The sequence below is a fragment of the Paenibacillus sp. V4I5 genome (genome assembly GCF_030817255.1).
GTDB lineage: Bacteria > Bacillota > Bacilli > Paenibacillales > NBRC-103111 > Paenibacillus_E.
This window is the reverse complement of the sequence record NZ_JAUSZB010000002.1, coordinates 7,925,497-7,983,167: the sequence shown is the minus strand read 5'-3', so window position 1 is coordinate 7,983,167 and position 57,671 is coordinate 7,925,497. Positions and strand designations below refer to the sequence as shown.

Genomic DNA, 57,671 nt, shown 5'->3' with positions numbered 1-57,671 from the left:
TGTATCGATACTTTCCAAATCAGAACCGAGAATGCGTACACCAGCTTTGTGTAAAGGTGCAGCCAAGTTAATCGCTGTTTGACCACCAAATTGAACGATAACCCCAATTGGGTTTTCACGCTCGATGACGTTCATTACATCTTCAAAGAACAGAGGCTCGAAGTACAAGCGATCGGACGTATTGAAATCCGTTGACACCGTTTCTGGGTTATTGTTGATAATAACCGCTTCGTAACCTGCCGCTTGGATCGCCCAAACCGCATGAACTGTGGAGTAATCGAACTCAATCCCTTGACCGATACGAATCGGACCGGAACCAAGCACCACAACCTTTTCTTTCGTTGTTTCCGTAACTTCATCTTCTTGCTCATAAGTCGAATAGTAGTATGGCGTTGAAGCTTCGAATTCCGCTGCGCAAGTATCTACCATTTTGTAAACCGGCTTAATATTTTGTTGTAAACGGTGAGTTCTGACTTCAGCTTCTTTGGTGAATGTCGAGCAACCAGCCAAAGTACGAATCTCAGCAATCGCACGGTCTGTAAAGCCTTTACGTTTCGTTTCGAATAGCAGCTCGTTCGTGAGTTCGCTTGCCGCAATTTCTTTCTCGTATTTAATCAGGCCATCCAGTTTGTTCAAGAACCACCAGTCAATATTCGTCAATTTTTGCAATTGTTCCACTGTATAGCCTCTACGGTAAGCTTCTGCTAATAAGAACAAGCGCTCATCGTCGGGTTTTTGCAGGCGTAATTCCAATGTTTCTTGATCTATTAAATCTGTTTCTTTCAGGAACAAACGATGTACGCCGATCTCCAAGGAACGAACCGCTTTATGAATGGACTCTTCGAATGTACGGCCAATCGCCATAACTTCGCCAGTCGCTTTCATTTGCGTACCCAGCTTACGGTTTGCCGCTGTAAATTTATCGAACGGCCAACGTGGAATTTTGGAAACGATGTAATCCAGTGCTGGCTCGAAGCATGCATAGGTTTGGCCTGTTACTGGATTGACTAGCTCATCGAGCGTGTAGCCAATCGCAATTTTTGCAGCCATCTTCGCAATCGGATAGCCTGTTGCTTTGGATGCAAGCGCTGAGGAACGGCTTACACGCGGGTTTACTTCGATTACGTAATATTGGAAGCTATGCGGATCAAGCGCATACTGAACGTTACAGCCTCCTTCAATGTTCAAGGCGCGAATGATTTTAAGCGAGGCCGAACGCAGCATTTGATACTCACGGTCCGACAAGGTTTGGCTTGGTGCTACAACGATACTATCTCCGGTATGTACACCCACTGGATCAAAATTCTCCATGTTACATACCACGATGCAGTTATCGTTCGCGTCACGCATAACTTCGTACTCGACTTCTTTCATGCCCGCAATACTGCGTTCTACTAGACATTGACCGATTGGGCTGTAACGAATTCCGGAAGCAACGATTTCCGTCAACTCTTCCATCGTGTTACAGATACCGCCGCCCGTTCCGCCTAATGTGTAGGCAGGACGAATGATGATTGGAAAGCCGATTTCGTTAGCGAAATCTACCGCTTGAGCGACCGTCGTTACGATTACGCTATCCGGTACAGGCTGCTCTAATTCTCTCATCAAGTCTCTGAAAAGGTCACGGTCCTCTGCTTTCTCAATCGCCGTAAGTTGTGTTCCCAGAAGCTTCACGTTCTCGCTTTCCAGAACACCCGCACGAGCTAGCTCAACAGCCATGTTCAGACCTGTTTGACCACCAAGTGTTGGTAGCAAGCCATCCGGACGTTCTTGACGAATGATTTGCGTAACAAATTCAAGCGTGATCGGTTCGATATATACTTTATCCGCCATGTTCGTATCCGTCATGATCGTTGCAGGGTTACTGTTGATCAGGATAACTTCCATGCCTTCTTCTTTAAGTGCTTGGCAAGCTTGCGTACCTGCATAGTCAAATTCCGCTGCCTGACCGATGACGATAGGACCGGAACCGATAACGAGAATCTTTTTGAGTGTATTATTTTTTGGCATATTGCAGTTCCTCCTTCACAGATGTCGATGCCGTGGAAGCTTTCCACTGTGCAAGCATTTGCGCTTGGCGCGGCTGCTGTGGGTTATCGATTTTGTGCTGACGAATCAGCGAGATGAAATCATCGAACAAGTAGCTGGAGTCAAATGGCCCCGGTGCTGCCTCTGGGTGATATTGAACCGAGAAAGCAGGGTATTTCTTATGTTTCAAGCCTTCGATGGTGCGGTCATTATTGTTAATGTGCGTCACTTCAAGGTCAGTTCCTTGGACGGATTCTTCCTTAACCGTGTAGCCATGGTTTTGCGATGTAATGTAGCAGCGTCCAGATACGAGGTCTTTAACCGGATGGTTACCGCCGCGGTGACCGAACTTCAGTTTATCCGTGTCTGCACCGCAAGCCAGTGCGAACAGCTGATGACCCAAGCAAATTCCGAAGAGCGGGATATCGCCGAGCAACCCTTTAATCATTTCGACAGCGTGAGGTACGTCTTTCGGATCCCCAGGGCCGTTAGACAGCAGCACGCCATCTGGCGCAAGGCGACGAATTTGTTCAGCCGTAGCATCTTGAGGAACAACGACAACGTCGCAGTCACGCTTGCTAAGATCACGGATGATTCCGCTTTTAGCACCATAATCAACGAGTACGATTCGTTCCTTGTGTCCAGGTGCGCCGAATACACTCTTCGTGGATACACGAGCGACTTGATCCGTCATTAGAGGTGTTCCTCTTAAGATTTCAGTCAGCTCAGCAATCGATTTATTAGATGTCGTCAAGAGGCTTTTCATAACCCCGTGATGACGGATTTTACGAGTTAACATGCGCGTATCGATGCCGCTGATCCCAACGATGCCGTATTCTTTCAGCAGGCTGCCTAGCGTATATTGCGCTCTCCAGTTGCTAGGAATCTCTTCATGCTCACGAACGACAAAGCCATGAATGAAAGGACGTACGGATTCAAAATCATCCCGAATCACACCGTAGTTCCCCACCAATGGATACGTCATTGTCACGATTTGACCGCAGTAGGAAGGATCGGAAAGCACCTCCTGATAACCTGTAATTCCTGTATTGAATACAACCTCGCCGACGGATTCACCTTCACTACCGAACGATTTCCCTGTAAAAAGAGTGCCGTCTTCCAGCAACAATCTTGCCTGCATGTTCTTTCAACTCCTCGCTATTGTGGGCGGTTCTCACGAACCGCAGATGTCATGCCTACAACTTCTATGTTCATTGCATAAGACTTGCATAAAAATTAATCATTCTGTATAAATATACACGATTTTTCGATCTGCGTATAGATCTTAATGCGGATTTCAGCTCGATTTCAACGCGATTTAAGAACGATTTATGACCAAACCACTTTACCGGAAGCGATTGTAACAACTGGCCAACCTTGCAGCTTCCAGCCGATGAACGGCGTGTTTTTGCTGCGTGAAACGATCTCTTCTTTGACAACTTCGCGCTCTGTTTCCAAATCCACGATCGTGATATCCGCGGCACTGCCTACTTCTAGTGTTCCGTATGGAAGACCGAATACGTCGGCAGGCTTTTTCGTCATACGATCTACGAGGAAACCTAATGACCATTTACCAGTAAGCACAAATTTCGTGTAAAGCAGAGAGAACGCGGTTTTTCGAAGCCAAGTATGCCGAAAGGAGCCAGCATCATTCCCTTCTCCTTCTCTTCTTCCGTGTGCGGCGCGTGATCCGTTACGATAATATCTATCGTGCCGTCTTCCAGACCTTCAATGACAGCCTGCACATCCCGTGGTGTGCGCAGCGGCGGGTTCATCTTCCAGTTGGCGTCAAGCCCTGGAATGTCTTCATCTGAGAGCACGAGGTGATGCGGACATACCTCGGCAGTCACTTTAATGCCGAACTGCTTCGCATGGCGGATTAGACGAACCGACTGCTCGGTGCTTACGTGGCACACGTGATAGTGAACACCCGTCGCTTCGGCTAGCAGCACATCGCGACCCACATGAATTGCCTCGGACTCGTTCGGGATACCCTTCAGTCCGTGCTTCTTCGCGAACGCGCCTTCGCTTACCGGCGCGCCGACCACAAGCGTGTCATCCTCGCAATGCGCGATGATTGGCATACCGATCGATGCTGCCAAAGCCATTGCATCTTTCATCATTTGCGCGCTTTGCACGCCGACACCGTCATCTGTGTAGCCGATGACGCCTGCTTCTTTCAGTGCAGCGAAATCGGTCAACTCGCGGCCGAGCTCGTTTTTCGTAATCGTGCCGTATGGAAGAACACGGACGACACCTTCCGTTGCAGCTTTATCCAATATGTAGTTCACCGTATCAACGGTATCGATCACAGGTCTTGTGTTCGGCATGCAAGCGATGGTTGTGAAGCCACCTCTTGCTGCGGAACGTGTGCCGGTCGCGATATTTTCTTTATGTTCAAAACCAGGCTCTCTCAGGTGGACATGCATATCGATGAACCCTGGAGTTACTAGCTTTCCTGCCGCATCAATGACTTCATGGCCTTCGGTTTGTGGAGCCGAACCTTCTACTACATTTATAATCTTTGCAATTTTATCATTCTCTACCAAAATGTGTTTCTTCGCTTGTACACTATTTACATCGACGGTTAGCCCGTTTAATATCCAAATGCCCATTTTGATGAAGTCCCCCTGTTTTATGATAAAGCTCGTTCGATGACCGCCATACGAATCGGAACACCGTGAGCAATTTGTGTGAAAATTTTGGATTTCTCGTGTTCAACCAGCTCATCATCAAGTTCTACATTTCGATTGACTGGAGCCGGATGCATGATGATTGCGTGAGGAGCCATGCGGCTTGCACGCTCTGCCGTTAGCCCGTATTGCTCGCGATATTCCTCTGCCGAGCGGATAATTCCTTTGTCGTGCCGTTCAAGCTGCACTCGCAGCATCATAACCACATCAGCTTTCAGTGCTTCCTCGAAGGATACATACGGTGCGAACTCAGCCAGCTCCGGAGCTTGCATGCTTTCCGGCGCGCAGAACTGCACCTTTGCTCCCAAGGCAATGAGTCCCCACAAGTTCGAGCGAGCTACACGACTGTGCAGGATATCTCCGATGATGGAAACCGTCAAACCTTTAATGGCGCCGAACTGTTTGCGCATCGTGTAGAAGTCGAGCAGCGCCTGCGTTGGATGCTCGTTATTGCCGTCTCCCGCGTTAATAAGAGGGATTTTGATTTTCTCAGCCAGCTCTTGCAGGACACCATTCGGCTTCAAACGGATGACACCGGCATCGATACCCATGGACTCGAGAGTACGGACTGTATCGTAGATGGACTCCCCTTTTTGTACACTGGATTCCGCAGCGGAGAAATTGAGCACATCGGCTCCGAGCCGCTTTTGCGCCAGTTCAAAGGAGAACCGAGTTCTTGTACTATTTTCAAAAAACAAGTTGGAGACGAATTTGCCTTGAAATTGATTCGACACCTTCGACGGATATTGTTCCCAGTAGGCAGCACGATCAAGTATGCTCGTTATCTCCCCTGCGCTTACGCCTTTCAATCCTAGAAAATGCTTGGTTTGTGTACTCACTATGCTCACTCCTGTTTCCCCCTCTGTTGAAGTATCATGACGCCATCTTTATCATCGATTTCCGTAAGCAGCACTTCAATACTTTCACTTTTGGAGGTAGGTACGTTCTTTCCTACATAATCAGGGCGAATGGGCAATTCACGATGCCCCCTGTCAACTAGTACGGCTAGTTGGATCATTTGCGGTCTGCCCAGATCGATCAAAGCATCCATGGCTGCCCTCACCGTTCTTCCGGTGAAAAGCACATCATCGAACAGGATGATCTTCCGGTCTTGAATTTGGATCTTGCCGCCTTCCTGAACATTTTCCACTGACTTCACCTTAACGCGATCATCACGATAAGAAGTGATATCAATCTCACCGACAGGAATCGGCACACCTTCAATCTCAAGAATTCGCTCTGCTACTCGCTTGGCCAAGTAAATACCGCGGGTCCGAATCCCAATCAAGGTACAATTCTCTACACCTTTATTCTTTTCCAGTATCTCATGCGCAATCCGTGTTAACGCCCTGCGAATTCCCATTTCATCAATAATCGTGTGTTCGGCCGTTTCATTCATCTTTCTCGCCTCCTAAGAGTTTTGCTTTAGCAAAACTGACATCGTAAGCATTGGCTGAGTTTTGCTTTAGCAAAACCAAAAAACTCCTTGCCATTTGTTGGCAAGGAGTTACGAGTGCATAAAGATACAGAGCGGGGCATAAGGATGCGCACATCCCCAAGCTTAGTCATACACTGAATCCGCGACCCAGTATATCCCGTCTTTTCTCATCGACTACCTTGCCAGCCTCTCTGGACTGTTTTTAAAGGTACATATTTGATTAAAGGAATTATCCCACTTTCGACACGATAAGTCAATATCTATTTCATGAACTTGCTTTGAGCTAGCGCTCAGCCATGTGTTATAATTTACATATGAGAAAACCTCTATCGAGGCCATTCAAAGATGAGCGACCGCGTTTAACGAGGAGAGACTTTGCTCTACGACCAAAGATCCCTATAGCGGTGAGACTTTGCTCTACGACCAGAGATCCCTATAGCGGAGAGACTTTGCTCTACGACCAAAGATCCTATAGCGGAGAGACTTTGCTCTACGACCAAAGATCCCTATAGCGGAGAGACTTTGCTCTACGACCAAAGATCCCTATAGCGGAGAGACTTTGCTCTACGACCAAAGATCCCTATAGCGGAGAGACTTTGCTCTACGACCAAAGATCCCTATAGCGGAGAGACTTTGCTCTACGACCAAAGATCCCTATATTAGGTTTTATCCTAAGAAAGCGGTTTTCGGGAACCGAAAACTTATACTTTCTTATGTGGTAAAAACACGAGATTTGCCCGTTTTCTTGAAAACTCAGTAACGCTTATGATGCTAGTTTTGCTAAAGCAAAACGCTAAGGAGGAACCCATGTTCAAATTGTTTCGGCTTCTGAAACCGTACAAAGCTTCCGTAGTTGCGATTATTACCTTGATGCTTTTGCAATCACTGGCGCAGTTGTACCTGCCCACATTGCTCGCTGACATTGTCGATGTCGGAGTTGTGAAAGGAGATATTCCTTATATACTCCGGTTTGGCGCTTACATGCTTTTAGTAGCCATGGGCGCGATGGTTTGTGTGATCATCGCGAGCTACTTGTTGGCACGAACGGCGACAGGATTCGGCAGGGATTTACGACGAACACTTTTTACCCATGTGGAAAGCTTCTCCTTGCACGAATTTGATAAACTCGGTACTTCCTCCCTCATTACCAGAACCACGAATGACATCGCTCAAGTTCAGCAAGTGATTGTCATGATGCGGATGTTCATCGGCGCACCTACGATGCTAGTCGGTGGGGTCATCATGGCCACTTATAAGGACGCTCATCTCGCCATTGTACTAATCTCCATCATCCCGATTCTTGCACTAGCTATTGTGGGGATCATGCGTAAAGGACTTCCCTTATTCAAAGCATTACAGCTCAAAATCGATGGCATCAATCTCGTGCTGCGAGAAAATTTAACCGGCATCCGTGTCATTCGCGCCTTTAACCGTTCCGAACATGAAAAGCGTAAATTCGAAAAAGCGAACCTAGATTACACACGAACAGCCGTAAAAGTAAATGTGATCATGTCTACGATGATGCCCATCATGATGCTTGTATTTAATCTTGGGGTTGTCGTCATTCTTTGGTACGGCGGAGTTCGTATTGATGCCAATCAAATGCAGATTGGTGACTTGATGGCCTTCATCCAATATGCCATGCAGATTATGTTTTCTATGTTCATGATGACGATGATTTTCATGATGATTCCACGTGCATCAGCTTCTGCTGTCCGTATTAATGAAGTTTTAGCCCTTCAATCTAACATACTTAGCGCCGAAATGGCTAAATCTCTAGATTCCAATCAAGCTGCTGTTGAATTTAAACATGTATCCTTTAGTTATCCTGGGGCTGAGCAGCCAGCAATCCGTGATGTATCCTTCCGCGCTGAGCCTGGTGAGGTAACAGCGATCATAGGAGGAACCGGATCAGGCAAGACGACTCTCCTTCATTTACTTTTGCGCTTCTATGACGTAGAGTCCGGCAGTATTATCATAGATGGTCATCCCCTGCCAACTTTGAAACTAGAGAGTTTAAGAGAGCAAATCGGTTATGTCCCACAAAAGGCGGCACTGTTCTCAGGAACCGTTGCTGATAACATTCGTTTTGGGCATGAGATGGCAACTGAAGAGGAAATTCAGCATGCTGCGACCACTGCGCAAGCTGCAGATTTCATCGCCGAGATGAAAGTAGGCTATCAAGCAGTTCTCGCCCAAGGTGGAACGAACTTATCCGGTGGCCAGAAGCAGCGGCTAGCTATTGCTCGTGCACTGGTTCGTAAACCGAATATCTATGTATTTGATGATAGTTTCTCTGCCCTTGATTTCAAAACAGATGCTAAGCTTCGAGCAGCTCTCAAAGCCGAAACCGAGCAATCAGCGATGATCGTTGTCGCTCAACGTGTCAGTACCATTATGGACGCTAACCGCATTATCGTAATGGAAGATGGACAAATTGCAGGGATAGGCACCCATTCAGATCTGATGAAAACATGTGCTGTGTATCAAGAAATTGTTGCTTCTCAGCTGTCAGAGGAGGAAATTGCATGAGTGACAAACCAAAGGAGAAAGCTCCTTCTCAAGCAGGGGTAAGTCCCGGTCACTTCGGCCGAGGCGGCATGGGTGGCATGGGAATGCCGGTCCAAAAGGCGAAGGATTTCAAAGGAACTATACGAAGGTTGTCCAGGTATATGAGTCCTTTCCGTGTATCTATCCTACTTGTTTTTATCTCAGCTGTGCTCAGCACACTTTTCAGTATAATTAGTCCCAAACTTATGGGAAACGCAACTACCATATTGTATGAAGGCTCTATCGCGAAGCTTAAGGGTGTTTCCGGCGCCAAAATTGATTTCGATGCCATTTTCCAAATCGTAATTATTCTTGCAGCTCTTTACATATTTAGCGCCATACTCACGTTCATTCAGCAGTGGATTATGGTCGGTGTCACACAGAAAATAGTATTTAATCTCCGTAGAGATATTAGTGACAAGCTCACCCGAGTACCTCTCTCCTTCTTCGACTCCTGTAGTCATGGGGACACGATGAGCCGGGCTACTAACGACGTAGACACTATCAGTTCTACCATGCAGCAAAGCTTGACTCAGTTGATTACTTCAATAGTGACTTTAGTCGGGATCATTATTATGATGCTAACGATTAGTCCTTTGTTGACCTTGGCCACCATCGTAACCTTGCCGCTTAGCATTTTGGGAACGAAAATGATTGCATCACGGTCTCAGAAGTATTTTAAAGGACAACAAAAAACACTTGGTGAACTTAATGGTCACGTGGAAGAAATGTACACAGGGCATACCATTGTCAAAGCTTTCGGCCGTGAGCAGAAATCCGTTGAGCAATTCAATGAAATTAATGAACGCTTGTATCATTCAGGCTGGCGTGCACAGTTTATCTCTGGGATGATATTCCCCCTTATGTCCTTTATCGGGAATATCGGCTACGTATTGGTCAGTGTGATTGGTGGCATCATGGTAACAAATGGGGCTATTAAAATCGGTGATATTCTAGCGTTTATTCAATATTCAGGACAATTTGGGATGCCTATTGCACAGGTGGCTAATATCGCCAACGTGATTCAATCCACAATCGCCGCCGCGGAACGTATCTTCGAGCTGTTAGATGAGCCTGAGGAAGTACTGGAACTCGCCCATGTAAAAACGACCCAGAATGTTCAGGGTCATGTTCAATTTAAACAGGTTACCTTTACTTACAAAGAGGATACCCCGTTAATTCAAGATATGAATATCCATGTAGAGCCAGGACAAACGGTTGCCATTGTTGGCCCCACAGGTGCGGGTAAAACTACGATTGTCAATCTACTCATGCGTTTCTACGAATTAAAGGGTGGTACAATTTCCATTGATGCGATAGATACTCGTGAAATGTCACGCAGCCATCTGCGCGGACTGTTCGGTATGGTACTGCAAGACACATGGCTGTTCAACGGAACGATCCGCGAGAATATCGCTTACGGGCGTGATGGTGCCACTGAAGACGAAATCGTTAGTGCTGCTCGCGCAGCCTATGCCGATCATTTCATTCGAACCTTACCGGAAGGTTACGATACCAAGCTGAATGAAGAAGCATCCAACCTTTCACATGGGCAAAAGCAGCTTCTCACCATTGCCCGCGCCATACTTGCGGATCCAACCATTTTGATTCTTGATGAAGCGACGAGCAGCGTAGATACACGCACGGAAGTTTCCATCCAAAAAGCGATGAATAACCTGATGGAGGGTCGCACAAGCTTCGTCATTGCACATCGACTTTCCACCATACGAGATGCCGATCTCATTCTTGTTATGAATCATGGTTCTGTTATTGAACAAGGAACACATGAACAACTACTGGAACAACGCGGCTTTTATGCAGATCTGTACAATAGTCAGTTCGCTCAAAAAGCTACATGAATACACATTGGCTGAAATGCCCCCTTTCTGATAATATAGGAGAGTCAATTTAAATTTTAAGGAGATGTCACCATGACCGAGATGAATACGTTAGAAATTATTCAATTTATTAAAGAAAGCAAGAAAAAAACGCCTGTTAAAGTATACGTAAAAGGAAACCTTGAAGGTATTAACTTTGGCGAAGGCAGCCAAACCTTCTTATCCGGCGGAAGCGGCGTTGTTTTTGGCGAATGGAGCGAAATTCAGCCCGTTCTTGAAGCAAACAAAGCGCAAATCGCGGATTTCGTTGTTGAAGCGGATCGCCGCAATTCTGCGATTCCAATGCTTGATCTGAAGCCAATCAATGCGCGCATTGAACCAGGTGCGATCATTCGTGATAAAGTACATATCGGTGATAACGCCGTCATCATGATGGGCGCTCTCATCAATATTGGCGCTTCTGTTGGCGATGGTACAATGATCGACATGAATGCTGTTCTTGGCGGTAGAGCACAAGTAGGCAAAATGTGTCACATCGGTGCTGGTGCAGTCGTTGCTGGCGTTATTGAGCCCCCTTCCGCTCAACCTTGTGTGATTGAGGATGATGTGCTTGTTGGAGCTAATGCCGTTATCTTGGAAGGTGTTCGTATCGGTAAAGGATCTGTTGTTGCTGCAGGCGCTATCGTTACACAAGATGTAGAAGAATATACGGTTGTAGCAGGAGCACCTGCACGAGTGATTAAGAAAGTGGACGATAAAACGAAGTCCAAAACAGAAATTTTACAAGATCTGCGCACCCTGTAAGGTGTTCTGGAGGAATTCACCATGCTTAGCCCCTTTATAGAGCTGCGCCGTCAGCTTCACCAAATTCCGGAGCCGGGCTTTCAAGAGTTCAAGACGCAACAGCTTCTCCTGGACCATCTTGCTAAGCTTCCTCAGGATAGAATGACGATCCGCACTTGGCGCACTGGCATTTTGGTCTACATCAAAGGTACTAATCCTACCAAACGCTTCGGATATCGAGCGGATATGGACGGGCTGCCCATTACGGAAGAGACCTCTCTTCCGTTTCCTTCCCAGCATCCAGGTTACATGCATGCTTGCGGACATGATTTTCACATGTCAATTGGGATGGGCGTTGTTACCCATTTCGCTCAGCAGCCGATGAAGGATGACCTGATTGTGCTGTTTCAGCCGGCAGAAGAAGGTCCAGGCGGCGCTTTACCCATGCTTGCTGCTGAAGAATTGCAGGATTGGAAGCCCGACCAGATGGTTGCTCTCCATATAGCTCCTGAATATCCAGTAGGCACGATTGCCACGAGGCCTGAGATCTTGTTTGCCAATACATCTGAGCTGTTCATTGACCTGCTGGGCAAAGGCGGACATGCCGCTTACCCGCACCAAGCAAACGATATGATCATAGCGGCGACACAAATGGTTGGTCAACTGCAAACTATTGTCTCTCGTAATGTGAATCCGCTTGATTCGGCTGTCATTACCATTGGTAAAATGGAAGCTGGCACCAAGCAGAACATCATCGCGGAAAAAGCCCGCTTGGAAGGTACGATTCGTACCCTTTCCGCTGACTCTATGAATAAGATCAAAAAACGTATCGAAGCTGTAGCTGCAGGAATCGAAAGTTCCTTTGAGTGTCAAGTCTCTATTGATTATGGCTCGAATTACCGCCAAGTGTTTAATGATCCTAGTTTGACCGTGGAATTCATGGACTGGCTGCGCGGTAAAGATAACGTACAGCTTGTGGAGTGTACAGAAGCGATGACAGGCGAAGACTTCGGCTACTTTTTGGAGCAAATACCTGGCTTCATGTTCTGGTTAGGGGTAGACACCCCTCATGGGCTGCATAACGCCAAGCTTGATCCTAATGAGAATGCTATTGATGTAGCCATTGATACCATTACAGCCTATTTACGGTTTAAATCTAATTAAAAGTAAAAACCTCCAACCCACTTTCATTGTGGATTTGGAGGTTTTTTGTATTGTTATATAAACGTAACGTCGACATATAAAATGCCTTACAATAAGCTAGCTCACGCTAGCTTATTTATAAAGCGCTCAAGACGATCAAGAGACTGTTCCAATACTTCTTGTGAATAAGCATAAGAAATTCGGATATAGCCTTCTCCGTAAGAAGTGAAAGCATCTCCAGGAACAACTGCAACATGTTCCTCATGAAGTAGTCTCATGGTAAATTCTTGAGAGGATAATCCGAACTTGGCAATGGAAGGGAACAAATAAAATGCCCCATTCGGCTTCTCTAACTCGAAACCCATAGCGAGCAAACGATCATAGACATAGTCCCTACGAACTTCATAGGCATTGCGCATAGGCAGAGCATCATCCACCCCAACTGTCAAAGCCTCTAATGCCGCATACTGGCTTACTGAGCTTGCGCAAGTCACATTATACTGATGCACCTTGACCATATGCTCCGTTATGTAAGCTGGCGCTAGTGTAAATCCAATTCGCCAACCTGTCATAGCGTGGGATTTAGAAAGGCCATTAATGACAATCGTCTTCTCACGAAGCTTACCCATCGTTGCAATAGACTGATGACGAACACCGTACACAAGCTCACTGTAAATTTCATCGGATAAAATAAACAATTCCCGATCTTCTAATAATTGTGCCAAATCGGCCAATTCCTGCTTCGTGAGTACTTGGCCTGTAGGATTAGATGGGTAGCACAAGATAACGCAGCGCGTGTTAGCTGTTAAATAAGGCTCGAGCAACTCAGCCGTTAATTTCAAGCCATTTGGTCTGGTATCGACATAGACAGGAATTCCCCCTGCCAATCTGATTAATGGCTCGTACCCAGGGTAAATAGGTGCGGGAATAATAACTTCCGCACCAGGTGTAAGAATGGTACGTAACGTAATGTCAACCGCTTGACTCGCTCCAGCGGTCACAATTATTTCATCAGCCGCGTGGTATTGTTGGCCGTACTTCGTGTGGACAAAGCTGGATACCGCTTCTCGCAGCTCCAATAGTCCGGGATTTTGCGTATAGACCGTTTTATTTTGATCCAATGCCCTCTGTCCAGCCTCAATAATATGCCGCGGCGTCGGGAAATCAGGCTGCCCAATCGTTAACGTCAATGCGCCTGGAATGGTGCTGACGAGATTAGATATTTTGCGTATGCCTGAAATTTGAATATCTTTCACTTGTGGATTAATCAGATGCTCCATGTGATTCACTCCTCTCCCACTCTGAAGAACCCTAGGATGTTCGAATTGTTTGCAGAAGGTTTTCCATATCAACTGGAATCGGTGCTTCGAATTGCAACCATTCCCCTGTTCGCGGATGCTTAAAGCCCAGAATGGCAGCGTGCAGCGCCTGGCCATCCATCAGCATCCCTTTGCTCTTGCCATACATCGGGTCCCCAACAAGAGGGTGTCCAATGAATTTCATATGCACACGAATTTGATGGGTTCTTCCTGTTTCCAGCTTCAGCTCCACCAAGGTAAAATCACCAAAGCGTTCGATAACTACGAAATGAGTTACCGCATGCTTGCTGTTTTTCTCCGTTACTGTATACATCTTGCGGTCATTTGAATCGCGACCTATCGGAGCGTCTATGGTACCTTGATCATGTTGTAGATTCCCATGTACTAAGGCGATATATTTGCGATTGACCGTATGAGCCTTTAACTGTTCTGCTAAGCTAGCGTGTGCTTTGTCGTTCTTTGCTGACATGATGAGACCGGATGTGTCCTTATCAATGCGATGTACGATTCCAGGACGCAGTTCTCCGTTGATGCCAGATAGATCCTTGCAATGGTACATCAATGCGTTAACCAACGTACCTGAGTAATGGCCAGGCGCTGGATGAACGACAAGTCCCCGCTGTTTATTGATTACGATGACATCGGCGTCTTCATATACCACATTCAGGGGAATGTTTTCCGCAGCAAGCTCAACACCTTGAGGTTCAGGAATTCGCAAAGAAATAACATCTTGTTCAGACAACTTATAGTTTGGTTTAGTGGTTTTCCCATTCACTTTAACATGCCCGTCTTTGACCCATTGCTGGACGAGTGTTCTTGACACATCTTCTTCCAATGCTTCCGTTATGAATTTATCAATACGTTCACTGGCATACTGCTCTTCAACCGTCCATTCGACGACATCATTTGTCACGGCCTCAGATGAGGTCTGATTTGTGTTCATTCGTTGCTCCTTTTTTTTCATTTCTCCAAGTAAGTAACGATTCTAAGAAAATCAGGATTACCCCGATTACGATGGCCGAATCAGCTAAATTGAAAATCGGATAAATATAATAAATGGCTTTGCCGAACAAGCTAAAATCAAAGGTAAACTGCAGGAAATCCACAACTTCACCGAATAAAGCTCGATCAATGAAATTACCGATTGCTCCTCCTAGCAGTAGACTAAGCGCAAAAGATAACAAAACTTTTCTTTCACGTATCGTCCGGCGCAAGTACCAGAGAATACCAATCACAACAATGAGCGTTATCACAATGAAAAACCATCTTTGGTTTTGCAAAATGCCAAATGCCGCGCCTCTATTGCGATGCGATGTCAGGATGAAAAAATCACCCAGCACCGGACGCTCCTCGCCAAGCGGAATTCGTTTCACAATAAACCATTTGGATACTTGATCCAAAATAAAAACGATGAGCGCATAAAAATAATATTTCATTATCTTTTCCTCCTAAGAGTTTTCGTAAGAAAACTTGCATCATAAACTTACTTCGTAAGCATTAACTTTTCGTAAGCTTTAAACAAGTTCCTCAATTTCAAGGAATTACCTCACTAAAAAAAGCTGTCACTCGGCATTATAACGGTAGGCATCAGCTGTTAGAAAGGAGCTGTACGATAACCTATGAGCCATTTATCCGAGGAGCAATTAAGAGAATTATATCTGCAATTATTGGAGGAAAAGCTTTATCTTGAGAAACATTTTGCCACGAATGATAATTATGGCCTGTCCAATTCTTTCAAAGATAGTACTGGAGAGCTCTCCATGTATGATAATCATCCAGGAGACATTGCCACAGAAATTTACGAACGGGAAAAAGATATTTCACTCAACGAACATGCTGAATTTCATTTAAATCAAGTCAATGAAGCCTTAGCTCGCATGGAGAGTGGAGAATATGGTATATGTGCGTTCAGCAAACAACCGATTCCCTTTGAGCGTCTTCAAGCTATCCCTACTACCATTTACAGCTTAGAACACGTTCCTGATCCTGAGCAATCATTCAGAAGACCTGTTGAAGAACAACTGCTCTACCCACCTTTTGGCCGAACCAGCTTTGACGAACGTGACGATGAGACCGAATTTGATGGTGAAGATGCCTGGCAAATCGTTGAAAGTTGGGGCACCTCCAATTCGCCAGCTTTTGCCGAAGACCCGAACGTGGGAAGCTACAACGAAATGTATATTGAAGCTGATGAACACGAAGGTTATGTTGAGTCTTTCGAGAGCTTTGTTGCGACAGACCTGTATGGTGAACATGTCACCATTGTTCGAGGTAAGGCCTACCGTGATTACATGCATAACGGCGAGGGCGATCCTCTACTCGAACCAGAAAACCTTTCCAATTCGGAGGATGAGCAGCTCTAGAAAAAACAGGACAAACGAGCTTCGCATGAAGCGAAAGCTCGTTTGCTTCCTTTACTCGTGGTAATGAGCCGAAACAACGTCATTACATCTCGCACATAGTGTCGGATGTTCTTTACTTTGCCCCACCTCAGGAGTCACTATCCAGCAGCGCTCGCACTTCTCGCCTTCAGCTACCGTGATAGCAATGGCCGCATCCTTCGATTGATATACCCCAGCAGGAGTCTCCGTTCCAGGTTTATGCACGCTCACAGCAGACACGATGAACAACTGATCCAACTGCTCCAATTGCATAAGTAAATCGTAAGCAGCTTCATTCGGATATAGATGAACAGCAGCTCCTAATGAGTTACCGATGACCTTCTCTTTACGTGCCTCTTCGAGAGCTTTCAGAACTTCATCTCTAACATCCAAGAAGCTATTCCATTTATTTTCCAATTCTTCCTTGTATAAACTTGAATCGACTTCCGGCAGTTCTGCTAACTGCACACTGCTGAGTTCAACACCAGGAATGTACTTCCATACTTCATCCGCTGTATGTGGAAGAATAGGTGAGATCAGCTTCGTAATCGCAGTTAAGGAAGCATATAATACGGTCTGCGAAGCTTTCCGAGCAGGATCATGAGGCGCGTTTGCATACAAACGATCCTTGATAATATCTAAGTAGAAAGAGCTCATTTCAACCGCGCAGAAATGATGAATTGTTTGGTAAACGACATGGAATTCATACGCTTCATAAGCCTTCACTACTTTCTCAATCATACGATTCAAACGGATCAACGCATAACGATCGAGTTCCGACAAACTCTCCGTCGCTACACGATCTGTTTCTGGATTGAAATGACTCATGTTACCCAGCAAGAACCGCATCGTGTTGCGAATTTTACGGTATACTTCCGTCGTTTGGTTCAAGATATTATCCGAGATCCGGTGATCCGATTGATAATCGACTGAAGATACCCACAGACGCAGGATATCAGCACCTAGCTTACCACATACAACATTCGGATCAATCGTGTTTCCGATCGACTTGGACATTTTCCGTCCTTCTCCATCCAACGTAAAGCCATGGCTGAGTACGCCTTTATAAGGCGATTTCTCTCTTGTGGCAACACCTGTAATGAGGGAGGAGTTAAACCAACCACGGTACTGGTCAGAACCTTCCAAGTACAGATCCGCAGGCCACTGCAGCTCAGGACGGGATTCTAAAACAGCCACATGACTAGAACCAGAATCAAACCATACGTCCATGATATCCGTTTCCTTACGGAACTCACCATGACCACATTTGGAGCAGCTAGTTCCCTGAGGAAGGAGATCCTTCTCATCCTTGATAAACCAAGCATTTGAGCCTTCTTGCTCAAATAACTGAGCCACATGTTCAATGGTTTGCTCATTAACAAGCGGTTCGTTACAGCTCCGGCAGTAGAAGATCGGAATAGGCACACCCCATGCACGCTGCCTCGAGATACACCAGTCTCCACGATCTGCAATCATGTTATGCAGGCGGATTTCGCCCCACTCCGGTGTCCACTTCACTTGCTTAATTTCATCCAGCATCTCTTGTCTGAATTTATCGATAGACGCGAACCACTGCTCTGTTGCTCGATAAATAACAGGCTTCTTCGTGCGCCAATCATGGGCATATTGATGCTGAATTTCTCCAGCTTTAAGCAATAGACCTGATTCCTGCAGCTTTTCGATAATCAACTTGCCGCCTTTTTCGTAGAACATGCCTTCGAAGCCCGGTGCTTCAGCGGTGAAATGCCCTTGATCATCCACAGGACATAGCACTCCGATGTTATAACGTTGTCCAATCGCGAAATCGTCTTCCCCGTGTCCAGGAGCTGTGTGTACACATCCAGTACCTGCTTCTAGTGTCACATGTTCCCCAACCATAACAAGCGATTCACGGTCATAGAAAGGATGCTGACACGTAACGAACTCGAGCTCGCTGCCTTTTACTGTCGACAATACTTCGTAATCGGCCCAGCCAATTTCCTTAGCTGCTGCTGCAAGCAAGCCCTGTGCAAGTACATATTTTTTCCCATTGGCTTGAACAACAGCATAGTCAAACTCAGGGTGAAGTGAAATGCCCAGATTGGCAGGCAGTGTCCATGCCGTTGTCGTCCAGATCACAATAGCGGCATCCTCTGGCAGCTTGCCTTTGCCGTCTTTAACAGGGAACGCCACATAAATGGAAGTGGACGTTTTTTCTTTGTACTCAATCTCAGCTTCTGCAAGTGCACTTTCGGAAGATGGGGACCAATAGACAGGCTTCAAACCTTTGTAGACAAAGCCTTTTTGCACCATTTTACCGAATACTCGAATTTGCTGAGCTTCATAATTCGGCTGCAGTGTGATATACGGATTCTTCCAGTCACCGCGGATACCCAGACGCTGGAATTGGCTCTTCTGTTTCTCAACAGACTGAAGAGCGTACTCTTTGCAATATTCACGGAACTCAGGGACGGTCATTTTTTTACGATCAACTTTACCGCTATTCGTAATGACTTGCTCAATCGGCAAGCCATGTGTATCCCAACCTGGAACATAAGGTGCATCGAAGCCTTGCAGCGTTTTGAATCGTACGATGATATCTTTTAATACCTTGTTGAGCGCATGCCCGATATGAATATCTCCGTTCGCGTACGGAGGCCCGTCATGAAGAATAAATTTGGTTCTGCCACTACGACTCTCCTGCACTTTGGCATAGATGTCCTCAGCTTCCCAATGCTCTTGCATTTTCGGTTCCGCTTGCGGCAAATTGCCTCTCATCGGAAATTCCGTTTGTAGTAAATTTAATGTTTTGCCATAATCCATGCTAACCTCTCCATTCCTGCCTCAAACTTTATGTTGTCAAAAAAAACAAAAAAAGCCTCTCATCCCCAAAAGGGACGAGAAACTTTAGCTCGCGGTACCACCCTCGTTAACAAGCAAAATGAACATACACCTTCCGGCGTATCGAACACAAGCTTAATCACTCGATCATGTGTAACGGCATGACCCGTTTCTCTCTACTCGCTTCAAGAGACGCTCCTGGGGGATATTCGGTACGCTGCAGAGATTAGGCTCACACCAATACCCTAATTCGCTGACACTGCTCATTCGACCTACTCGTTCCAGTCATAGCTTTACTGAGATACATATAACAGGAGTATAACCAATTCGTTAGGCATAGTCAATATGACAGCCACCTAATCATTGATTCCTACTCTTCTTTATTTTCAAACTGCATACTTTGCCAGCCTTCCGTGTTGAGCAGCTCTAATTGTGCTTCAAGCAGCGTCCGGAAGCGTGTGCGATAAATGGAGGCTTGTTTTTTCAACTCTTCAATCTCCAAAGCAACCTTGCGTGAACGTGTCAAGGATTCATTAATAATTCGATCTGCATTCTTCTCAGCTTCCTTCAAGATCAGCTGTGCTTCTTTCTTGGCGTTGCTTCTCACTTCATCCGCAGCTTCTTGAGCAACAATAATTGTTTTACTAAGTGATTCCTCAATATTCGTGAAATGGTCCAAACGTTCCTGCAGTGTCACCGTTTGATTGTGCAAGTCTTTATTCTCACGAATCAATGCCTCGTAATCCTTAATAACTTGATCCAGGAATTCATTCACTTGATCTTCATCATAACCGCGGAACGAGCGAGAAAACTCCTTATTATGTATGTCTAGCGGTGTTAATGGCATTAGTGCCCCTCCTTAGCGTTTTGCGCAGCAAAACTGACTTCGTAAGCATAAGCTGAGCTTTCTTCCAAGAAAGCTAGTTTGAACCCACATCTATACTGATCAGTTCGACAGAAAATAAGCAATTCCTGCAAAGTTCGTGGATAAATTATCCACGTTCATGCAAATTTGCCGATCTTCACACGAATTCGCCCTTTTTTCGTTACGCCTTCCACTTCAAGCACCTTGAATCTACCAAATCCTTGCAAAGACACCATATCCCCTTCTTTAAGAGGCTTACTAGGATCTTCCTCCAGCTTCCAATTGACGCGGCAGCGGCCAGCTTGAATGGGAACCAATATTTTAGCTCGGCTAAGCCTGAATACATCGCTCACAATCCCGTCCATACGCATAGATGCAACAGACAGGTTCAGCTCGTCCAATTGTACTTGAGCGAGTTCCAGCTTATCTAACGACAGCAGTTCTGTTTGTACATGAACCCTATGTACCTGGGACAAATTCAAATGCAGGTAATCTGCAGCATCCTGGGTAACCAGACAATGGCAGCCGCCCTCTATAACATGAATATCGCCAACCTTGTCTCGCTTCATGCCGAGTCCAAGAATGGCGCCCATGTAATCTCCATGTTCTAATGTTAAAAATTTGCCGTCTCCGGAAGAAACCGACAAGACCGCCATCGCCATATCTTCCCCATCCAAAGATCGGTAATCAGGGGCAATCAGAGCCCTTCTTCGTTCGGCTGCCGAGTAGCCACCATCTAACCGACAATGGACATCAGGGTGACGGTTAACGAGTGATGTCAGTATAAAAGCTTGTCTGGGGTCCAGAAAATCTGTTAGCTTCACAGCATGCTGCTCAGCAGCCCGCTCCACCCAATCCCAGGCTTTGTCAACAAAATGATGTTCATCCGAATGAAAATGACCATAGAGTTCTTTTGGCAATGTTAGAACAACCCCACAATGAAATCGAGCACAGCCATAATCCCCATAACCACAAATCGCAGTGCGATTAAGGCCACAATTGGCGAAAGATCAATAAACCCTATGCTAGGAATAATTTTCCGGAAAGGGCTTAAATACGGTTCAACCAATTTCCCAAGAAGTCCTCCGACGAAGCTCTCACGTGCGCTAGGAAACCAAGAAAGAATTAAATAGCCAATAATCATGAAATAATAAATTTCCATCAAAATACTAAGATAATAGTGAACGTAATTCACGTAAGCATCCACCTCTGTGTTAGGATATGAACCTATTCCTCACCCATCATTTCGGAGATGTGACCATGAATATCAACTGAATCTGGTGTACACAGAAAGATATTCGGTCCCAGTTTGGAAATAGACCCATTCAAAGCATATACCGTCCCGCTTAAGAAATCTACGATACGTATGGCTTGATCGCCACGAACTCGCTGTAAGTTGACGATCACGGCTCTTCGGGAACGAAGATGATCTGCGATGTCTTGTGTTTCTTCATAGGTTCGAGGTTCACTTAGCACGACACGTGCATTTTTCTGTGAATGAATGCTGACGACATTAGCCTTATTTTTATTACGTAATTCATAAGGATTGGTTTCAGGTTCTTCTGTTGCTTCCACAATACGCTCCCGCTCAACAACCTCTTCCTCTTCTTGCAGCCCAAGAAAATTCATAAATCGGTTATAAACACCCACTATAGTTCCCTCCTTATCATGTTCTTAAATCAGGTTAACTAAAGTTCTTTCCCTACCAAAACAGTACCCAAACGAACCCAAGTTGCACCTTCTTCAATCGCTACTTCAAAGTCTCCAGACATACCCATGGATAACTCCGTAATCTCGTACGGGAAAATTTTCCGTTCATTCAGACGGTCTCGCAATTCTCTCAATCCACGGAAGACAGGTCTTGTTGCATTGGCCTCCATCTCGTAAGGAGCCATGGTCATCAAACCTGTGATATGTATATGTTTTAGCCTACTAACTTCTGTAGCAAAATCGAAGAAATGCTCAGGTGCAATGCCATACTTTGACTCTTCCCCGGAAACGTTCACTTGCAATAAACAATTTACTTCAATTCCCAAAGCTGCAGCCTGCTTGTCCAGTTCTTTGGCCAGAGATATCCGATCCAACGAGTGAATGTAGGCGAATTTGCCAATGACATCTTTTACTTTATTCGTTTGCAAATGTCCAATGAAATGCCATGTTCCCCGTTCGTGGAGCGCTTCCCACTTCGGCTTTACATCCTGCCATCGATTCTCACCAATATGCAGAAGTCCTGCATCCAATACGCTTTTGGTCGTCTCTAAGGAAACATATTTCGTTACAGCAATAATCTTAACATCGTTCTCTTTCCGTCCAGACCGCTTACATGCTGCGTCGACACGGGCTTCAACCTCATCTTTACGGGCCAGTAAACTCACTTTTGCAGACACCTCAATTCAACACTTCGCTTGCACCAATCTCCTCAAAGAAGACCCATCCAAGCAATCATTCTACCTGTAGAACCGCCTTCTTTTCGATGTGAAAAAAAGAGATCAGTGCTACAACTCGTACATAACTGTGATACTTCGATATGGGACGACAAAATTCCTGCTTGAAGTAACAATTTTCGGTTCAATTCTTGCAAATTCAGCATATACTTGCCATTTCCTTTGTCGACCATAACAGCTTGATGCTCTTCTGATGATGCTTCGATATCGGTAAGTACATGGTTCACACGATTAGCTACAGTCTCATCAACCTCATAGCAGCAGGCTCTTATGGATGGACCTATTGCCGCGCGAATGTCTGTGGCCTGACTACCAAAAGTATGTGTCATTAAGGATATAGTAGCCATGGAAATGTTTAACACTGTGCCTTTCCAACCTGCATGAGCAAGCCCGGCAACACGCTTAACAGGATCGTAGAAAAATAACGGTACACAATCTGCAAATTGCGCACATAGAACGATCCCTTTCTCATTAGTAATGAATCCGTCTTTCGCTTGAATAGCCGTTTCCCTTGATGCTCTGCCCATTCCCTTTTCCTGTAGACTTACTACAGTGACTTCGTTACTATGTACCTGTTCTGCATATGTGAATGCTTCAAACGGCTGTCCTACGGCCTCAGCGATCAACTCACGATTCCTCACCACATGCTCTGGTACATCATTCACATGCAGTCCGCAATTAAGCGTTGAATAGGATCCCTGACTCACTCCTCCATGGCGGGACGTAAAACCAACAGTCAATTCACTATATTGCTCCATCCAGTTTGCTATCGTAAATAGGACTGGCCCATCTTCTTTCCCTTGTTTCACAAATGGTTCCACGGTTGTCTCTCTCCCCACACTTGGATCTTTACTCCTTTTACTTTAGCACAAAATAAAAAGACACACGATGTTTGCTTCGCCTGCCCATGAAGCAGCAGCCTTGGCTCGTGTGCCTTCCGTCAATTACGGAATTGCTGATTGAACTCATAAACACCTTCGTTATCATCCGCTTGACGATAAGGCCGGACATCTTCTAATTTCACAAGAACGACATCGGCACCAATTTTCACAATATGCTTCCAAGGTATAATGACATCTGTCCCTGTACCGAACAACCCGAAAAATCGGCTTTGATTAGGTACAACAATCGATTCGATACGGCCCTGACGCAGATCAAGCTCCAAATCACTGATTTGCCCGAGCTTTTTACCATCGACAATATTGATTACATCTTTCGTCTGGAAATCAGATATTTTCATGAGGCTATTCACCACGAATCTCATTAGGATTTTTAACTGATTTTGTACTAGTATATGTGCGGTGTGGGCAAAATGTCCTGAAAACCAAAAAAAGACCTTCACGGCTTGTCTCAGCCGATCCAGTCTTTATGTTAATTACGATTTCACATGTTTCTGCATCTGACAGATGGCCGATTTCTCAAGCCTAGAAACCTGCGCTTGGGAAATGCCAATCTCATCGGCAACCTCCATCTGCGTTTTCCCTTCAAAAAAGCGCATGGAGAGAATCATCTTCTCCCTAGCATTTAGTTTACGCATAGCTTCGCGAAGAGCAATTCCTTCAATCCAAGACATGTCCTTATTGCGCTCATCACTGATCTGGTCCATGACATAGATGGGATCTCCGCCATCATGATAAATCGGTTCGAATAACGATACCGGGTCTTGAATGGCATCAAGCGCGAATACGACATCCTCCTTAGGCACATTAAGGGCCTCGGAGATTTCGTAGATCGTAGGCTCGCGTGAATTCTGATTCGTCAAGCTGTCTCTGACTTGCAAAGCTTTGTAAGCAATATCTCTTAAGGAACGAGAAACGCGAATCGGGTTATTATCTCGTAAGTAGCGGCGAATCTCACCTATAATCATCGGTACAGCATAGGTTGAGAACTTGACGTTTTGACTTAAATCAAAGTTATCAATGGCTTTCATCAAACCAATACAGCCAACTTGGAAGAGATCGTCCACATACTCTCCGCGATTGTTGAACCGCTGGATCACACTTAGAACCAACCTTAGGTTCCCATTGACCAATTTCTCTCTTGCAGATCGTTCTTGTTTCGTCTGCAAATCAGAGAACAGTTCACGCATTTCAGCATTGGTTAGAACAGGCAGTTTGGCGGTATCAACACCACATATCTCAACTTTATTTCGGGTCACCGTGATTACCTCCCAAGGAGAAACATTACTGTTAATTATCCCCGTGAGCGGTTGATTTATTCCTGTCCTATCCCCTATGGAGCTACTTGACAAAAGGGTTTCGACTCGCTCCCTCCCGTGACTGCTGAACAATTTCGACATGACCTGTCAAAAAATATTTTTCAGACCATCTTATTAAATTCCTTACGAAGCCTTTTAATAATGCGCTTTTCTAATCTGGAGATATACGATTGTGAAATGCCCAGTAAATCAGCGACGTCCTTTTGCGTTTTTTCCTCCCCGTCTTGTAGGCCAAAACGAAGCTCCATGATGATGCGTTCCCGTTCTGTTAACTTATCAAGTGCTTTATGCAGCAGCTTTCGATCTACCTGTTCTTCAATATTTCTGTAAATGGTATCATTTTCGGTCCCTAAAACATCAGATAGCAGAAGTTCATTTCCGTCCCAATCAATGTTAAGCGGTTCATCAAATGAAACTTCCGTACGTATTTTACTGTTTCGTCTTAAGTACATGAGAATTTCATTTTCAATACAGCGTGAAGCATAAGTAGCTAGCTTGATCTTTTTCTCCGGGTCAAATGTGTTCACCGCTTTAATTAGGCCGATGGCACCGATAGAAACCAAATCCTCGATATTGATGCCAGTATTTTCGAACTTTCTAGCTATATAAACAACCAATCTCAGGTTGCGCTCAATCAGCATAGCTCGCACTGCGGCATCCCCGGACGGTAACTTTTCCAATAAGTACTCTTCTTCTTCTCTCGTCAGTGGAGGCGGCAACGCTTCACTGCCACCAATGTAATAGATTTCTTCGCCTTTGAGACCTAATAGCATTAAAATACGAAAATACGCTAGTTGAAAAAGCATTTTCCACTTCAAGAACATGTTAGTTTCCTCCTAAGAGTTTTGCGTATGCAAAACTGACTTCGTAAGCAATCGCTGAGTTTTGCGTTAGCAAAACTTTCATCGTAAGCATATGTAGAGTTTTGCTGCTAGCAAAACAAATTTCCTAAACCGAAGAAGTGGTTTACGTTATTTATTACTCACCCTCCATTTTGAAAGCGCTATCCTGCTGAAATTAAAGCTGGATGGATAATCGCTTGATAAGTGCCGTCACTGCAAAGCTTTCCTCCGTCGAGTCCGATAAGCACCTTAGACGCTTCAATATGCAAATGATTATGGGTGATCACCACCTTATCCGGTTTAATGGCCAGCATGAATTGGGTATTCCGATTAACGCCACGGTATGGCACGAGACGTAAGCGGTCCTGCCAAACAAATTCCTCCACACCCAAACCACTTATGATCTGATCAACATCTGCCGATCGAATCCTTTGGAGCCATTCTACAGGTAATACATCCCCCCACTCAGACACTTCCATGACCATTACAGGGGTTCGTGTTAACGGGTCATACAATTGATTTCCCGTATCAATTAAACCTTTGCAAGAGGCTGTATAATCACCCACGTGAATCGTTACTTCCGCCAAATAAGATGTCAACACCTCACGCTGTTTCGAGCTCTGAAATACGGTTCTGAACCACCACAATAAAGGTAGCAGCAACACAAGCACAAACAGAATACCTCCAACCTGCAGCTGAAACATGGCCACACCGGTTTGCGTAAACACAATCCCCTTCATCACATCGGATGAGGATGCCAGTACATAATGAATGCCGAACATACCACCGGCTACAGCAAAATTCACTAAAAGGAACGTTCCGATGTTTCTTAATAAATTTTGTAAGGAGCCAAACCCAAAAGCAGTCATAATCATACCGATACAGAACATACATTTCACAGAAAATGTAAAAAGAAACAACGGCACTGGCAAGAACATAATGACCACATAGGAAGCTCCCAAAACCGACGAACCTACGATTCTCCACCACTTGAACGATATTTTCCGCGTTTTAGCCGTTACGAGAAGCATGGCCGCATCTATCAGAAAGTTCAGCAGGAAAATGAGATCCGCATAGACGACCACAATTTCCTCACCTCCAAGACGGATGCTATTATAGTAATTTTTCTGACGAAACTTTAAGGTTCTAAATCAGTATATGGGAATCTAAATTCAAAGTCTGTCTAAACTTGCTAGTAGGATGATACTTTTTTTGTCAGTTGGCGCGGCCTATCCTGAGCTAGAAAAGCCCTAGGAACAAGAAAAAACCGAAGCCTCTACATCATGTAGGGCTTCGGTCTCTTTACAATTATTGTGTAATTATTTGTCGGTATTCCGTCCGCGATTACGCAGAAACGTCGGAATATCTAATTGATCGTTTGAAGGTTGTGAACCAAAGGGTTTCAAATTGTTCAACCGATTGTCTGGAGCAGGAGTTTCTGGTTGACCTGTGCCAGGACGTTTGATGGGTTGATGAACAGGTGCTGCCTTATGCTCGAAACCAGTTGCAATAACAGTAACGAGAATTTCATCCTTGAGTTTATCATCAATAACAGCTCCGAAAATCATGTTCACTTCGATATCAGATGCAGATGCAACGATATCAGCTGCTTCATTGACTTCGTACAAGCTAAGATTCACGCCACCCGTAATGTTCATCAGAACCCCGCGAGCTCCTTCAATGGAAGTTTCCAACAAAGGGCTGGAGATCGCTTTTTTAGCTGCTTCAGCTGCACGATTCTCACCCGTTGCCACACCGATACCCATGAGGGCCGAGCCGCGTTCTGTCATAATCGTTTTGACATCCGCAAAATCTAGATTGATTAGTCCAGGTACTGCGATTAAGTCTGAAATCCCTTGTACACCTTGACGAAGTACGTTATCTGCTTCGCGGAAGGCTTCAAGCATAGGAGTCTTCTTATCTACAATCTCTAAAAGACGATCATTCGGGATAATAATAAGCGTATCTACCTTCTCTTTCAATGCTGCAATACCTTGCTCAGCTTGCAAAGAGCGTTTGCGTCCTTCGAACGTGAACGGACGAGTAACTACACCTACCGTTAAAGCGCCTACTTCTTTGGCGATCTCAGCAATAACCGGTGCAGCACCAGTACCCGTACCGCCACCCATGCCTGCTGTAACGAATACCATGTCTGCGCCGCGAAGCGTATTCAGAATTGTCTCCCTTGACTCTTCTGCCGCTTTCTTACCTACTTCAGGGTTTGCACCTGCACCAAGACCGCGTGTCAGTTTATCCCCGATTTGCAACTTATGTACAGACTTAGCTAAGTGTAAAGCTTGAGCATCTGTATTAACGGTGATAAACTCAACGCCTTTAACACCATTCTCGATCATTCGGTTTACTGCATTACTTCCGCCGCCACCAACACCGATGACTTTTATTTGAGCCAATTGGTCTAAATCCATATCAAATTCAAACATGTGAGTCATATCCCCCTAACTTTGCGTTCACTATATAAATTCACTGAAAAAATTTTTTACCCGTTCAAGAAAACCTGGTTTATTACTATCGGAGGATTTTTTTGCTGTTGACTTCGTTACTACTTTCTTCGAGAGCCCCGAATTCCGATTTTTCATGTACTTGGATACGAATTGAATGATACCAACGCCACTAGTGTAGGAAGGATCACGCACTCCAATGAAATCCGGAACAGCGATGCGTACAGATGTTGCAAGTTCATCTTGTGCGACCGCAAGTATGCCTGGCATACAAACGGTTCCGCCTGTAAGCACATAACCACCAGCTAAATCACCATATCCCAAACGATGAACTTCCGCACGAATCATTTGGAAAATTTCTTCAACGCGGGGTTCAATGATATTCGCGAGGTCTACTTGCGAAAACTCTTTTTCCACATTGCTTCCCATTCTCGTTACCTTAAATACTTGATCGGGCGCTGAATCATCTACAGAAGCACAACCGTATTTCAGCTTTATTTTCTCTGCGATTTCGAGCTGAGTCCGGAGTCCAATTGCGATATCATTACTGATGTACTCGCCACCGATTTGAATCGTCGACGTAGCCACAAGATTACCTTGTTCAAATACTGCAATCGTTGCTGCCCCTGCTCCTACATCAACCAGAACCGTTCCAACAGCTTTCTCATCCTTAGATAAGGCTAATTGTCCAGATGCTAGCGACATCAAGATGAGGCCTGCAACCTTCAGTTCGGATTTTTCCACAACACGGATTAAATTATGTATCCCTGTCTTCGCTCCAGTGATAATTGTCGCTTCCACTTCTAAGCGAACACCAATCATGCCACGAGGATCATTAATGCCTTCTTGTCCATCTACTAAATATTGCTTAGGTACAACTCCAATAATTTCACGTTCGGGAGGTAATGCGATGACTCTGGCCGCCTGAATAACACGATCGATATCCTCTTCTCCGATTTCTCGGTCTTCATTAGAAACAGCGACAACACCATGACTAGATTGAAGAGCAATATGATTACCTGAAATTCCTACGTAAACCTCGGAAATTTGTACGCCGACCATTCGTTCAGCATGATCAACGGCGCTGCGAATTGAATTCACAGTTTGATCAATATCAACGATTGCGCCTTTACGAATACCCTCTGACTCGGCAGATCCCACTCCTATTATATTAATGGTTCCGTTTACGACTTCCCCAATAATAGCTCGAACCTTGGATGTACCGATGTCTAAACTAACAATGATGTCATTGTTGCTCAAGCCCCTGGCACCTCCTGTAACTTGGGTAATAAAGTGAATTCCTCACAAATACTTCTATACGTATTCCACACAACCGCCATATTCCCTCTTTTTTCTACATTTTTTTTGCTAGTAAAAAAAGTCATTTGCATATCTAATCTTATTGAAGAAAAAATGATATAGATCCTGTCTAGTAACTACTTAAAACAATCTAAGGAACTGATAGAAACCTATTTAACCATAAATCTAATTTTAACATTATTTTAAGTGATTGAGTAGCCCATTAAACGTTTTTTTGTCAGGAAGGACGCACTGTTTCCTTTGGTGGCGATTTGGGCGTTGCTTTTGGAGTCGCCTTTGGGCTTGTCTTACCCCCATCTTTGTTCAAATCAGGTGTAGGACTTGGGGAATTACTCCCAGCCTTCTGACCGGTTTCATTGTTCGATTCATTCTGGGACTCTTCATTCGGTTCGAATGGAGCGTGATACTCTACTTCTAGCATTTTGATAACACCACTCGTAATATGATCTTCTTGTAAGCTTGCTATATAGGCAGGCAAATTGTCAATTTTCTCGGGTAAATAGGCAATGGTTGTATACACTTCGAATTGGGATCTTGTATACAGTTTGATCTTGTCAGGGTATGGTTCCGACGGGTCCGGTTTAATTTCGGAAATGTCAGAAAGCGCGCTCTCCGGGATTTCACCAAGCACTTTGCAAAGTGCAGCCTTATTCGGATCGCCGTCTGTCCACCCTGTTAAAATAGGCATGTCCAAAGGAATGCTTCCTGAAGAAAGCTCTACGACAGCGCCATCAGCGAGCACAGCCTGCTTCTTACCATCTGCTCCAATTTGAAACGCCACTTTAGGAAATTCTTCTACAGTAATACGGATAATGCCTGGAAATTGCTTCTTCACGAGTGCCGTTTTTATCATGGGCATCTTGGCAATGCGCTGCTGGATAGCCTGTGAGCTAACGGCAAAGAAACGATCACCTACGGCAATTTGACTAGCTTGTCCGATTGCTTCTGATGCCATAAGCTCATTCCCTTGAACTTCAATGGCACTAATTCGGCTCAGGGAGGATTGAAAAAATAAAATGATAAGAACTGTGATGAAAAAAACGAACAAGAAAATGAGCAGCTTCCGATTCGTACGCGCACGCGGCTTAGGGACAGGCAGAGTGGGTACTTTGCGGTCTTCAGACAAGATGGGCACCACCTATTATTTTCGTATGACAAACAAATGAAAACCGTGTATCCCCACCTGCAAGCAGGAAGGGATCCGCGGAAGTCATTCAAACATTCTACTCGCTTGGGACGGGTGATTGGCGATGCACGGAGGCTCCCAGCATGGAAAGCATATGTTCAATTCTATCATAGCCTCTATCAATATGATGAATTTGCTCAACGATCGTTGTGCCATGCGCAGCCAGACCGGCAATGACAAGTGCTGCACCGGCTCGCAAATCAGTCGCTTCAACTGTAGCTCCATATAACCTCGGAACCCCACGTATAAAGGCTGAGCTCATATCGACACGGATGTCCGCTCCCATACGGGAAAGTTCATCAACGTGTTTAAATCTACCTTCAAATATCGTTTCTTTCATTACGCTTAGTCCATCTGCTAGAGATAACAGCACCATGACTTGCGATTGAAGATCCGTAGGAAAGGACGGATGCGGTGAAGTAACAATTCGCTCGACCGCCTTCGGTCTTGTCGGACAGCTTACATGTATTATATCACCGTCCGTGATGATTTGAACACCTGCGCGCTTGAGGACATGAATAACCGAAGTTAAATGAGCAGGGTTCACCCTTTCGAGTGTAATGTTTCCTTTGGTCGCAGCTGCCGCAACAAGGAATGTTCCTGCTACAATGCGGTCGGGTATGATGCGATATGAACAAGGAGACAATGACTCCACTCCGCGAATCGTTATGGTGTCCGTTCCTGCGCCAATGATATCGGCGCCCATTGTGTTCAGGAAGTTTTGCAAATCCTGAATCTCTGGTTCACGGGCAGCATTGTAAATCGTTGTGATGCCCTCTGCCTTAACAGCAGCCATCATAATATTTTCTGTAGCACCAACGCTTGGGAAGTCTAGAACAATCTCGCTGCCTTGCAATGAATCTGCGGTGCAAACAATTTTGTTGGCAAATTCTTCAATGTTGGCTCCGAGAGCCTGCAAACCTTTAAGGTGCAAATCGATTTTACGTTCACCGATCGCGCAGCCACCTGGTTGATATACCGTAACACTGCCGAATCTAGCGAGTAGCGGACCCATTAGAAAGATGGAGGAACGCATCTGCCCCATCAATTCTTCTGGGATATGAGAGGAATTAGCTGTGGATGTTGTGATAGATACCATATCCCCTTGCTGCTCAGCACGACAGCCTAGCGCGCGAAGAATGCGCAGCATGGTGTCGATATCGAGCAAATTAGGAACATTATGCAGAGTATGAGTGCCGCTAGCCAGGATGCAGGCTGCTAAAATTGGTAATGCGGCGTTTTTCGCGCCGTGTATCTGGATGGCTCCCGTAAGAGGTCTTCCACCTTCGATAACGAGCTTCTCCAAAGTTCCACCTCCGATTTACCTCTCACCCATCACCAGAACTTCCGGTACTAGCGATATGCCGTACTGATTCTGTACGATTAGCTGTACCTCGCCTATGAGAGTGAGAACGTCCTCGGCTGTAGCATCTCCGGTATTAACAATGAAATTGGCGTGAAGCTTAGAAATTTCAGCTCCACCGACACGTTTGCCTTTCAGGCCAGCTTCTTCGATGAGCTTGGCTGCGAATCCCCCTTCGGGGTTGCGAAATACACTCCCAGCGCAAGCTAATTGAAGCGGTTGCGTGCGGAGGCGTCGATCCCGGTAAGCCGCCATGGCTCCCGCAATTTCTTTGCGCTCTCCAACCTGTAATTCAAAGACAGCTTCCGTTACAATGCCGGGCATTGTTTGTAGAATGGAATGTCGATAGGCATACTGCAAATCCTCCGCCTTCAATGTGACCAATTCCCCTGTGTCCAGGATGACTTCAGCCTGCTTGAGTATGCGTGACACATCGGACCCATGAGCCCCTGCATTCATGTAGACGGCGCCTCCCACAGAACCGGGAATGCCAGAAGCAAACTCCAGTCCGGTTAAACCTTCTTTGGCCGCTAGTACGGACAATTTAATGAACGAATAGGAACCACCTGCGTAGACCATCGCATCATCAAAGCGAAGCGTTTCTAACGCATTGCCAAGTTTAATAACGACCCCTCTAATGCCTTTATCACTTACAAGCAGGTTAGATCCTCTACCAATGACCGTCCATGGAACACCGCGTTCATATAGAAATCGGATGACAGCAGCTACCTGCTCTTTCGTTTGGGGGATAACGAGGCAATCAGCCGGACCGCCGATTTTCCATGTCGTATAAGGGGCTAGTCGTTCATTCGTTCGAATCTCGCCAATATTTGCTGCCTGTAAGTCGGATATTAACTGTTGCATGGGAAAACCTCCTTCACAGAACGTAGGGCGAAATTATCTTGAAAAGCAGCTTCAAGCTTCATAATTTCATAATACGGACCGAGTCGAAGATGGCCGGTCTTCGTTGTTTGGCGCCATATTAAGCCTTAGGTGTCTGTCACGGTTATAGTGTAGTTTATGTAAAATCGGATAGAGTGTGACAATCGCCTATTCGGTTTAGCAAAATCAAGTTGATAAGCTATAGGTTTCAATCAGTTTTACGATCGATGCAACCGCATCGCTTTCTTTGCGCGATTGCATGGCTGCCTTGTGGGTCTCTCGATTCGCATGGAGAGCTTCCACACGCTCAGCAAGCGTATCGGCTGTTAAAGCCTCTTCTTGTAGAACGTCGGCGTAGCCAGCTTTCTGAAATGATTCTGCATTTAGAATCTGGTCTCCTCGACTTGCCTGCAGCGATAAAGGAATAAGCAGCATCGGCTTTTCCATGACTAAAAATTCATAAATAGATGTGGCACCAGCCCGGGAAATAACAAGCTCTGTCATTGCTAAAATATCTGGGAGCTCCTCATTCAAATACTCAAATTGTTTATACCCCCGAGTATTGGCGAGCTCTGACGCAATATTGCCTTTCCCGCATAGATGTACAATCTGAAACTGAGGTAGTAATCGCTCTAGGCTGCCTCTGACAGCTTGGTTAATCACTTGCGAGCCTAGGCTGCCACCCATCACCAAAATAACCGGTTTCTGTGTATGAAAATCACAAAGTTGGTAAGCGCGAGACGCTTTACCACTTAGAATGTGTTCACGAATGGGTAAACCTGTTAGCTCCGCCTTGTCTCTTTGAACATGCTGTAAAGACTCCGGAAAGGTAACGCAAACCTTGGTTGCAAAAGGAATTGAAATTTTGTTCGCAAGCCCTGGCGTTATATCGGACTCATGAATAATCACCGGAATCTTGTTCATCCGACTGCCAAGAACAACCGGGACGGAAACGAACCCGCCTTTCGAAAAGACAATGGCGGGCTTCAAACGACGGAGCAATCTATAAGACTCATAGACGCCTTTCATCACTCTGAAAGGGTCTTTGAAATTTTTCAGATCAAAATATCGACGTAATTTCCCAGACGAAATCGAGTAAAAAGGTACCCCTTCGCGTTCAATGATGTCTTTCTCGATGCCCGTAGCTGAACCTATGTATTTAATTTCCCAACCTAACTGAGCAAGCTTATGCATCAGCGCTATGTTAGGTGTAACATGCCCTGCGGAGCCTCCTCCGGTAAAGACAATCGTTTTCATTCCCCTGTCACCTCGAATAGCGGGATATATTGAGCAGGATGCCGACCGATGTCAGCATAAGCGTCAATGAAGACCCTCCTGCACTTATGAATGGTAAAGTAATGCCGGTTACCGGGAACATCCCAATAACAACACCAATATTAATAATGACTTGAACGGCAATCATACCGATAATGCCTACAGCGATCAAACTGGCAAACGTATCCGGAGCAGTAATAGCTGCCCGCATTCCGCGCCATACAAGAATCGTAAAGAGCAGCAGCACAAGCGTACCGCCGATAAATCCAAGTTCCTCAGCAATAATGGAGAAAATGAAATCAGTTTGCGGCTCTGGCAAATAGCTGTACTTCTGACGGCTCATACCTAGACCAAGCCCTACAAGACCTCCCGGTCCAATAGCATAGAGCGATTGAATCGACTGATAACCTGCACCTAAGGGATCCTGCCACGGATCCAAGAATGCTGTAATTCGCTTCAAACGGTATGGGGCAGCAATGACGAGCCCGATAAAACCCGCAACCCCTATCATACCTAGATACGAGAGATGAAGCAATCTCGCCCCCGAAGTGTAAATGATGAGCAGCGATGCTCCGACGAGAACGGCACCTGTTCCAAGGTCTGGCTGAAGCATAATGAGACCGAACGCTAAGCCCATGATGCCAAGCGGTGGCAATAAGCCTTTTTTGAATAATGTTATTTTCGCTTGATGCTCAGATAACATGTTGGATAGATAGAGTATCATCCCAATTTTCATAAATTCGGACGGCTGAATGCCGAAGGCACCAATACCTAACCAGCTTCTAGCTCCACCTCGAACAACCCCGATGCCGGGAATTAGAACGATAATCAGCATGGCAAAGCAAATAAAAAGCGCTAATCTGGCAAACCTTTTCCAAACTAAATAATCAACATTCATCGTAAAAAACATGGCGATAACACCTAAAACAGCAAAGATAAATTGACGTTTCAAGTAATACAGGGAGTCGCCAAATTCGCGAAACGCAAGAACACTGCTAGCGCTGTAAACCATAATAACGCCAATTGTCAAAAGCAACAAGGTTGGAATAATAATCCAAATGTCAGGAGCGGACCGTGCTTTACCCATAACAGACACCTCTTCGTGTGTTGTGGGCGTCATCCATGATACCTATCAGCAAGCAGCGATAGTATCGCCAGCCAGACAGCATATGTGGATAAGCCCTATTTAAAGGTTATGCACGGACTCCTTAAACATGCGTCCCCTGTCCTCATAGGAGGGGAACATATCCCAGCTTGCACAAGCAGGTGAAAGTAGAACAATATCTCCGGGTTCACTCATTTGCCAGGCTAGCTGAACGGCTTGCGACACCGCGTCCGCTGCATCCTTAGCAGTATCGACGGTTTGAATGCGGCTAATCCCTGCCAGCTTGGCAATATGCGTAATTTTCTCTTTCGTTTGACCTAAAGTAACGATACCTTTAATTCGCTCACGGAAAGTAGGCAGAAGTTCCATATAATCCGACCCACGATCCAATCCTCCTGCTATTAAGACAACACGCTGGTTAAACGCCTCGATTGACTTTATCGAAGCCGCTGCATTCGTGGCTTTGGAATTGTTATAGAAGGTCACATCATTCAGCTCTCTAACGAGCTCCAGACGGTGTTCTACGCCTTGGAAGCTTCTAAGCACATCTGCTATGGCATCCAGCTGAACACCCGCCGTAATGGCTGCTGCCGCCGCTGCTAACGCGTTCTCGACGTTAAAGCTGCCTGGGATCCCCATTTCACTTGCCGGCATAATCGGCTGCACTTGGCCTAGTCCATTTGCGTAAACAATGACCTCTGTCTCTACATCGAAGTAGACACCAAAAGAGAGCTTCTCTTTCATAGAAAAAGGGAATAGCTTAGCCTTCAGATTAGGAATTAAAGACTGACACACCTCATCATCCCAATTCAGAATCGCCGTATCTTCTTCGGTTTGATTTGCAAATAATCTAGCTTTCGAAGCGATATAGTCATCCATCGAACCATGATAATCCAAATGAGTTTCGTACACATTTAACAAAAGTGCAATCGTAGGACGGAAAGAAGTCGTTCCTTTCAGTTGAAAGCTGCTGAGCTCAACAACCATCCAGTTATCAGCTGTAACTTCAGGCGCAGCCTCTGTTAATGCACGCCCAATATTACCCGCTACAACGGGAGATAAACCAGCTGCGTCCAGCATTAAACCAATCAATGTTGTCGTTGTGGTCTTACCATTCGAACCCGTAATACCAATAATTGGAGCTTCACAGAATTGATAAGCAACCTCAACCTCAGTCACGACTTCGATTCCTAGCTCTTCTGCCTTGCGAATCGGCTCAACCGTATATGGAATTCCTGGGTTCTTCACAACGAGAGAAATACCCGCATGCACCAAGGACTCCGGATGAAAGCCGCATACAACAGAAATACCCAGAGCCTCTAATTCGTCGGCTTCAGGGCATGCGCTTCGCTCTTTTTTATCGTTGACCGTGACCAAGGCTCCTTTTTGATGAAAAAGCTTAGCTGCAGCGACACCGCTGCGAGCCAAGCCCAAAATAATGACTTCAAGTCCACGATAATCCCGCGGATGTTTCATGCTCTACAACACCTCATTCATATATAATCCGAGTACAGCAAGCACGAGACCTACGACCCAGAATGTGATAACAACACGCCATTCCGACCAACCCACCAATTCGAAGTGGTGATGGATCGGACTCATTTTGAAAACACGCTTGCCTCTCGTCTTGAAAGAAACAACTTGGATCACAACAGAAAGGATTTCAACCAAGAACACACCGCCAACAATAGCAAGCAACAGCTCAGCTTTGGTCAAAATGGCAACAGCCACAAGGCCGCCACCAATCCCGAGCGAGCCTGTGTCACCCATAAATACTTTGGCTGGATGGGCATTAAAAACAAGAAAACCCAGTACGGCCCCTACCATGGCTGCCGAAAATATAGCCGCTTCTGGCTGCGTATTATTCATAGCAATAACCGTATAAGCACCAAAAGCAATGGCACTTGTCCCTGCAAGCAGTCCATCAAGACCATCTGTAAAATTCACCGCATTCGATGCACCCAACATAAGAATAGCCATTAACGGAAAGTACAACCAGCCCGGGTTGAAGTGGAACGCCACAAATGGAATATATAAGTCCGTGCTTTGTCCTTGCATGACAAGCAGGTAACAGACGATAGCGGAGATCAAGAGCTGACCGAACAGCTTTTGTTTCGCTGTAAGACCAAGTGAGCGCTTGAAAATAATTTTGATATAATCGTCGAGAAAGCCTACTAATCCATAGCCTAATGAGGCTATTAACAGGATTAGAAGATCCGTATTTTTATCAGCAAAACGAAGCGTAGCAAGCGCCAGCGCGAGTAAAATAATGACCCCGCCCATCGTCGGTGTCCCTTGTTTCTTTAGATGTCCTTGCGGGCCATCCTCACGAATTTGTTGTCCGAATTTCATACGCCGCAAAATGGGTATAAAAAGCGGTCCCATAATAAGCGCAAGCACAAAAGCTACGCCCATCGTTAATAAAATTGCGTTTTCCACGTTGGTTCCCCCTGCTCGTTTTCGTCTTTCGAAAACGATCTACTGTTTCATCCTATAATTAATTACAAGCACCATCTAGGCGAGTAAGGCATTAACCACTTGCTCGAGACGCATGCCTCGCGAGCCTTTTACGAGCACAAGATCCTCAGCTTGTGCGATTGCGGCGAGCTCTGCCGCGAGCTGCTCTTTATCATCGAAGGCACGCACGCAAGCCTTCGGGAATTGCTGAGCCGCTTCATCCGCGATGAAGCGGCCAAGACGGCCGAACGTGAAGACGTAGTCTACACGTTCCGGAGACAACACCCGGCCAATGCCGCGATGAAACTGCTCTTCGTGCTCGCCAAGCTCCAGCATGTCGCCGAGCACGAGGAACTTGCGACCGAAGCCGCGCAGCTGCTCGGTCAAGTCAATCGCAGCCCGCATGGATGCCGGGCTGGCGTTATACGCATCGTTAAGCACAGTCAGCCCCGAGGCTGCTGTCAGCTTCTCGATGCGCATGCTTGTCATCTGCAGCGAGCGAAGCCCCGCTGTAATTCCCTCAGGCGAGACGCCGAAGGCTTCGCCGATGGCAATGGCTGCTAACGCATTAATTACATTATGCGTACCAAGCAAGGGAATGAACAATTCTGGGTAACCCGTTGAATTGATCTGGAAGTACGCCCCGTCCGCATCCATCCGGATGTCGGTCGGGAACAGATCATTGTCCGCGCCGCTGCCAAAGCGGATACGGCGCAGCCCCTCTGGCAGGCTAGTTGGTGACTCCGCTGCCTGCCCGTCGAGGCTTCGCTCCGCGAGGGCCTGTTCAATAAGTGGTTCGTCGCCGTTGTAGACGAACAGCCCACCGCTGGGCATTCCACTAACGATTTCGGCCTTAGCCCGAGCGATTTCTTCCCGCGAGCCAAGCTGAAGCATGTGCGATTCGCCGATCATCGTAATGATCGACGCTTCCGGCTCGGCCAGATGGGATAGCAGATCGATCTCGCCACGTCCACTCATCCCCATCTCGACCACAGCAAATTGCGTAGTTTCCTCAAGCTCGAGCAGCGTGAGGGGTAAACCAATATGATTATTCAGGTTTCCCTTCGTCTTATGCACTTGAAACGTACTACCCAAAACGGCCGCAACTAAGTCTTTGGTTGTCGTTTTGCCGTTACTCCCCGTAATGCCAATAATGCGAACCGGCAGCTGCTTGCGATAAGACTTAGCCAACTGCTGCAGGGCTGTTAGCGTATCCTTGACGCGAATGATGGGCATGCCTTCTGGGGGGTGAGGATGGTCATCTTGCCATAAGGCAGCCGCAGCGCCCTTGCTGTAAGCCTCTGCGGCATAAGCGTGACCATCATAATGATCACCGATCAGCGGTACAAACAGACTTCCTGGTCGTATTGTTCGTGTGTCGGTAGATATGCCTATTATTGGAATGTCCCTTGGTGTTGACGCCCAGGACACCTGCACTCTCTCATCGCCTAGCATGTCTGTCATTTGTTCCAGCGTGCGCTCTATCATCGTTCTCTCCCCCTTATCGCAGCCTTAGCCACCAATCGATCATCGAAATCATGCTTGACCCCCATGACATCCTGATACGTTTCGTGGCCTTTTCCCGCTATCAATATTACATCCTTAGGGCCTGCCCCTTCAATAGCCTTTTGTATCGCTTTTTTGCGATCCGCGATTAATTCGTACTGTTCCTTTGGGTAATTTACCTCTTTTAAACCAGGAACGATATCAGCTAGAATGGCATCTGGATTTTCCGTTCGCGGATTATCTGAAGTCACATATAAATAATCACTATACTTAGCGGTAACCTTACCCATTAGTGGACGTTTCGTGCGGTCGCGGTTACCACCGCAGCCAAACACCGTGATTACTTTACCTTCAGCAAAGTCACGTACAGTAGACAGGGCATTCTCTAGTCCATCTGGGGTATGCGCATAATCAACCAAGACTAAGTAATCCTGTCCCTCATTCACAACCTCCATGCGTCCATCTACTACCGTAATATCTTCTAAACTATTCCGGATCGCTTCAAGGGGAATCCCTTCAGCAAGTGTCGCAGCAATGGACCCGAGCGCATTGTAAACGTTGAATTTACCAACCAACTTCATTCTGAAAAAAGCCTCTCCCGCGAAGGAAATAAGCTTAAACTCCGTGCCTTGGGCTGTAATTCGAATATTTGCCGCCTTTACATCACACTCGCTCTCTATCCCATATGTAATAATTTGCGCGGCTGTCAGCTTACTGAACGTATGGGAAGCAGCGTCATCCGCATTTAGAATAGCATACTGACGCTCCTTGAGATCGGCAGAAAAACCATTCCCCAATCTAGAGAAGAGCAGGCCTTTTGCCGCTGCGTAAGCATCCATTGTTTTGTGATAATCTAAATGATCTTGCGTTAAATTCGTAAAAATACCTGAACGGAAATGAATGCCCTTTACTCGACCTAATTCCAAGGCATGGCTGGACACTTCCATAATGCAGTAATCCGTCTTCTGTTCACGCATCTGCCGAAAGCTGCGCTGTAGATCGACGGCTTCTAGCGTTGTGCGCTCCATTTCCGTATACGTATCTCCAATTTTCATTTGAATCGTTCCCATAAGTCCCGTCGTAAAGCCTTGATCCCGCAATATTTTCTCAATTAAATAAGTCGATGTCGTTTTGCCATTCGTACCTGTAATACCAATTAACTTCAGTTCTTTGCTGGGATAGCCATAGAAATGGGCTGATAAAGCCGCCATTGCATATCTCGCATCTTTCACAACAAGCTGAGGAATTGGCAAGTCAAGCACTCTTTCCGTTACAAGCGCAGAAGCCCCAAGTGCAATCGCTTTTGGGGCATAATCGTGACCATCTGCTGTCAGTCCAGGGATACATAAAAACAAATCCCCTGTTTTAATTTTACGAGAGTCTGCTTCAATCCCAGTAATCTCTGTTTCAGCATCTCCATGTATGTGGGTAATGAGCAGTGCGGAAGCAAGCTCCTGAAGTTTCATGAGCAACCCTCTCCTTAACGTTATTGCTACCTATTATTGACAATTTTATGCCTATGGAAAAGCTAAACATGTCTTACTCGCAAATCTTTTTTCCAGCCAACTAAACCACATTACTGCGGCGGTGCATTATTCGAGAGAAAAATGCGTATTGTAGAGCCTTGATCTACTCGGGAGCCCGGCTTCGGCGCTTGACTAATCACATATTTGCCACTGCCAGACTTAGCCAGCCTAAAATTCATGTTCAGATCTTCTAATATATCATCAACTGAGGCTCCAACCAAGTCCGGCACCTCAACAACCGGAATTTCACCATAGCGATACTCTTTATCAAGCTGGTTTTTATCCGGTTCGACTTTCATATATCGCAAAGCATCAGCCATCATATTCTTCACAAGCGGAGCTGCAATCAGACCTCCAAATTGAATCCCTTTAGGATCATCCACAGCAGCATAAATGACAATTTTCGGATTATCGGCCGGCGCGAAGCCAATAAAGGAGACAATATGCTCATCCGGCGAATAACGTCCGTTAATGACCTTCTGCGCTGTTCCCGTCTTCCCGCCTACGCGATAGCCGTCGATAAACGCATTGCGTCCTGTGCCTTTAGCAACAACGCTTTCAAGCGCCTCGCGTACTTGTTTCGATGTTTCCTCCGAGATGACATTGCGTACAAGCTCAGGCTCTACAACATCAACGATCTCACCCGTATCCGGATTCGTAAATGACTTTGCTACATAAGGTTTAAAAAGTTTTCCTCCGTTAATAGCCGCAGAAACAGCCGTAATTTGCTGAATCGGAGTGACCGATACCCCTTGACCAAATGCCGTCGTCGCAAGTTCGACTGGACCCACCTGAGACGGCTTGAACATAATGCCGTTTTCTTCGCCGCCGAGGTCAATCCCCGTCTTCTTCCCAAAGCCAAACTTTGAAATGTAATCAAACAGCTTTTCCTTGCCTAGACGCTGTCCCATAACGACGAATCCGGGGTTACAGGAATTTTGTACGACTTGCAGCATCGTTTCACTACCATGACCGCCGCGTTTCCAACAGCGGAGTCTAGCCCCTCCGACCTCAATAAATCCGGGATCGAAAAATTGTTCATTTTTTAAATCAACCTTTTTTTCCTCTAGCGCTGCAGCTAGCGTAATAATTTTGAAGGTTGAACCCGGCTCATATGTTTTCCAAATCGGTAAGTTTCGGTTATAGGTTTCCGTCGGATAATCCTTATAATTGCCTGGCTCATACGTAGGCCTGCTGCCCATGGCAAGGATTTCTCCATTATTGGGATCCATCATGATGGCAATGACATTTTGCGCCTGATACTGTACCATAGCCTGATCTAATTCTCGCTCCATCACAGACTGCAAATGACTGTCAATCGTCAACTTCATATTGAGGCCGTCTTTTGGTTTCTCATAGGTGTCTGTCGTGCCCTTAAGCTGCCTACCAGCCGCATCAGCCATATAGGAAATACTTCCCGGAATCCCGGTTAGCTGACTGTCATACTTCGCTTCAATTCCTGTCAACCCTTTATCAATCCCAGCAAAACCGAGAATATGAGCAGCTAATGTTCCAAAAGGATAATACCTTTTGTTGTCTTCTGCTACAACGATACCTGGTAGATGAAGATTACGAACTTCTTGTGCTTTCTCAACTGTTATTTTGCGGCCGGATGGTTTTATATAATTTTTCGAGGCTTTCTTCGTAATTTGTTGATAAATTTCCTCTTCGTTGCCCTGCAGCACCTCGGCAAGCTTGGCTGCTACGCTGCGGGCATCTTGAAGCTGTATGGGTATGGCTAAAATAGTAGGTGTACTCATGCTGTAAGTTAAAGAAATCCCATTGCGATCCTGAATCTCGCCTCTCTTGGGTGCAAACGGAACTTCCCTCCGCCAACTCTCCTCTGCTTTATTCGCCAAGTCTTGTCCAATCCATAGCTGGACATAAGCTAGACGGAGAATAAGTGCTGTAAAGATGACAGTGCCAATAATGAGCGCAGTAAACAATCTGCGACGAACGGTAACGTTAGAAACACGCATGAACGTTCAGTCTCCCTTCCCAATAAGTCAAGATCATTCCTAACATGACTATTCGGGACAAACAGGGGTTAGAACAAGCTCTCCGTTAAGGTGTCTTTTTAGCCGTAGATCGCTGCGCTTCTGTTTTCGTATTCGACACCGGAGTTGTCGATGGTGTAGGTGTTGATGAATTTGCAGTTGATGATTTATCGCTTAATGGTTTGAGCTGCAACGTCACACTTCTCCCCTCGCCTTCTCCCGTTGTGGCCTGATCCGAGACATAACCTTCACCGGAGGTTTGACAGTCTACTTTAAAGAAGGAACAGGTTTCAACAGCATCTCGAAGTGATCTACCGACCAAGTTAGGCAGCGGCATTTCGTCAACAGTTTGCATCGCAACATATATTCGTTGTGTAGATAAGATTTCTGTACCTGCTTTCGGAAATTGATCCACAACCTTGGCTCCCTTACCGAAAACCTCAAGTGACAAACCGATTTCCTTTGCCGTAGCCTTGGCGCTTTCTGCTGTCACATCTGCAAAATTAGGCACCTTTAGCTTATTCGCTTCCTTCGCTACCATTTTCGTTTGTTTATTTGATGCAACACCCATATACTGCAAGGATTCACCAACAATTTCTTTAAAAGCAGGAGCTAATACCTGCCCTCCTAAGTGATAATTGCCGCCTAGATCAGGTTGATCGGCGATCAATGTTACTAAGATACGAGGATTTTCAGCAGGAGCGTATCCAATAAAGGAAATAACCCACGAATCCGTGGAGTAAGTCTTTTCACCCGGAAGGACTAAGTTAGCTGTTCCTGTCTTTCCTGCGATACGGTAGTCCTCCATAAATGCAAGCTTACCTGTACCAATATCTTGGTCAGATACAACTTGTTCTAAATATCCGCTCACCATACTAGCTGTCTTTTCACTCACGACTTGCCTAACGACTTGTGGCGCAAAAGACTGAATGCTTTTCCCAGTTTTCGGATCGACAATATCCTTAACAATGTGTGGCCACATCAATTTACCACCGTTGGCCATCGCAGCATAAGCGGCTGTTTGTTGAATGGCTGTAACAACGACCTTGCCTTGCCCATAAGTAGCTGTTGCAAACTCAGATGGATATTTCATATCAATTAAACCGGAAACTTCATTCGGCATATCAATATTCGTTTTTTGATCAAACCCAAATTTCGAAATGTAATCCTTCAGCTTAGGGGGAGTTAATTTTTCCACACCCAATTTGACGAAAGCAACGTTACTAGAACGCTTTAGGCCATCCAAAAAAGAGATTTTTCCCCAACCAACCCGATTATGGTCATGGAGTTCTCTATCCTGTACCCGAATCATACCTGATTGGAACATTTCATTGGGATTGAATAGACCCTCTTCTACTGTAGCAGCTAACGTCACTAACTTAAACGTAGAGCCAGGCTCGTAGCGAGAGGCTAACGCATTATTTTTGAAATCACTTTGATCTTTAATCGTCCAATAGACATTGGGGTTAAAGGTAGGCGTATTGGCCATTCCCAGAATTTCCATCGTCTGTGGATCAACAGCAATCGCCGTCAGGCTCTTCGGGTGCCACTTGTCATTTACTTTAGCCAGCGCGCTCTCCAAATAAAACTGTATATTTTTATCAATTGTGAGTCGCACATTGTTCCCGTCTTGCGCTGGCTTGAAATTGATTTTGGAATCAGGAAGTTCAACACCCTTCCCGTCCTTCTCATAGCTTAACATCCCAGGAACACCCTTCAGGGTTTGATCTAGTTTAAGTTCTAATCCTAGGGCAGCTTCGCCTTCTTTATTCGTATACCCTAGAATGTGGGCGGCTAGCGTTTCACCTGGGTAATAGCGTTTCTTGTCTTCTAAAATATTAATTCCTACGTTAGCTTTTGCGCTTAACTTGAGTTTTGTTTGAAGCTCTGAAATTAACGTACGAACTTGATCAGCTTTCTCTTTCTCAATCTTCCAACCTTCATTTCTAATCTCCGTATAGACTGCAAAATCCGTACCATCCGGCTTCATTTTCGTTGCGCGCTCACGGATTTTATTGACAAGTGTAGGCTTCGTTTCATCCGATTCTTTCAAAATTTCCGCTAATCCTTGCGTAACATCCTCAGCGATATGATAGCCATCAATCATTTTAGGATTAAGAGCAATGGTATACGACGTTGCTTCCACGGCAAGCACTTTATTGTTTCGATCCAGGATCGAACCCCTTACCGGATTTATCACCCTATCTGTCTCCCATTTCTTCTCGGCTTTCTCTAGTAACCATGAAGCTTCTACCACTTGAATCCAATAGACTTTAGAAATAAGGACAACAAAAAGAAGGGTAAAGAACCCTCCAATTAGCAACGATCGCAACTTAATTTTTTTTGTCATATCGAATACCTGCCCATTACGGTTTAGAAGCTACTTTATTATTTTTGCTACTGCCTGTATTTGATTTTGATTTCTCTGAAGTGACTAAACTTACTTTCTTTTCATCTCCTATGTTAAACCCAAGCCGTACCGCCTCACCCTTCATACGTTCAGGACTTTGCAGTTTCTCTACTTCTTGCTTCAAAGCACTGTTCTGAGCTTGCATCTCACGAATTTCACTTTGCATTTTCAAAATATTGGCATTCATCTGATAAATAGCTGCGTAACGCCAGATAATAACTCCTGCCACAATGACACAAAGGATGACAGTGAATAAATAAAGCATTTTCTCTTGTGTCGGTAACGTTTTATTACGATAAACAACCTTTGTTGTTTCTTTTATCTTCACTTTTGGTGCTGGGGCCGAACGTTTTGGATCGAGAGCCAAATTGCCTTGGATGTATGATGGCATATTTTATTTCCTCCCTTGTGTCAAAGTTTTTCAGCGATTCGCAGCTTCGCGGATCTTGCCCTTTGATTGACTTCAAGCTCATGTTCGCTTGGTGAAATTGGTTTTCGTGTGATTAATTTTACAACTCCGGTCTTCTTGCAAACGCAATATGGAAGATCCGAAGGACAGGTACATTTTTCAACGTTTTTCACAAAAAATTGTTTACATATGCGATCTTCCAGTGAATGGAAGGTAATGACAGCAACTCTGCCTTGTGGGGCCAGGCAACGGAGTGATTGCTCCAGTGCTTCTTCAAAAGCTCCTAACTCATCGTTCACCGCGATACGCAGCGCTTGGAAACTTCGCTTCGCTGGGTGACCGCCGGTCCTTCTCGCTGCAGCGGGAATCCCTTCCTTGATTAATTCCACCAGCTCACCTGTGGTTTCAATGGGTTGTTTGGTCCGAGCTTCCACAATGACGCCTGCGATCCGCCTGGAAAACTTTTCTTCTCCGTACTCAAACAATATTCGCGCAATTTGGTCTGCAGGCCACTCATTTACGATCGTTTTGGCAGTTAATTCCGTCGAACGATCCATCCTCATGTCAAGCTCTGCATCATGGTTGTAGCTGAAACCACGATCCGCATCATCAAGTTGTGGAGATGATACGCCAAGATCGAAAAGAATCCCATCCACCTGCGGCTTGCCATCACGAAGTGCTCTAGGCTCATTTTGGAGCACCTGCTCCAGCTCTCTGAAATTGCTTTTTACGATTTTCACGCGATCCAGGTAGGGCGCTAGCACGGTTTGAGCATTAGCTAAAGCGACATCATCCTGGTCTAGTGCAATCAGTAAGCCATTTGGACCTAATTTAGAGGCAATCAGGGAACTATGCCCTGCTCCTCCCATCGTACAATCCACGTAAACGCCATCCGGCTTTATATGTAAACCTTCAACAGATTCTTCCTTAAGTACCGTCACATGATGAAACACTTGGTGTCCTCCTAAGAGCTTTGCTTTAGCAAAGCTTGCATCGTAAGCATAATCTGAGCTTTGCTTTAGCAAAGCTTGCATCGTAAGCATAATCTGAGCTTTGCTTTAGCAAAGCTTTCTACGTAAGCCTCTATAAATCAAAATTAAAATCGACGAGTTTCTCCGCTATTTCATTGAATGACTGTTCCGATTCATTGGCATAGCTTTCCCAAATTTGCTTGCTCCAAATCTCAACTCGGTTGGAAACACCGATAACCACACAATCCTTCTCAAGTTTGGCATGTTCCACGAGGTTGCCTGGAATGTTCGCTCTCCCTTGTTTATCGAGGTCACACTCCGTTGCACCGGAGAAGAAGAACCGGGTGAAGGCACGCGCATCTGATTTCATTAGCGGCAGTGCTTTGAGCTTCTGCTCGAGTATCGCCCATTCCGATTGCGGATAAACGAATAAGCACTGATCTAGACCGCGGGTGATGACAAATGAGTCGCCGAGGGCTTCGCGAAACTTGGCCGGGATGATCATTCGGCCTTTCTCGTCGATGCTATGTTGATATTCACCCATGAACATAGCATGTCGCCCCCCTTTCCTCCACTTTGTACCACTTTCCACCACATTTGAATCAATATTCGCTAAAAATAAAAGAAATCCTGCTACGAGAGCAGGATTTTCAAAATTATTTTCATATTTAGGTCTATTCTGCGTCTTTTGTTCCTTGTTTCTGATCTTCAAGTGCGTTTAAAGAAGCATTTTGATCTTTGAGCTGTAATCGCATCTCTTGCAGTTGTTTATTTCTTTTGCGTCTGAATACCCAGATCGGGACGCCAATCAATAGGCCAATGACAAGAATCGGAAATGCAGCAGCAAGGAAAACGAGAATACCTTGCATAACAGCAACTAGTACATTTAGGCTAGAATTCCATGCTTCTTGTATGCGTTCCTCTAGTGTTAACTTATGAGGATCAGATAGCAATGGCTTATTACCCGTTTGCTGGTACATACGAAGCTCAATCGTCGAGAATGAGACATTTTGATCCAAATACCTTATCCGACCCTTTATTTGTTCAATCGCTTCCTGTACCTTGGATAGCTCGTTTGAGAAAGAAAGCAGCTCATCCGTTTTTGAAGCCTTCTCCATAAAGCCCAATAATCTCGTTTCAACCATTTGTTTTGCCTTGAGGCGTGAATTAAGATCCACATACTCCTCCGTCACGTCTTGTCCCTGTACGTTCCTTTGGAGCGATGGACTTATCTTCTCTAAGCCATCTAGCAAGGAGACAAACCCATTTGCTGCGACTTTGATTGTATATGTCCCGCCCCTTTCTCCCGTATTCGCATTTTCCGAGAATTGTAGAATGTAAGCCCCACTAAGCGTTACCAGGTCACGGAGGGCTGTCTGAGCTTTGCTGTATTCCTCTACAGGCATAACCAAGTTAGCTCGGTAGATTAACTTACGATTAAATCCCGCTGCTTCATCGCTTCCCGTTGCCGGCATGACCGTGATCGGTGCATTTTTTACTTCAGTAGGCGCTATTTCTGCCGCTCCCTCTTTTCCTTTGAATGAGGTATCTGCGCTGCTTGCTTTCCCTCCAGCTGCTGCAGCAGGAGCCGCGGACTTAGCGTCAGCTAACTGTGTAGATTCTCCCTTTAAAGCTTCGCTAGTCGCAACCATGTTCAATTCTTTTGATGAAGTCGCTGACGAATCATTCTTTGAAGCACTACAGCCTGATAACAGACCAAGTACTAGCATGCACGTGGCAAGCAGGAAAGAAATGTTCCGAACAAACTTATTCCTCTTTGTTTTGTTAGCCGCAATACTGCTGGGCATGAACCTACCGTTCTCTTTGCTTTTAAAGACCCCCATCTTGCCATCCCCTCGCTACCATATATAGGTTATACACCCTATAAACGGGGGATAAGTTGGAAAGGTTGCTGTCGCCGAGCCACTTCAACAAATAATTGCTGATAAATCTCAATTGTAATCTCCGAAATCGACTTCTCAACTAATAAAAGTCTTACCTAACATCGCTTCTCACACATTTAGGCTCCGTTTCCGAGCTTATTCTACCTTTCCGTCGGCCATTGCGCAGCCAATAGCAAATCCCTTATCCTACAATCGTTGCAAAAAAAAGAAAAAGCCTTCCAGTCCACTCTAAAAGTGGTCTGAAAGGCTATCCTAGCTTTTGAAGGCACTCTAATGCTCTTGAAGGCACTCGAACTCTCTTGAAACCTCTTCGACACTCCGAAAGGCTCTCTAAAGCTCCCCAAGGCTCTTACAAAGCCTTGAAAGTCCCCAAAAGATCCTTAAATCTTAATGCTCCGCCCAGCTGTCCAGGTACATCTTCTGCTCTTCTGTCAACGAGTCAATGCTGGTACCAAGAGATTCCAATTTAAATCGTGCAACTTGCTCATCCAGTAGATAAGGTACATTGACAACGGTTTTGCCTAATTTCTTGTACTCATCATTTACATATTTAAGTGACATAGCTTGCAGCGCAAACGTCATATCCATAATTTCAGCTGGATGACCATCGCCTGCAGCTAGGTTAACCAGACGTCCTTCAGCAAGTATATATACTTTACGACCGTCCGTCAGTCGGTATTCTTCAATATTGCGTCTTACTGTACGCTTGGAAGAAGACATTGCTTCAAGTTCCGGTTTGTTTACTTCTACGTCAAAGTGGCCTGCATTCGATAGAATCGCGCCATCTTTCATTACTTTGTAGTGCTCTCCACGAATCACATCACGATTACCCGTAACTGTTACGAAGAAATCGCCTAATTTCGCTGCTTCCAGCATTGGCATAACAGCAAAGCCATCCATATAGGCCTCGACACCTTTAATTGCATCAATTTCTGTCACAATGACATTCGCGCCCAAACCTTTAGCACGCATGGCCACACCTTTACCACACCAGCCATAACCGACAACAACAACAGTTTTACCAGCTACAACCAAGTTAGTTGTACGGTTAATGCCATCCCAAACGGATTGACCTGTTCCATAACGATTATCGAACAAATATTTACAGAAGGCATCGTTAACTGCGACCATTGGGAATTCAAGCTTGCCTTCTTTCTCCATCGCTTTCAGACGAAGAATACCTGTTGTTGTTTCTTCAGCTCCGCCGCGAACTTGTACTGCCAAATCTTTACGTTCGGAATGAAGAATAGAAACCAAATCGCCGCCATCATCAATGATCAGGTCTGGCTTCGTTTCGAGCGCTTTAATCAGCAGCTCTTTGTATTCTTCCGAACTCGGATTGTATTTCGCAAAAACGGTAATACCATCCTCAACAAGCGCTGCACAAACGTCATCTTGTGTAGATAGCGGATTGCTGCCCGTAATCGTTACTTCAGCTCCACCGGCTTTTACTACTTTGGCTAAATAAGCTGTCTTCGCTTCTAAATGCAAGGAAATAGCCACTTTCAATCCTTTAAAAGGCTGTTCCTTCTCAAATTGCTCGCGAATACGATTCAAAACAGGCATATGCGCTTGGACCCAATCAATTTTCAAATGACCTTCAGGTGCCAGTGTTATATCAGTAACAATACTCTTTTCTACACTTGTCATGTTCGTTTCCTCCTATAAATAATAAATACGATGCAAACCATCAACAGGAATCGGCGTCTCAAGTAAATCACGGAGCCATTCATTCCCATACCGATTCATATAAGCACACCCATTATACACTCTTTCTTGTGGCTTGGCGAACGGTAATATCGTTAGTCTTATACGTTCTAATTGTCTTAACGCCGCATCGAATTGCGTCTTATGTGCTTCTCCTGCTTTATTACGCAAGAATTCGATTTGCTCGAGGATTTTCGCCAGATTCGTTTCTCCCAGCTTTTTAACCCCGGGGTTGATCGCGGCAAGAGATTCCACAAGAGGCGTGTAGTTCACAGTGAAATTCGATTTCACGTCATCGAAGCGCTCATTTAAATGCAAGGTATCTTGCCCATCCAGCCATTCTTGCTTCTTCTGCTCAAAGCGCTCAAGCACGTCCTCAAATGTAAAACCATATTTGTTCATTTGCTTCTGAACCGTACCCTCGATCAAAGTTAACTCCATGCGCGGTGCTATGATCGGCATTTTCATGCCAAACTGTTCAAAAGCATGCTTCGTCAGCGACCAGTAAGCAATCTCACCTGGTCCTAACACCGTAGCCAGAACCGGGAATAAAAATTCTTGCATTAGAGGCCGTGACATCACGTTGTTGCTCAAATTCTCAGGTGTTGTTAATGCTAAATCTTGAAGCTGCTCCTTAGTATAACTATAGTCCTTCTTCTTATCTGTAAATCGTTCACCTTCACGATGCAAGAGCAGCCGCTGTCCATCTGCAAATACAAACAAATTAGCTCCGTCTTTGTTTATTTCCGCTTGACTCTCATATCCTGCTTGTTCAACGGCTTCCTGACTCTTCTGTAACGATTCCGAGAATGCTTCATTCTGAAGGATTAGCTGCTCAAACATGGTCGCTTCCAAAGCTCGTAAGGAAGGTTCATCGGAGTCTATGAGAACAAGCCCGTATTCCCCAAAGAGGATAGCCATCCAGCGAGCAAAAGCATCGGATAATGTCGCCCCATCCTCTGTTGTTCCCTCTAGCTTAGCGATTAGCGAAGCTTTAAACTCTGTATCCATCAAGGATTGATCTAACGCCTTTAAGGCCTCTTTCCATGCATCAGGTTCAATAGGCAGCCTACTGACGGATGTGCGTCGCCCTGTCGGATGATCAACCTTGATTTTCTCAATTTGCTGAGCATTCGATAACGTATACGTATGGTTAACTTCATCGAAATCATGATCCTCACCAGCGATCCAAAAGATCGGCACAACCGGGCGTTGCAATTTCCCACTCCATTCACGAGCCAGCTGAACAATGCTTATGGCTTTGTACATAACAAGCAGCGAACCGCCGAACAAGCCAGCTTGCTGGCCCCCCACAACGGCAAGTGTATTGTTATCAGCCAATGACGAGATATGATCAATTGCTGCCTGTGTATTTCCTATTCTCTCATTATATTTCTCCAAGACTTGGACCAAGCGGCTTCGATCAACTTGAGGTGAAGTCTTTACTTCGTCTAACCATTTTACGCGGGTCTGCCAGTCTTCCAAGTTTCCGAAGTGGTAAGGAAATAAAGCCTTAGCTTTATCTGTTTGAGCTATGTAATCTTCCGCTAACTTCTGATTTTTTTTCCAATGAAAAGTTTCCATTTGCATGCGACTAGTGTCTCCTCTTCATACCAAATAAAACGACTATTCTTTGATTGTACACGTAAGGTCAGCAATCGTCAAAACTGTATTATTAATAATTACAATTGAACATTAAAAAGCCGCCCCCTACGGGGACGGCTGGATAACCTTAATACAAATGACAAGCTACGAAGTGATTTGGTTCCACTTCTTTTGTCGGTGGCATCGAATCTGCACACTGCGGCATGGCTTGCGGACAGCGTGTTCGGAACGGACATCCGCTAGGCGGATTCAGTGGGCTCGGTACATCGCCTTGAAGAATGATACGCTCACGAGTACGCTCTATTTCCGGATCCGGAATCGGAATCGCAGAAAGCAGCGACTGTGTGTAAGGATGCAGTGGTTTCGCATAAAGGCTGTCAGACGTTGTCACCTCTACGAGGTTACCAAGGTACATAACACCGATACGGTCGGAAATATGCTTAACCATCGCCAAATCATGCGCGATAAACAAGTAGGTCAAGCCCATTTCCTTCTGTAATCTCTTGAACAGGTTAACGACCTGAGCCTGTACGGAAACGTCCAATGCAGAAATCGGCTCATCCGCAATAATAAATTTCGGCTCAATCGCAAGCGCACGGGCAATCCCGATACGTTGACGCTGACCACCGGAGAACTCATGCGGGAAACGGTTCGCATGTTCATCGTTCAAACCAACAGCACGAAGCAATTCCATTACGCGTTCTTTGCGTTTAGCACCTTTGTACAAACCATGAATATCAATACCTTCAGCTATGATGTTACCAACCGTCATACGAGGGTTTAATGAAGCGTACGGATCCTGGAATACCATTTGCATATTCCGATTAAATTCTTTCAGCTTCTTGCCTTTCAGCTTATGAACATCCTCACCATCGAAAATGACTTCGCCTTCTGTTGCATCATAGAGCTTGATGATCGTTCTACCTGCAGTGGACTTTCCACATCCGGATTCTCCTACGAGGCCGAATGTTTCACCGCGGTTAATTTCTATGGAGAAATTGTCAACGGCCTTCAATACTTTACCGCCGCCAAGATGAAAATGCTTCTTCATATTACGAATTTGTAAAATTGGTTGATTAGACATGTTGATGACCTCCCACTCCTACAGGACGCTCAACTTTCGGTGCATCTGGGTGCAGCAGCCAGCAAGCGGCACTGTGTGTCTCAGAAAGAGTTGTATGCTCTGGATCTTCTTCCAAACAATGATTCATGGCATATGGACATCTGGCTGCAAAAGCACATCCTTTTGGAGGTGCAAATAGATCTGGAGGCGTACCCGGAATCGGTACAAGCTCTTCATTGCTATTCGTATCCAGACGAGGCACCGAACGAAGCAAGCCCCATGTATATGGATGCTGTGGCTCGTAGAAAATTTCATCTACTGTTCCTTGCTCAATAATTTTTCCAGCGTACATAACGACAACACGTTGTGCCATATCTGCTACGACACCAAGGTCATGCGTAATTAAGATAATAGATGAGTCCGTTTTTTCCGAGATCGTCTTCATCAAGTCAATAATTTGAGCTTGAATCGTTACGTCAAGAGCCGTGGTTGGCTCATCAGCGATAAGCAGTTTAGGTGAGCAAGCAAGTGCGATAGCAATCATAACACGTTGACGCATACCACCTGAGAGCTCATGTGGATATTGATGAATACGGCCCTCTGGGGAGTTAATACCTACAAGCTTGAGAATTTCAATGGCTCTCTCAGTTGCAGCCTTTTTGTTCAAACCTTCGTGCTTGATTAAACCCTCTGTAATTTGATCGCCGACCTTCATCGTCGGATTCAAAGAAGTCATTGGATCCTGGAAGATCATACCCATTTCCGATCCGCGAATTTTCTCCATTTGTCTGTTGGAAAGCTTGGTAATATCCGTCTTCCCATCAAACATGATTGAACCGCTTTTTATATAGCTAGGCGGAGTAGGAATTAAACGCATGAGCGTTTGTGCCGTAACGGACTTACCGCAGCCGGATTCACCTACAATCGCCAACACTTCACCTTTTTTCAAAGAAAAAGATACGCCGCGAACAGCTTGAACCTCCCCCGCATATGTGCGGAAAGAAACTCTCAAATCTTTAACTTCAAGCAAATTGTCTTTGGTGCTCATCATTATTCACCCCTTCTTACTTGCGCATTTTTGGATCAAGCGCGTCACGAAGCCCATCGCCGAGCACATTGAAACTGATTAGAATTAAGCTGAAAACAATTGTTGGAGTGATAAGGCGATATGCATATAACCTCATAGAGTTAGCCCCATCAGATAAAAGGTTACCTAATGATGCAAGAGGCGGCCTTACACCGAGACCAATGAAACTCAAAAATGCCTCTGTAAAAATGGCTGATGGAACAACAAAAGTAATTTGAACAATAATGATACCTAATGCATTTGGTATCAAACTGCGCATAATAATTCTCCATGGTGAAGCTCCCAGTGTACGGGAAGCAAGAACAAATTCCTGTTCTTTAAGCGTGAGCATTTGACCACGCACCAAACGTGCCATCGGTACCCAACCCGTTATACTATAAGCGATAATTATCGACGAAATACCTGATCCGATAACCATAATAAGCAGGATAGCGATTAGCAAGAAAGGAATTGCATAGACAATTTCAATCACACGCTGCATCACTTCGTCTACTTTACCACCATAATAAGCCGATATACCGCCATAAATTACACCAACCACTAAATCAATGAGAGCTGCTGTAATTCCTATAAATAAAGATATACGTGTGCCAACCCATACCCTCGTCCATAAATCACGGCCAAAGTCATCAGTCCCAAACCAATGATCTCCGCTAGGTTTAGCATTTCTTAGTTTCAAATCTTGTGTCTGATAATCGAAATTTGATAGCATAGGCGCTATAATCGCAAGCACTATCAATGTAGCCAATATAATTAAGCCAGCCATAGCCAGTCTATTTTTCTTAAGTCGTCTCCATGCGTCCTGCCAATAATTGAGCGAAGGTCTAACAATTCTTTCGCCAGTTAAAGATTTATCTGAAACGGGAGCAAACTTATAGTTGTTCTCTGTTGTATGATTTGGAGTTTGCATCAATTATTTCCCGCCTTTCCCAAGACGAATTCTAGGGTCTACTAAGCCATAAACTACGTCTGTCAGAAATATTACTAAGATAAGAATGCTCGAGTAAAAAATAGTTAAACCAGAGATCATTGTATAGTCATTGGATACAACGGAAGATACAAAGTGTTTACCTAAGCCAGGCACAGAGAAAATTTGTTCAACAACTAGTGTACCTGTGATGACGTTTACAAATATTGGACCGATAACCGTGATAACCGGCAAGATGGCATTTCGTATTGTGTGCTTCACTACGACTGTAACACTAGACAAACCTTTTGATTTAGCTGTTTTAATGTAATCTTGATTAAGAACGTCTAGCATGGATGTACGCATTAAACGTGCCAAAATCGCAATCGTACCAAATGAAAGAGCAATCGCTGGTAAAACACGATAGCTTGGACCTTTCCATAGACCCGCTGGAAGTATGCCCCATTTTACACCGACATAATAAGACAAAAGTGGACCAAGGACAAATGACGGGATGGATACACCTAAAATCGCAATGAACATTGCTGTATAATCACCAGCTTTATTATGCTTTAAAGCTGCAATAATACCTAACGTAAGACCTGAAATGATTGCAATAACGATTGAGATCAACCCAAGTTCTAGTGAAGAAGGAAATGCTTGTTTGATAATATCTGTAACTTTGTGTGCCGGGAATTGAAAGGAAGCTCCTAGATCGCCATGGATGATGTTGTTCATGAAAGTCAAGTACTGTTCCCACAATGGCTTATCCAAACCGTATTGCTTCATCAACATTTCTTTCGTAGCTTTAGGAATCCGTTCAGAGCCTTCTCCAAGTGGATTACCAGGTAAGTTTTTCATCAATACGAATGTAAATGATGCAATTAGCCATAACGTAATAAGCGCATATAAGAAACGGCGAAGAATGAACTTAACCATATTGCTCCTCCTTTATTAAAATAAACTGCTTAGAAATTTAGAAGAGGCCGCTCCCACGAGGTGCGAACGGCCCCTTCTTGTAACAAATCTTTATTAAAACATTAGATTACTTAATTGTAACCCATTTCAGATCCCACTCTTTACCAAATGATGGAAGAACTAAGCCTTCAACGTTTGGTTTTTTCAAGTAAGCGCGAGTACGGAAGTAAAGTGGCGATACACCTTGATCATCCATAAGGATTTTTTCAGCTTCAACCAATGCTTTCGCACGTTTCGAAGCATCTACTTCTGTTTGAGCTTGCTTAATTAAAGCATCATACTGCGGGTTGCTGTAGTCGCCTTCATCAAACTCTCCGCCAGTTACCCACATATCCAAGAACGTCATTGGATCGTTGTAATCCGCGCCCCATAGGGAAAGAGCGATTTCGAAATCTTTTTTAGAGGACAACTCGATACGCAATGCGTGTGGAACTGGGTTCGCAATAGCTTCGTATCCAAGGTTTTGTTTCCATTGTGCAAGGATGAACTCAAGTGATTTTTTCGCAGTTTCAGTATCATCCGCATTCACTTTCATTGGAGGAAGGGCTGCTAAGCCAGCTTCTTTCAAACCTTCAGCAAGCAATTGCTTTGCTTTAGCTGCATCGAATTTAGGTTGTGTTTCACCAGCAGATTTACGGAAATCACCGCCTGCTCCATCAGAAGTACCGCCAGGTACTAAACCTGTGGAAGCTACAGATCCATTTGCAAGAACTGTATCAACATAAGCTTGACGATCAATAGCCATACCTAGAGCTTGACGAATTTTTTTGTTAGCCAAAGCAGGAACTTTTTTCGTTTGGTACATCAGGTAAGAGTTAGTCAACTCAGGCTTAGGTACGTTATCTGGTTTACCAGCATATAGTTTCAGTTGATCACGGTTGATTTCAGCTAAATCAGCCGCGTCAGTTTCGTATAGGTTAAGTCCTGTATTTGTATCTTTAACGATATTGATTGTTGCTTTCGTAAGTTTAACGTTGGCAGCATCCCAGTACTTTTCATTTTTAACAAGCTCAAGTGTTTGACCGTGATCCCATTTACTTAAAGTGAACGGACCAGCACCGATAACCTTGTCAACTTCAGCGCCATATTTGTCACCGGCTTTTGTAATGAAATCTTCTCTTTGCGGGAAGAATGTTGCAAAAGCAAGTAAACCTGTAAAGAAGGCAACCGGTTTTTCAAGTTTAATTTCAAGCTGCTTGTCGTTAATTGCTTTAACACCAAGAGCCTCTTGTGCCTTTTTCACATCTTCAGGGGTTTTAGCTTTCGTTACAGCTTCTCCACCTTTTATCCAAGCAACGAGAAAGCTATACTGTGCTTTTGTAGCTGGGTCTAATGTACGTTTAAAGGAATAAACGAAATCTTGTGCTTTTACTGGTTGACCGTCAGCCCAGTTCGCATTATCGCGAATGTCTATCGTATAAGTTAGACCATCAGCAGAAATTTTAGGAAAATCTTTTGCAAGTGCTGGAGCTGCTTTGCCGTCTTTATCCGCACGATAAAGTCCTTCGTTAAATGCGTTAAGGAATGTAAAAGCAGCATTAGCTGTTGTTTTGGAGCTATCCATAACAGGCGGCTCTGCAGTAAAGTTGATTTTAATTTCTTGCGGTTTGTTAGCAGCCGGAGCAGCTGTACCTTTAGTATCCCCTGTTGGTGATGTTGCAGGTGTTTCCCCACTTTTGGCACAACCAATTGCCACACTACCCATAAGCGTTAATGCTACTGCTGTAGAAACCCATTTCGTCGCTTTCATAAAACTCCTCCTTTAAAATATGTATCTAAACATCTATGGTTAGGTGTTTTGATAGTCTCGCTAACACAAACCTTACACCTTAAACCCAAAAATAAATGAAACCGCTTCATTCATGTTAGTATATCTAACACGAACCTCTGGTAAAAAAATTTACTAGACTCTACGCAAGGAATTATAACATATTACTATGCTTTGTCCAGAACTAATTTTCTTTTATTCACCTATGTTAAAATAAAATGAAGAAAAAGGTCCTTTACGGTTTCTAATTATACAACCATCGGTCAATAAAATCTAGACGGATTTCATTGTTATTTTCTACAATTCTTAAATAAATATTACAAACATACGCTAAAAATTGATTTATTCACATTATTTCCACAAAATTGTCTTGCCTAGGTTGAAAATATATAATTTTTCCCGATGTGCAGGAAAAATAGCAGGA

General features: G+C 45.0%; 48 protein-coding genes, 1 pseudogene and 1 other annotated feature (2 of these 50 only partly in view). Of the genes and pseudogenes, 5 read left to right on the top strand and 44 right to left on the bottom strand.

Annotated elements, in window-relative coordinates; genetic code table 11:
• From carB to pyrR, 5 genes and pseudogenes are all read right to left on the bottom strand, one after another.
• On the bottom strand, positions 1 to 2,010 hold the 5' portion of the coding sequence (gene carB, locus QFZ78_RS37725; RefSeq protein WP_307555211.1) for a carbamoyl-phosphate synthase large subunit. 1,200 nt of this gene lie to the left of the window's left edge; the window shows 2,010 of its 3,210 coding nt (coding positions 1–2,010); its start codon is at positions 2,008 to 2,010; its stop codon lies off the left edge, out of view.
• Positions 1,997 to 3,169, bottom strand: a complete 1,173-nt coding sequence (carA, locus tag QFZ78_RS37720; protein ID WP_307555209.1) for a glutamine-hydrolyzing carbamoyl-phosphate synthase small subunit — start codon at positions 3,167 to 3,169, stop codon at positions 1,997 to 1,999. The genes carB and carA overlap by 14 nt, the downstream gene beginning before the upstream one ends.
• Positions 3,170 to 3,357: 188 nt before the next feature.
• Positions 3,358 to 4,643: pseudogene (locus tag QFZ78_RS37715) on the bottom strand (dihydroorotase).
• A gap of 20 nt (positions 4,644 to 4,663) precedes the next feature.
• On the bottom strand, positions 4,664 to 5,569 hold the full coding sequence (locus QFZ78_RS37710; RefSeq protein ID WP_307555206.1) for an aspartate carbamoyltransferase catalytic subunit: 906 nt from the start codon (positions 5,567 to 5,569) through the stop codon (positions 4,664 to 4,666).
• A complete protein-coding gene (pyrR, locus tag QFZ78_RS37705; protein ID WP_307555203.1) occupies positions 5,566 to 6,120 on the bottom strand; it encodes a bifunctional pyr operon transcriptional regulator/uracil phosphoribosyltransferase PyrR in 555 nt (184 codons plus the stop codon). The genes QFZ78_RS37710 and pyrR overlap by 4 nt, the downstream gene beginning before the upstream one ends.
• An 846-nt stretch (positions 6,121 to 6,966) precedes the next feature.
• Between pyrR and QFZ78_RS37700 the strand changes: the two genes are divergently transcribed.
• From QFZ78_RS37700 to QFZ78_RS37685, 4 genes are all read left to right on the top strand, one after another.
• A complete protein-coding gene (locus QFZ78_RS37700; RefSeq protein ID WP_307555202.1) occupies positions 6,967 to 8,691 on the top strand; it encodes an ABC transporter ATP-binding protein in 1,725 nt (574 codons plus the stop codon).
• Positions 8,688 to 10,568 (top strand): ABC transporter ATP-binding protein, encoded by a 1,881-nt coding sequence (locus QFZ78_RS37695; protein WP_307555200.1) that lies wholly within the window; start codon positions 8,688 to 8,690, stop codon positions 10,566 to 10,568. The genes QFZ78_RS37700 and QFZ78_RS37695 overlap by 4 nt, the downstream gene beginning before the upstream one ends.
• A 72-nt stretch (positions 10,569 to 10,640) precedes the next feature.
• Entirely contained in the window at positions 10,641 to 11,351 is a 711-nt protein-coding gene (dapD, locus tag QFZ78_RS37690; protein ID WP_307555198.1) for a 2,3,4,5-tetrahydropyridine-2,6-dicarboxylate N-acetyltransferase, read from the top strand.
• Between the two features lie 21 nt (positions 11,352 to 11,372).
• Positions 11,373 to 12,494, top strand: coding sequence for an N-acetyldiaminopimelate deacetylase (locus QFZ78_RS37685; protein WP_307555196.1), 1,122 nt, complete (start codon positions 11,373 to 11,375; stop codon positions 12,492 to 12,494).
• 101 nt (positions 12,495 to 12,595) lie between these two features.
• Here the strand turns inward: QFZ78_RS37685 and QFZ78_RS37680 are convergent, their stop codons facing one another.
• From QFZ78_RS37680 to lspA, 3 genes are read right to left on the bottom strand one after another with little or no spacing between them, the layout of a single operon-like run.
• Positions 12,596 to 13,753: an aminotransferase A gene (locus QFZ78_RS37680; RefSeq protein ID WP_307555194.1), complete on the bottom strand. Its 1,158-nt coding sequence runs from the start codon at positions 13,751 to 13,753 to the stop codon at positions 12,596 to 12,598.
• Positions 13,754 to 13,784: 31 nt separating this feature from the next.
• Positions 13,785 to 14,735, bottom strand: a complete 951-nt coding sequence (locus QFZ78_RS37675) for an RluA family pseudouridine synthase (protein WP_307555192.1) — start codon at positions 14,733 to 14,735, stop codon at positions 13,785 to 13,787.
• On the bottom strand, positions 14,710 to 15,228 hold the full coding sequence (gene lspA, locus QFZ78_RS37670) for a signal peptidase II (RefSeq protein ID WP_307555190.1): 519 nt from the start codon (positions 15,226 to 15,228) through the stop codon (positions 14,710 to 14,712). The genes QFZ78_RS37675 and lspA overlap by 26 nt, the downstream gene beginning before the upstream one ends.
• Positions 15,229 to 15,411: 183 nt before the next feature.
• On the opposite strand from lspA, the gene QFZ78_RS37665 reads away from it, so the two are divergent.
• Positions 15,412 to 16,155, top strand: a complete 744-nt coding sequence (locus tag QFZ78_RS37665) for a TraR/DksA C4-type zinc finger protein (protein WP_307555188.1) — start codon at positions 15,412 to 15,414, stop codon at positions 16,153 to 16,155.
• 51 nt (positions 16,156 to 16,206) lie between these two features.
• Here the strand turns inward: QFZ78_RS37665 and ileS are convergent, their stop codons facing one another.
• The 36 genes from ileS to QFZ78_RS37485 form a co-directional block, all read right to left on the bottom strand.
• Positions 16,207 to 18,975, bottom strand: a complete 2,769-nt coding sequence (gene ileS, locus QFZ78_RS37660) for an isoleucine--tRNA ligase (protein ID WP_307555186.1) — start codon at positions 18,973 to 18,975, stop codon at positions 16,207 to 16,209.
• A 67-nt stretch (positions 18,976 to 19,042) separates the two neighbouring features.
• Positions 19,043 to 19,291, bottom strand: a binding site (T-box leader).
• Positions 19,292 to 19,363: 72 nt separating this feature from the next.
• Positions 19,364 to 19,840, bottom strand: a complete 477-nt coding sequence (locus tag QFZ78_RS37655) for a DivIVA domain-containing protein (protein WP_029196502.1) — start codon at positions 19,838 to 19,840, stop codon at positions 19,364 to 19,366.
• A 155-nt stretch (positions 19,841 to 19,995) separates the two neighbouring features.
• The gene (locus QFZ78_RS37650; protein ID WP_307555184.1) at positions 19,996 to 20,778 is read right to left on the bottom strand and encodes a YlmH family RNA-binding protein; all 783 of its coding nucleotides are present in this window, start codon (positions 20,776 to 20,778) and stop codon (positions 19,996 to 19,998) included.
• Between the two features lie 2 nt (positions 20,779 to 20,780).
• A complete protein-coding gene (locus QFZ78_RS37645; RefSeq protein WP_373460417.1) occupies positions 20,781 to 21,020 on the bottom strand; it encodes a YggT family protein in 240 nt (79 codons plus the stop codon).
• Positions 21,021 to 21,085: 65 nt separating this feature from the next.
• Positions 21,086 to 21,508, bottom strand: a complete 423-nt coding sequence (locus QFZ78_RS37640; RefSeq protein ID WP_171648417.1) for a cell division protein SepF — start codon at positions 21,506 to 21,508, stop codon at positions 21,086 to 21,088.
• 38 nt (positions 21,509 to 21,546) lie between these two features.
• Entirely contained in the window at positions 21,547 to 22,233 is a 687-nt protein-coding gene (locus QFZ78_RS37635; RefSeq protein ID WP_307555179.1) for a YggS family pyridoxal phosphate-dependent enzyme, read from the bottom strand.
• Between the two features lie 44 nt (positions 22,234 to 22,277).
• On the bottom strand, positions 22,278 to 23,123 hold the full coding sequence (gene pgeF, locus QFZ78_RS37630; RefSeq protein ID WP_307555176.1) for a peptidoglycan editing factor PgeF: 846 nt from the start codon (positions 23,121 to 23,123) through the stop codon (positions 22,278 to 22,280).
• A 119-nt stretch (positions 23,124 to 23,242) separates the two neighbouring features.
• Positions 23,243 to 23,542, bottom strand: coding sequence for a YlmC/YmxH family sporulation protein (locus QFZ78_RS37625; protein WP_307555174.1), 300 nt, complete (start codon positions 23,540 to 23,542; stop codon positions 23,243 to 23,245).
• Positions 23,543 to 23,677: 135 nt separating this feature from the next.
• A complete protein-coding gene (sigG, locus tag QFZ78_RS37620) occupies positions 23,678 to 24,460 on the bottom strand; it encodes an RNA polymerase sporulation sigma factor SigG (RefSeq protein WP_029196509.1) in 783 nt (260 codons plus the stop codon).
• Positions 24,461 to 24,621: 161 nt separating this feature from the next.
• Positions 24,622 to 25,344 carry an RNA polymerase sporulation sigma factor SigE gene (sigE, locus tag QFZ78_RS37615; RefSeq protein ID WP_307555171.1) on the bottom strand — a complete coding sequence of 241 codons (723 nt, stop codon included), beginning with the start codon at positions 25,342 to 25,344 and terminating at the stop codon, positions 24,622 to 24,624.
• 179 nt (positions 25,345 to 25,523) lie between these two features.
• A complete protein-coding gene (spoIIGA, locus tag QFZ78_RS37610; RefSeq protein WP_307555169.1) occupies positions 25,524 to 26,447 on the bottom strand; it encodes a sigma-E processing peptidase SpoIIGA in 924 nt (307 codons plus the stop codon).
• A 234-nt stretch (positions 26,448 to 26,681) separates the two neighbouring features.
• Positions 26,682 to 27,803: a cell division protein FtsZ gene (gene ftsZ / locus QFZ78_RS37605; RefSeq protein ID WP_029196512.1), complete on the bottom strand. Its 1,122-nt coding sequence runs from the start codon at positions 27,801 to 27,803 to the stop codon at positions 26,682 to 26,684.
• 30 nt (positions 27,804 to 27,833) lie between these two features.
• On the bottom strand, positions 27,834 to 29,081 hold the full coding sequence (ftsA, locus tag QFZ78_RS37600; RefSeq protein ID WP_307555167.1) for a cell division protein FtsA: 1,248 nt from the start codon (positions 29,079 to 29,081) through the stop codon (positions 27,834 to 27,836).
• A gap of 277 nt (positions 29,082 to 29,358) precedes the next feature.
• On the bottom strand, positions 29,359 to 30,267 hold the full coding sequence (locus QFZ78_RS37595; protein WP_307555165.1) for a cell division protein FtsQ/DivIB: 909 nt from the start codon (positions 30,265 to 30,267) through the stop codon (positions 29,359 to 29,361).
• 97 nt (positions 30,268 to 30,364) lie between these two features.
• Positions 30,365 to 31,633, bottom strand: a complete 1,269-nt coding sequence (gene murA / locus QFZ78_RS37590; protein WP_307555163.1) for a UDP-N-acetylglucosamine 1-carboxyvinyltransferase — start codon at positions 31,631 to 31,633, stop codon at positions 30,365 to 30,367.
• 15 nt (positions 31,634 to 31,648) lie between these two features.
• Positions 31,649 to 32,554 (bottom strand): UDP-N-acetylmuramate dehydrogenase, encoded by a 906-nt coding sequence (gene murB, locus QFZ78_RS37585; RefSeq protein WP_307555162.1) that lies wholly within the window; start codon positions 32,552 to 32,554, stop codon positions 31,649 to 31,651.
• Positions 32,555 to 32,758: 204 nt separating this feature from the next.
• On the bottom strand, positions 32,759 to 33,829 hold the full coding sequence (locus tag QFZ78_RS37580) for an undecaprenyldiphospho-muramoylpentapeptide beta-N-acetylglucosaminyltransferase (protein WP_307555159.1): 1,071 nt from the start codon (positions 33,827 to 33,829) through the stop codon (positions 32,759 to 32,761).
• Between the two features lie 7 nt (positions 33,830 to 33,836).
• The gene (gene spoVE / locus QFZ78_RS37575; RefSeq protein WP_307555157.1) at positions 33,837 to 34,934 is read right to left on the bottom strand and encodes a stage V sporulation protein E; all 1,098 of its coding nucleotides are present in this window, start codon (positions 34,932 to 34,934) and stop codon (positions 33,837 to 33,839) included.
• A 99-nt stretch (positions 34,935 to 35,033) separates the two neighbouring features.
• Positions 35,034 to 36,428: a UDP-N-acetylmuramoyl-L-alanine--D-glutamate ligase gene (murD, locus tag QFZ78_RS37570; RefSeq protein WP_307555155.1), complete on the bottom strand. Its 1,395-nt coding sequence runs from the start codon at positions 36,426 to 36,428 to the stop codon at positions 35,034 to 35,036.
• A gap of 3 nt (positions 36,429 to 36,431) precedes the next feature.
• Complete coding sequence (mraY, locus tag QFZ78_RS37565; protein WP_307556106.1) at positions 36,432 to 37,367, bottom strand: phospho-N-acetylmuramoyl-pentapeptide-transferase; 936 nt, start codon at positions 37,365 to 37,367, stop codon at positions 36,432 to 36,434.
• Positions 37,368 to 37,466: 99 nt separating this feature from the next.
• A complete protein-coding gene (locus QFZ78_RS37560; protein WP_307555153.1) occupies positions 37,467 to 38,897 on the bottom strand; it encodes a UDP-N-acetylmuramoyl-tripeptide--D-alanyl-D-alanine ligase in 1,431 nt (476 codons plus the stop codon).
• Positions 38,894 to 40,381 (bottom strand): UDP-N-acetylmuramoyl-L-alanyl-D-glutamate--2,6-diaminopimelate ligase, encoded by a 1,488-nt coding sequence (locus QFZ78_RS37555; protein ID WP_307555151.1) that lies wholly within the window; start codon positions 40,379 to 40,381, stop codon positions 38,894 to 38,896. The genes QFZ78_RS37560 and QFZ78_RS37555 overlap by 4 nt, the downstream gene beginning before the upstream one ends.
• Before the next feature lie 110 nt (positions 40,382 to 40,491).
• A complete protein-coding gene (locus tag QFZ78_RS37550; protein ID WP_307555149.1) occupies positions 40,492 to 42,420 on the bottom strand; it encodes a stage V sporulation protein D in 1,929 nt (642 codons plus the stop codon).
• 85 nt (positions 42,421 to 42,505) lie between these two features.
• On the bottom strand, positions 42,506 to 44,788 hold the full coding sequence (locus tag QFZ78_RS37545) for a penicillin-binding transpeptidase domain-containing protein (protein WP_307555147.1): 2,283 nt from the start codon (positions 44,786 to 44,788) through the stop codon (positions 42,506 to 42,508).
• A 16-nt stretch (positions 44,789 to 44,804) separates the two neighbouring features.
• Positions 44,805 to 45,239 carry a septum formation initiator family protein gene (locus QFZ78_RS37540; protein ID WP_307555144.1) on the bottom strand — a complete coding sequence of 145 codons (435 nt, stop codon included), beginning with the start codon at positions 45,237 to 45,239 and terminating at the stop codon, positions 44,805 to 44,807.
• Between the two features lie 20 nt (positions 45,240 to 45,259).
• Positions 45,260 to 46,210 carry a 16S rRNA (cytosine(1402)-N(4))-methyltransferase RsmH gene (gene rsmH / locus QFZ78_RS37535; RefSeq protein ID WP_307555142.1) on the bottom strand — a complete coding sequence of 317 codons (951 nt, stop codon included), beginning with the start codon at positions 46,208 to 46,210 and terminating at the stop codon, positions 45,260 to 45,262.
• A gap of 130 nt (positions 46,211 to 46,340) precedes the next feature.
• Positions 46,341 to 46,778, bottom strand: coding sequence for a division/cell wall cluster transcriptional repressor MraZ (gene mraZ / locus QFZ78_RS37530; RefSeq protein WP_307555139.1), 438 nt, complete (start codon positions 46,776 to 46,778; stop codon positions 46,341 to 46,343).
• A 124-nt stretch (positions 46,779 to 46,902) separates the two neighbouring features.
• Positions 46,903 to 48,072 carry a DUF4349 domain-containing protein gene (locus QFZ78_RS37525; protein ID WP_307555137.1) on the bottom strand — a complete coding sequence of 390 codons (1,170 nt, stop codon included), beginning with the start codon at positions 48,070 to 48,072 and terminating at the stop codon, positions 46,903 to 46,905.
• A 447-nt stretch (positions 48,073 to 48,519) separates the two neighbouring features.
• Positions 48,520 to 49,782 carry an adenosylhomocysteinase gene (locus tag QFZ78_RS37520; protein ID WP_307555135.1) on the bottom strand — a complete coding sequence of 421 codons (1,263 nt, stop codon included), beginning with the start codon at positions 49,780 to 49,782 and terminating at the stop codon, positions 48,520 to 48,522.
• 12 nt (positions 49,783 to 49,794) lie between these two features.
• A complete protein-coding gene (bshC, locus tag QFZ78_RS37515; RefSeq protein ID WP_307555133.1) occupies positions 49,795 to 51,429 on the bottom strand; it encodes a bacillithiol biosynthesis cysteine-adding enzyme BshC in 1,635 nt (544 codons plus the stop codon).
• Between the two features lie 142 nt (positions 51,430 to 51,571).
• Complete coding sequence (locus tag QFZ78_RS37510; protein WP_307555131.1) at positions 51,572 to 52,528, bottom strand: ABC transporter ATP-binding protein; 957 nt, start codon at positions 52,526 to 52,528, stop codon at positions 51,572 to 51,574.
• Positions 52,521 to 53,558 carry an ABC transporter ATP-binding protein gene (locus tag QFZ78_RS37505; RefSeq protein WP_307555129.1) on the bottom strand — a complete coding sequence of 346 codons (1,038 nt, stop codon included), beginning with the start codon at positions 53,556 to 53,558 and terminating at the stop codon, positions 52,521 to 52,523. Before QFZ78_RS37505 ends, QFZ78_RS37510 begins: the two co-directional genes overlap by 8 nt.
• Before the next feature lie 13 nt (positions 53,559 to 53,571).
• Complete coding sequence (locus QFZ78_RS37500) at positions 53,572 to 54,504, bottom strand: ABC transporter permease (protein ID WP_307556104.1); 933 nt, start codon at positions 54,502 to 54,504, stop codon at positions 53,572 to 53,574.
• A 3-nt stretch (positions 54,505 to 54,507) separates the two neighbouring features.
• Complete coding sequence (locus QFZ78_RS37495; protein WP_307555127.1) at positions 54,508 to 55,440, bottom strand: ABC transporter permease; 933 nt, start codon at positions 55,438 to 55,440, stop codon at positions 54,508 to 54,510.
• Between the two features lie 106 nt (positions 55,441 to 55,546).
• Positions 55,547 to 57,229 (bottom strand): peptide ABC transporter substrate-binding protein, encoded by a 1,683-nt coding sequence (locus QFZ78_RS37490; protein WP_307555125.1) that lies wholly within the window; start codon positions 57,227 to 57,229, stop codon positions 55,547 to 55,549.
• Between the two features lie 392 nt (positions 57,230 to 57,621).
• Positions 57,622 to 57,671, bottom strand: partial view of a DUF3397 domain-containing protein gene (locus QFZ78_RS37485; protein WP_307555123.1) — the final stretch only. It continues 352 nt past the right edge of the window; the window shows 50 of its 402 coding nt (coding positions 353–402); its start codon lies beyond the right edge, outside the window; it ends in the stop codon at positions 57,622 to 57,624.

Excerpts from the sequence above, each read along its gene's own strand:
- carA (WP_307555209.1), bottom strand. The coding sequence starts at position 3,169 with ATGCAGGCAAGATTGTTGCTGGAAGACGGCACTCTTTTTACAGGGAAA.
- pyrR (WP_307555203.1), bottom strand. The coding sequence starts at position 6,120 with ATGAATGAAACGGCCGAACACACGATTATTGATGAAATGGGAATTCGC.
- QFZ78_RS37700 (WP_307555202.1), top strand. The coding sequence starts at position 6,967 with ATGTTCAAATTGTTTCGGCTTCTGAAACCGTACAAAGCTTCCGTAGTT.
- QFZ78_RS37695 (WP_307555200.1), top strand. The coding sequence starts at position 8,688 with ATGAGTGACAAACCAAAGGAGAAAGCTCCTTCTCAAGCAGGGGTAAGT.
- dapD (WP_307555198.1), top strand. The coding sequence starts at position 10,641 with ATGACCGAGATGAATACGTTAGAAATTATTCAATTTATTAAAGAAAGC.
- QFZ78_RS37685 (WP_307555196.1), top strand. The coding sequence starts at position 11,373 with ATGCTTAGCCCCTTTATAGAGCTGCGCCGTCAGCTTCACCAAATTCCG.
- QFZ78_RS37680 (WP_307555194.1), bottom strand. The coding sequence starts at position 13,753 with ATGGAGCATCTGATTAATCCACAAGTGAAAGATATTCAAATTTCAGGC.
- QFZ78_RS37675 (WP_307555192.1), bottom strand. The coding sequence starts at position 14,735 with ATGAACACAAATCAGACCTCATCTGAGGCCGTGACAAATGATGTCGTC.
- lspA (WP_307555190.1), bottom strand. The coding sequence starts at position 15,228 with ATGAAATATTATTTTTATGCGCTCATCGTTTTTATTTTGGATCAAGTA.
- QFZ78_RS37665 (WP_307555188.1), top strand. The coding sequence starts at position 15,412 with ATGAGCCATTTATCCGAGGAGCAATTAAGAGAATTATATCTGCAATTA.
- ileS (WP_307555186.1), bottom strand. The coding sequence starts at position 18,975 with ATGGATTATGGCAAAACATTAAATTTACTACAAACGGAATTTCCGATG.
- QFZ78_RS37655 (WP_029196502.1), bottom strand. The coding sequence starts at position 19,840 with ATGCCATTAACACCGCTAGACATACATAATAAGGAGTTTTCTCGCTCG.
- QFZ78_RS37645 (WP_373460417.1), bottom strand. The coding sequence starts at position 21,020 with ATGGAAATTTATTATTTCATGATTATTGGCTATTTAATTCTTTCTTGG.
- QFZ78_RS37625 (WP_307555174.1), bottom strand. The coding sequence starts at position 23,542 with ATGAAAATATCTGATTTCCAGACGAAAGATGTAATCAATATTGTCGAT.
- sigE (WP_307555171.1), bottom strand. The coding sequence starts at position 25,344 with ATGTTCTTGAAGTGGAAAATGCTTTTTCAACTAGCGTATTTTCGTATT.
- ftsZ (WP_029196512.1), bottom strand. The coding sequence starts at position 27,803 with ATGTTTGAATTTGATATGGATTTAGACCAATTGGCTCAAATAAAAGTC.
- murB (WP_307555162.1), bottom strand. The coding sequence starts at position 32,554 with ATGCAACAGTTAATATCCGACTTACAGGCAGCAAATATTGGCGAGATT.
- QFZ78_RS37580 (WP_307555159.1), bottom strand. The coding sequence starts at position 33,829 with ATGAAAACGATTGTCTTTACCGGAGGAGGCTCCGCAGGGCATGTTACA.
- spoVE (WP_307555157.1), bottom strand. The coding sequence starts at position 34,934 with ATGGGTAAAGCACGGTCCGCTCCTGACATTTGGATTATTATTCCAACC.
- murD (WP_307555155.1), bottom strand. The coding sequence starts at position 36,428 with ATGAAACATCCGCGGGATTATCGTGGACTTGAAGTCATTATTTTGGGC.
- mraY (WP_307556106.1), bottom strand. The coding sequence starts at position 37,367 with ATGGGCGTAGCTTTTGTGCTTGCGCTTATTATGGGACCGCTTTTTATA.
- QFZ78_RS37560 (WP_307555153.1), bottom strand. The coding sequence starts at position 38,897 with ATGATAGAGCGCACGCTGGAACAAATGACAGACATGCTAGGCGATGAG.
- QFZ78_RS37555 (WP_307555151.1), bottom strand. The coding sequence starts at position 40,381 with ATGAAACTTCAGGAGCTTGCTTCCGCACTGCTCATTACCCACATACAT.
- QFZ78_RS37550 (WP_307555149.1), bottom strand. The coding sequence starts at position 42,420 with ATGCGTGTTTCTAACGTTACCGTTCGTCGCAGATTGTTTACTGCGCTC.
- QFZ78_RS37545 (WP_307555147.1), bottom strand. The coding sequence starts at position 44,788 with ATGACAAAAAAAATTAAGTTGCGATCGTTGCTAATTGGAGGGTTCTTT.
- QFZ78_RS37540 (WP_307555144.1), bottom strand. The coding sequence starts at position 45,239 with ATGCCATCATACATCCAAGGCAATTTGGCTCTCGATCCAAAACGTTCG.
- mraZ (WP_307555139.1), bottom strand. The coding sequence starts at position 46,778 with ATGTTCATGGGTGAATATCAACATAGCATCGACGAGAAAGGCCGAATG.
- QFZ78_RS37525 (WP_307555137.1), bottom strand. The coding sequence starts at position 48,072 with ATGGGGGTCTTTAAAAGCAAAGAGAACGGTAGGTTCATGCCCAGCAGT.
- QFZ78_RS37520 (WP_307555135.1), bottom strand. The coding sequence starts at position 49,782 with ATGACAAGTGTAGAAAAGAGTATTGTTACTGATATAACACTGGCACCT.
- bshC (WP_307555133.1), bottom strand. The coding sequence starts at position 51,429 with ATGCAAATGGAAACTTTTCATTGGAAAAAAAATCAGAAGTTAGCGGAA.
- QFZ78_RS37510 (WP_307555131.1), bottom strand. The coding sequence starts at position 52,528 with ATGTCTAATCAACCAATTTTACAAATTCGTAATATGAAGAAGCATTTT.
- QFZ78_RS37505 (WP_307555129.1), bottom strand. The coding sequence starts at position 53,558 with ATGATGAGCACCAAAGACAATTTGCTTGAAGTTAAAGATTTGAGAGTT.
- QFZ78_RS37500 (WP_307556104.1), bottom strand. The coding sequence starts at position 54,504 with ATGCAAACTCCAAATCATACAACAGAGAACAACTATAAGTTTGCTCCC.
- QFZ78_RS37495 (WP_307555127.1), bottom strand. The coding sequence starts at position 55,440 with ATGGTTAAGTTCATTCTTCGCCGTTTCTTATATGCGCTTATTACGTTA.
- QFZ78_RS37490 (WP_307555125.1), bottom strand. The coding sequence starts at position 57,229 with ATGAAAGCGACGAAATGGGTTTCTACAGCAGTAGCATTAACGCTTATG.